The organism is Bacillus sp. FSL M7-0003 (assembly GCF_038628485.1).
GTDB classification, from domain to species: domain Bacteria; phylum Bacillota; class Bacilli; order Bacillales; family Bacillaceae; genus Bacillus; species Bacillus safensis.
The window spans coordinates 2,647,360-2,705,030 of the sequence record NZ_CP152024.1 but is presented as its reverse complement, the minus strand read 5'-3'; the positions used below and the strand labels follow the sequence as shown (position 1 = coordinate 2,705,030).

The 57,671-nt window shown below is 42.3% G+C and carries 57 protein-coding genes and 1 other annotated feature (2 of these 58 only partly in view); of the genes, 39 read left to right on the top strand and 18 right to left on the bottom strand.

Going from position 1 to position 57,671, the window contains the following annotated elements:
* Positions 1-389: the 3' portion of an ABC transporter permease gene (locus tag MHI23_RS13825; RefSeq protein WP_024424896.1), read on the top strand. The gene continues 922 nt to the left of window position 1, outside the view; only the last 389 of its 1,311 coding nucleotides appear in the window; its start codon lies beyond the left edge, outside the window; the stop codon is at positions 387-389.
* 65 nt (positions 390-454) lie between these two features.
* Here the strand turns inward: MHI23_RS13825 and MHI23_RS13820 are convergent, their stop codons facing one another.
* A complete protein-coding gene (locus MHI23_RS13820) occupies positions 455-1,153 on the bottom strand; it encodes a hypothetical protein (protein ID WP_342492016.1) in 699 nt (232 codons plus the stop codon).
* A gap of 287 nt (positions 1,154-1,440) precedes the next feature.
* The gene (locus MHI23_RS13815) at positions 1,441-2,244 is read right to left on the bottom strand and encodes a PAS domain-containing protein (RefSeq protein ID WP_342492015.1); all 804 of its coding nucleotides are present in this window, start codon (positions 2,242-2,244) and stop codon (positions 1,441-1,443) included.
* Positions 2,245-2,666: 422 nt separating this feature from the next.
* Between MHI23_RS13815 and MHI23_RS13810 the strand changes: the two genes are divergently transcribed.
* The 6 genes from MHI23_RS13810 (at position 2,667) to MHI23_RS13785 (ending at position 10,270) form a co-directional block, all read left to right on the top strand.
* Positions 2,667-2,996 carry a DUF4257 domain-containing protein gene (locus MHI23_RS13810; RefSeq protein WP_008343006.1) on the top strand — a complete coding sequence of 110 codons (330 nt, stop codon included), beginning with the start codon at positions 2,667-2,669 and terminating at the stop codon, positions 2,994-2,996.
* 103 nt (positions 2,997-3,099) lie between these two features.
* Positions 3,100-3,321 (top strand) — a binding site (T-box leader).
* 97 nt (positions 3,322-3,418) lie between these two features.
* Complete coding sequence (leuS, locus tag MHI23_RS13805) at positions 3,419-5,833, top strand: leucine--tRNA ligase (protein ID WP_024424893.1); 2,415 nt, start codon at positions 3,419-3,421, stop codon at positions 5,831-5,833.
* A 130-nt stretch (positions 5,834-5,963) separates the two neighbouring features.
* Positions 5,964-6,866, top strand: a complete 903-nt coding sequence (locus MHI23_RS13800; RefSeq protein WP_342492014.1) for a dienelactone hydrolase family protein — start codon at positions 5,964-5,966, stop codon at positions 6,864-6,866.
* A 46-nt stretch (positions 6,867-6,912) separates the two neighbouring features.
* A complete protein-coding gene (locus tag MHI23_RS13795) occupies positions 6,913-7,665 on the top strand; it encodes an NAD(P)-dependent oxidoreductase (protein WP_025092391.1) in 753 nt (250 codons plus the stop codon).
* 219 nt (positions 7,666-7,884) lie between these two features.
* A complete protein-coding gene (locus tag MHI23_RS13790; protein ID WP_087976618.1) occupies positions 7,885-8,745 on the top strand; it encodes a carbohydrate ABC transporter permease in 861 nt (286 codons plus the stop codon).
* 25 nt (positions 8,746-8,770) lie between these two features.
* A complete protein-coding gene (locus MHI23_RS13785; RefSeq protein WP_073207075.1) occupies positions 8,771-10,270 on the top strand; it encodes an extracellular solute-binding protein in 1,500 nt (499 codons plus the stop codon).
* A gap of 45 nt (positions 10,271-10,315) precedes the next feature.
* Here MHI23_RS13785 and MHI23_RS13780 read toward each other — a convergent pair whose 3' ends face one another.
* Positions 10,316-11,158 carry an aldo/keto reductase gene (locus tag MHI23_RS13780; RefSeq protein ID WP_034279459.1) on the bottom strand — a complete coding sequence of 281 codons (843 nt, stop codon included), beginning with the start codon at positions 11,156-11,158 and terminating at the stop codon, positions 10,316-10,318.
* 10 nt (positions 11,159-11,168) lie between these two features.
* Entirely contained in the window at positions 11,169-12,356 is a 1,188-nt protein-coding gene (locus tag MHI23_RS13775) for an MFS transporter (protein WP_024426203.1), read from the bottom strand.
* A 155-nt stretch (positions 12,357-12,511) separates the two neighbouring features.
* Here MHI23_RS13775 and MHI23_RS13770 point away from each other — a divergent pair, with 155 nt between their 5' ends.
* Positions 12,512-12,883 carry a winged helix-turn-helix transcriptional regulator gene (locus MHI23_RS13770; RefSeq protein ID WP_003217763.1) on the top strand — a complete coding sequence of 124 codons (372 nt, stop codon included), beginning with the start codon at positions 12,512-12,514 and terminating at the stop codon, positions 12,881-12,883.
* 38 nt (positions 12,884-12,921) lie between these two features.
* Here MHI23_RS13770 and MHI23_RS13765 read toward each other — a convergent pair whose 3' ends face one another.
* Entirely contained in the window at positions 12,922-15,222 is a 2,301-nt protein-coding gene (locus MHI23_RS13765) for a helix-turn-helix domain-containing protein (protein WP_197172593.1), read from the bottom strand.
* A 231-nt stretch (positions 15,223-15,453) separates the two neighbouring features.
* Here MHI23_RS13765 and MHI23_RS13760 point away from each other — a divergent pair, with 231 nt between their 5' ends.
* The 7 genes from MHI23_RS13760 to MHI23_RS13730 all read left to right on the top strand — a co-directional run bounded on the left by MHI23_RS13760 (position 15,454) and on the right by MHI23_RS13730 (position 20,731).
* Complete coding sequence (locus MHI23_RS13760; RefSeq protein ID WP_024424886.1) at positions 15,454-16,419, top strand: sugar ABC transporter permease; 966 nt, start codon at positions 15,454-15,456, stop codon at positions 16,417-16,419.
* Positions 16,420-16,437: 18 nt separating this feature from the next.
* Complete coding sequence (locus tag MHI23_RS13755; RefSeq protein WP_041107328.1) at positions 16,438-17,550, top strand: glycoside hydrolase family 105 protein; 1,113 nt, start codon at positions 16,438-16,440, stop codon at positions 17,548-17,550.
* Positions 17,547-18,071, top strand: a complete 525-nt coding sequence (locus MHI23_RS13750) for a hypothetical protein (RefSeq protein WP_041107326.1) — start codon at positions 17,547-17,549, stop codon at positions 18,069-18,071. Before MHI23_RS13755 ends, MHI23_RS13750 begins: the two co-directional genes overlap by 4 nt.
* A gap of 17 nt (positions 18,072-18,088) precedes the next feature.
* On the top strand, positions 18,089-19,378 hold the full coding sequence (locus tag MHI23_RS13745) for a Gfo/Idh/MocA family oxidoreductase (protein WP_041107324.1): 1,290 nt from the start codon (positions 18,089-18,091) through the stop codon (positions 19,376-19,378).
* 20 nt (positions 19,379-19,398) lie between these two features.
* Positions 19,399-20,082: a YesL family protein gene (locus tag MHI23_RS13740; protein WP_087976500.1), complete on the top strand. Its 684-nt coding sequence runs from the start codon at positions 19,399-19,401 to the stop codon at positions 20,080-20,082.
* Between the two features lie 54 nt (positions 20,083-20,136).
* A complete protein-coding gene (locus MHI23_RS13735; RefSeq protein WP_024424882.1) occupies positions 20,137-20,448 on the top strand; it encodes a rhodanese-like domain-containing protein in 312 nt (103 codons plus the stop codon).
* Positions 20,449-20,548: 100 nt separating this feature from the next.
* Positions 20,549-20,731, top strand: coding sequence for a sporulation protein Cse60 (locus MHI23_RS13730; RefSeq protein WP_024424881.1), 183 nt, complete (start codon positions 20,549-20,551; stop codon positions 20,729-20,731).
* A gap of 44 nt (positions 20,732-20,775) precedes the next feature.
* Here MHI23_RS13730 and MHI23_RS13725 read toward each other — a convergent pair whose 3' ends face one another.
* The 4 genes from MHI23_RS13725 to MHI23_RS13710 form a co-directional block, all read right to left on the bottom strand.
* Positions 20,776-21,300, bottom strand: a complete 525-nt coding sequence (locus tag MHI23_RS13725) for a CbrC family protein (protein WP_024426197.1) — start codon at positions 21,298-21,300, stop codon at positions 20,776-20,778.
* Between the two features lie 130 nt (positions 21,301-21,430).
* Positions 21,431-22,963, bottom strand: a complete 1,533-nt coding sequence (locus tag MHI23_RS13720; RefSeq protein WP_024426196.1) for a BCCT family transporter — start codon at positions 22,961-22,963, stop codon at positions 21,431-21,433.
* A 140-nt stretch (positions 22,964-23,103) separates the two neighbouring features.
* Positions 23,104-23,301 carry a hypothetical protein gene (locus MHI23_RS13715; protein ID WP_024424878.1) on the bottom strand — a complete coding sequence of 66 codons (198 nt, stop codon included), beginning with the start codon at positions 23,299-23,301 and terminating at the stop codon, positions 23,104-23,106.
* Positions 23,298-24,569 carry an NAD(P)/FAD-dependent oxidoreductase gene (locus tag MHI23_RS13710; protein WP_024426195.1) on the bottom strand — a complete coding sequence of 424 codons (1,272 nt, stop codon included), beginning with the start codon at positions 24,567-24,569 and terminating at the stop codon, positions 23,298-23,300. Before MHI23_RS13710 ends, MHI23_RS13715 begins: the two co-directional genes overlap by 4 nt.
* A gap of 175 nt (positions 24,570-24,744) precedes the next feature.
* Between MHI23_RS13710 and MHI23_RS13705 the strand changes: the two genes are divergently transcribed.
* A complete protein-coding gene (locus MHI23_RS13705) occupies positions 24,745-26,367 on the top strand; it encodes a polysaccharide biosynthesis protein (RefSeq protein ID WP_025092401.1) in 1,623 nt (540 codons plus the stop codon).
* Between the two features lie 16 nt (positions 26,368-26,383).
* Positions 26,384-27,100 (top strand): pseudouridine synthase, encoded by a 717-nt coding sequence (locus MHI23_RS13700; RefSeq protein ID WP_025092402.1) that lies wholly within the window; start codon positions 26,384-26,386, stop codon positions 27,098-27,100.
* A gap of 69 nt (positions 27,101-27,169) precedes the next feature.
* Here MHI23_RS13700 and MHI23_RS13695 read toward each other — a convergent pair whose 3' ends face one another.
* Together MHI23_RS13695 and MHI23_RS13690 are read right to left on the bottom strand one after the other, a co-directional pair.
* Positions 27,170-27,391, bottom strand: a complete 222-nt coding sequence (locus tag MHI23_RS13695) for a DeoR family transcriptional regulator (RefSeq protein WP_008356419.1) — start codon at positions 27,389-27,391, stop codon at positions 27,170-27,172.
* Between the two features lie 370 nt (positions 27,392-27,761).
* Positions 27,762-29,060, bottom strand: a complete 1,299-nt coding sequence (locus tag MHI23_RS13690) for an NCS2 family permease (RefSeq protein ID WP_024424875.1) — start codon at positions 29,058-29,060, stop codon at positions 27,762-27,764.
* A gap of 94 nt (positions 29,061-29,154) precedes the next feature.
* On the opposite strand from MHI23_RS13690, the gene pepV reads away from it, so the two are divergent.
* Both pepV and MHI23_RS13680 read left to right on the top strand, forming a co-directional pair.
* Positions 29,155-30,555 (top strand): dipeptidase PepV, encoded by a 1,401-nt coding sequence (gene pepV, locus MHI23_RS13685; RefSeq protein WP_234107308.1) that lies wholly within the window; start codon positions 29,155-29,157, stop codon positions 30,553-30,555.
* Positions 30,556-30,584: 29 nt separating this feature from the next.
* Positions 30,585-31,211, top strand: a complete 627-nt coding sequence (locus tag MHI23_RS13680; RefSeq protein WP_234107307.1) for a Type 1 glutamine amidotransferase-like domain-containing protein — start codon at positions 30,585-30,587, stop codon at positions 31,209-31,211.
* Positions 31,212-31,259: 48 nt separating this feature from the next.
* Here MHI23_RS13680 and cysK read toward each other — a convergent pair whose 3' ends face one another.
* Positions 31,260-32,192, bottom strand: a complete 933-nt coding sequence (cysK, locus tag MHI23_RS13675; RefSeq protein WP_170871294.1) for a cysteine synthase A — start codon at positions 32,190-32,192, stop codon at positions 31,260-31,262.
* A gap of 91 nt (positions 32,193-32,283) precedes the next feature.
* Between cysK and thpR the strand changes: the two genes are divergently transcribed.
* The 4 genes from thpR (at position 32,284) to MHI23_RS13655 (ending at position 35,859) form a co-directional block, all read left to right on the top strand.
* A complete protein-coding gene (gene thpR, locus MHI23_RS13670) occupies positions 32,284-32,835 on the top strand; it encodes an RNA 2',3'-cyclic phosphodiesterase (protein WP_234107306.1) in 552 nt (183 codons plus the stop codon).
* Positions 32,836-32,860: 25 nt separating this feature from the next.
* The gene (locus MHI23_RS13665) at positions 32,861-33,796 is read left to right on the top strand and encodes a hypothetical protein (protein ID WP_311164406.1); all 936 of its coding nucleotides are present in this window, start codon (positions 32,861-32,863) and stop codon (positions 33,794-33,796) included.
* A gap of 48 nt (positions 33,797-33,844) precedes the next feature.
* Positions 33,845-34,774, top strand: a complete 930-nt coding sequence (locus MHI23_RS13660; RefSeq protein ID WP_311164404.1) for a YegS/Rv2252/BmrU family lipid kinase — start codon at positions 33,845-33,847, stop codon at positions 34,772-34,774.
* 284 nt (positions 34,775-35,058) lie between these two features.
* Positions 35,059-35,859, top strand: a complete 801-nt coding sequence (locus MHI23_RS13655; RefSeq protein ID WP_024424868.1) for a phosphotransferase family protein — start codon at positions 35,059-35,061, stop codon at positions 35,857-35,859.
* On the opposite strand, the gene MHI23_RS13650 is transcribed toward MHI23_RS13655, so the two are convergent.
* Entirely contained in the window at positions 35,856-36,131 is a 276-nt protein-coding gene (locus MHI23_RS13650; RefSeq protein WP_024424867.1) for a YtzH-like family protein, read from the bottom strand. The genes MHI23_RS13655 and MHI23_RS13650 overlap by 4 nt on opposite strands.
* Before the next feature lie 188 nt (positions 36,132-36,319).
* Here MHI23_RS13650 and trmB point away from each other — a divergent pair, with 188 nt between their 5' ends.
* The 3 genes from trmB to MHI23_RS13635 all read left to right on the top strand — a co-directional run bounded on the left by trmB (position 36,320) and on the right by MHI23_RS13635 (position 39,698).
* Positions 36,320-36,961, top strand: a complete 642-nt coding sequence (gene trmB, locus MHI23_RS13645) for a tRNA (guanosine(46)-N7)-methyltransferase TrmB (protein WP_024424866.1) — start codon at positions 36,320-36,322, stop codon at positions 36,959-36,961.
* 116 nt (positions 36,962-37,077) lie between these two features.
* Positions 37,078-37,926, top strand: a complete 849-nt coding sequence (locus tag MHI23_RS13640) for an MBL fold metallo-hydrolase (RefSeq protein ID WP_135032608.1) — start codon at positions 37,078-37,080, stop codon at positions 37,924-37,926.
* A 74-nt stretch (positions 37,927-38,000) separates the two neighbouring features.
* A complete protein-coding gene (locus MHI23_RS13635) occupies positions 38,001-39,698 on the top strand; it encodes an NAD-dependent malic enzyme (protein WP_073207028.1) in 1,698 nt (565 codons plus the stop codon).
* A gap of 41 nt (positions 39,699-39,739) precedes the next feature.
* Here the strand turns inward: MHI23_RS13635 and MHI23_RS13630 are convergent, their stop codons facing one another.
* Positions 39,740-40,054: a PepSY domain-containing protein gene (locus MHI23_RS13630; RefSeq protein WP_339240143.1), complete on the bottom strand. Its 315-nt coding sequence runs from the start codon at positions 40,052-40,054 to the stop codon at positions 39,740-39,742.
* 199 nt (positions 40,055-40,253) lie between these two features.
* Here MHI23_RS13630 and MHI23_RS13625 point away from each other — a divergent pair, with 199 nt between their 5' ends.
* Positions 40,254-41,327 carry a M42 family metallopeptidase gene (locus MHI23_RS13625; RefSeq protein ID WP_024426183.1) on the top strand — a complete coding sequence of 358 codons (1,074 nt, stop codon included), beginning with the start codon at positions 40,254-40,256 and terminating at the stop codon, positions 41,325-41,327.
* 46 nt (positions 41,328-41,373) lie between these two features.
* Here MHI23_RS13625 and MHI23_RS13620 read toward each other — a convergent pair whose 3' ends face one another.
* Positions 41,374-41,820 carry a YtoQ family protein gene (locus tag MHI23_RS13620; protein ID WP_024426182.1) on the bottom strand — a complete coding sequence of 149 codons (447 nt, stop codon included), beginning with the start codon at positions 41,818-41,820 and terminating at the stop codon, positions 41,374-41,376.
* A gap of 200 nt (positions 41,821-42,020) precedes the next feature.
* Between MHI23_RS13620 and MHI23_RS13615 the strand changes: the two genes are divergently transcribed.
* From MHI23_RS13615 to ccpA, 11 genes are all read left to right on the top strand, one after another.
* Positions 42,021-43,049, top strand: a complete 1,029-nt coding sequence (locus MHI23_RS13615; RefSeq protein ID WP_024426181.1) for a PTS sugar transporter subunit IIC — start codon at positions 42,021-42,023, stop codon at positions 43,047-43,049.
* The gene (locus tag MHI23_RS13610; protein ID WP_024424860.1) at positions 43,036-43,356 is read left to right on the top strand and encodes a thioredoxin family protein; all 321 of its coding nucleotides are present in this window, start codon (positions 43,036-43,038) and stop codon (positions 43,354-43,356) included. Before MHI23_RS13615 ends, MHI23_RS13610 begins: the two co-directional genes overlap by 14 nt.
* Positions 43,357-43,376: 20 nt before the next feature.
* Positions 43,377-44,189, top strand: coding sequence for a DUF1444 domain-containing protein (locus tag MHI23_RS13605; protein WP_149126374.1), 813 nt, complete (start codon positions 43,377-43,379; stop codon positions 44,187-44,189).
* Positions 44,190-44,205: 16 nt separating this feature from the next.
* Positions 44,206-44,811, top strand: coding sequence for a YtpR family tRNA-binding protein (gene ytpR / locus MHI23_RS13600; RefSeq protein ID WP_024424858.1), 606 nt, complete (start codon positions 44,206-44,208; stop codon positions 44,809-44,811).
* Positions 44,812-45,007: 196 nt separating this feature from the next.
* The gene (locus MHI23_RS13595; RefSeq protein WP_149126375.1) at positions 45,008-47,740 is read left to right on the top strand and encodes a DNA translocase FtsK; all 2,733 of its coding nucleotides are present in this window, start codon (positions 45,008-45,010) and stop codon (positions 47,738-47,740) included.
* Between the two features lie 303 nt (positions 47,741-48,043).
* On the top strand, positions 48,044-49,342 hold the full coding sequence (murC, locus tag MHI23_RS13590) for a UDP-N-acetylmuramate--L-alanine ligase (protein WP_025092288.1): 1,299 nt from the start codon (positions 48,044-48,046) through the stop codon (positions 49,340-49,342).
* A 222-nt stretch (positions 49,343-49,564) separates the two neighbouring features.
* A complete protein-coding gene (locus tag MHI23_RS13585; RefSeq protein WP_024424855.1) occupies positions 49,565-49,984 on the top strand; it encodes a DUF948 domain-containing protein in 420 nt (139 codons plus the stop codon).
* Between the two features lie 26 nt (positions 49,985-50,010).
* Entirely contained in the window at positions 50,011-50,481 is a 471-nt protein-coding gene (locus tag MHI23_RS13580) for a YtxH domain-containing protein (RefSeq protein ID WP_342492013.1), read from the top strand.
* Between the two features lie 34 nt (positions 50,482-50,515).
* The gene (gene ytxJ / locus MHI23_RS13575; protein WP_024426177.1) at positions 50,516-50,839 is read left to right on the top strand and encodes a bacillithiol system redox-active protein YtxJ; all 324 of its coding nucleotides are present in this window, start codon (positions 50,516-50,518) and stop codon (positions 50,837-50,839) included.
* Positions 50,840-51,060: 221 nt separating this feature from the next.
* Complete coding sequence (locus MHI23_RS13570) at positions 51,061-52,137, top strand: bifunctional 3-deoxy-7-phosphoheptulonate synthase/chorismate mutase (RefSeq protein WP_024426176.1); 1,077 nt, start codon at positions 51,061-51,063, stop codon at positions 52,135-52,137.
* A gap of 452 nt (positions 52,138-52,589) precedes the next feature.
* On the top strand, positions 52,590-53,591 hold the full coding sequence (gene ccpA / locus MHI23_RS13565) for a catabolite control protein A (RefSeq protein WP_024424851.1): 1,002 nt from the start codon (positions 52,590-52,592) through the stop codon (positions 53,589-53,591).
* A 44-nt stretch (positions 53,592-53,635) separates the two neighbouring features.
* Here the strand turns inward: ccpA and MHI23_RS13560 are convergent, their stop codons facing one another.
* The 3 genes from MHI23_RS13560 to MHI23_RS13550 are packed head-to-tail and all read right to left on the bottom strand — an operon-like array spanning position 53,636 to position 56,106.
* The gene (locus MHI23_RS13560; RefSeq protein WP_149126376.1) at positions 53,636-54,796 is read right to left on the bottom strand and encodes an acetoin utilization protein AcuC; all 1,161 of its coding nucleotides are present in this window, start codon (positions 54,794-54,796) and stop codon (positions 53,636-53,638) included.
* On the bottom strand, positions 54,793-55,434 hold the full coding sequence (locus MHI23_RS13555; protein ID WP_024424849.1) for a CBS and ACT domain-containing protein: 642 nt from the start codon (positions 55,432-55,434) through the stop codon (positions 54,793-54,795). The genes MHI23_RS13560 and MHI23_RS13555 overlap by 4 nt, the downstream gene beginning before the upstream one ends.
* A gap of 39 nt (positions 55,435-55,473) precedes the next feature.
* Positions 55,474-56,106 carry a GNAT family N-acetyltransferase gene (locus MHI23_RS13550; RefSeq protein ID WP_024424848.1) on the bottom strand — a complete coding sequence of 211 codons (633 nt, stop codon included), beginning with the start codon at positions 56,104-56,106 and terminating at the stop codon, positions 55,474-55,476.
* Between the two features lie 155 nt (positions 56,107-56,261).
* On the opposite strand from MHI23_RS13550, the gene acsA reads away from it, so the two are divergent.
* Positions 56,262-57,671 carry the 5' portion of an acetate--CoA ligase gene (acsA, locus tag MHI23_RS13545; RefSeq protein WP_024426174.1) on the top strand. The gene runs 315 nt beyond the window's last position, so 1,410 of the gene's 1,725 nt are visible here — the first part of the coding sequence; its start codon is at positions 56,262-56,264; its stop codon lies off the right edge, out of view.

Sequence of the window (57,671 nt, the reverse complement as noted above, 5' to 3'; positions counted from 1 at the left end):
CCATCGGTATTTTCAATACGATGACCATGGCGGTAACAGAGCGAACACAAGAGATTGGGATTATGAAAGCCATTGGCGCAAATCCATCCATTATCAAGCGGATGTTCCTAATGGAAAGTGCTTATATTGGAGTCATCGGATCAATCATCGGTATTATCATCTCATATTTGATTAGTTTCGCCGTTAATTTAATCATCCCAGCCATTTTGTCGTCCATGTCTGAGGGAGGATCAAGCGATCAATTCTCGATTACTTTTTCCTATATTCCACTCAGCCTTGTCATTACAGCGACTGTGATCAGCGCAGGGGTAGCGATCATTTCAGGGCTTAACCCGGCACGTAAGGCAACAAAAACGAATGTATTAGCAGCTTTAAGAAGAGAAATCTAAAAAAGAACCTCCTGTAAACCCGATTGGGCGCTCAGGAGGTTCTTTTTTATCTTAATTAAACATTGCTATTGCTTAGGTGCCCTGTATCCGGCACGCTCTGCTTCTTCTACTGAGCAGAACATTTTGGTTACATTCTTTGTTCTAGAGTAGTATCTGCTGCTTGGTGTGTGGTAAATACCGTTGACACTCCCTTTAATGTTACAGGCAGCCGATTCTTTTTTTGTTTCCTTTTGTGATTCATGACCGCCTGTGCTTTTTCCATCATCTTTAGGTGCGGAGCGCTGGACGGTGGAAGACTTCGTATCGCTGCTGCTATTCTTGATTTCTTGTTTGAGTGTTTTATTGCTGGAGGTGAGCTTGTCTATTTTCTCTTCAAGCGATTGAATGGTCTTCTCTTGCTGTTTGACCGTTTCTTTTTCTGAGGTGATGGTTTCTAGCTTTTTTTCCAGCTTTTCTTTTTCCTTCTCCGCATCTTCTAAAGAGGAGGTAAGCGACTCTTTATCAGCTTTTAAGCGCGAAATGTCAGATGAGAGTTCCTTTTGATCCTTTAACAGCTGTTCGGAAGATGGATCGGCTTGTGCCTTTGGCGCATTTCCAGCAGTAAGCGGTAATGACATAATGGAAAAGAAGAGACCAATGATCAAAAAAGGATAAAAAAGTTTCTTTGAAAAAATCAGCTCGTTCTTGCGTTTGAGTAAGAAGAAATTGACAGCATACCCGATGGCAAAACAAACACATAAAAGACCTAATATGAGTAAAAACATATCTAACAGCCCCCCTAAATTGCTATTTACACCTATCATACCTCATTTTTCCATTTTGGGGAGCGGTTCAATTAAAAAAACCCTGTTTACACAGGGTTTTCCAGCGTGTAGACAAACCCTCGCATTGGTTGTCAGGTCTGCGCTCCGGTGCTCACAAATGTCGAATTCGCTCCGCTCCGGTGCTCGCCCTTCCTAGACTGCAAAGGTTTTCTATCACGCTGAATAGAAGACAAAGGGCTAAAATAAAGATCATTTTAGCCCTTTGTCAACAATCTGAAAAACCCTGTTTACACAGGGTTTTCAGCTAATGGTAATCCTTTTATGGCTTCTTTTACTGTCAAATAAGTGATCGTATTCTGGAAATCTGTATCGAGGTCTTTCATTTTCAGCGCAAGCTGCGGCTTAATCCCAGTGATGATCAGTTCGGTTCCAGTTAGATTGAGAAGATGATGCAGTTTGAAAATACGTGCTGCGACGGAATCATCGACCTCGATTAAACCAGAAAGGTCGACAATTAAATAATCATCCTTTGAATCATCTAATATACAGGTTAACTTAGCGACAATGGCATCAAAGCGTTCTTCAGATAATTTTCCGATAAGCGGAAGAGCAGATACACCATTTTTGATTGGGACGATTGGCGTCGAAAGAGAGGTGACTTCCTGTAAGGAATCTTCTAGGAGCTGTTCATATTCTTTCTGTTTCGTAATATCCTTTTGAAAACCAATGAAAAATGTTTTGTCATCTTGTTCAATGTATAGAGGATCTATATTGAGTTCATTCCAAAAAAAAGTGCCGTCTTTTTTATAATTTTTTAGCTGTGTGGTAATAGGTGTTTTGTTTTGAATTCCATGACGAATTAAAGCTAGCTGCTTTTGATCCGTGTCTTTTCCTTGAAGGAATCGACAATTACGACCAAGAATCTCATCTGGTTTGTATCCAGTCATTTGTGTAAAGCCGTGATTCACATAAACGATAGGGTTATCCTCTAAGGAAGGGTCTGTAATGACAACACCGATCCGCGCATGATCCAGCGCTTTTTTGATGAGTTCAAGCTGGTTTTGCAAGCCGAAAATGTTCGAGCTGACCATATTACCCTCCTTTGCTGCTATAAGACATATCAAATGGTTGTCTTTTCAACCAAATGAATCCTTTTAAACGTAACATAACATATGTTCTGTTTCAACGATTGCAAACGCTTTGTTAAATTTGTCATCATAGTTTGTCCTCCATTAGAATAGAGTAAGTAAGGAGACTTTTCATTAGAAAAAGAAGGAATCAATTACTCATCATTCATAAAATGACAAAAATAGTTAATATGGATTAGGTAAAAATGATTCCAATGCATCAAGATTGTTTTTGGGTCATTCACATATAATGGAAGAAACAAGCTTTTTTTCTTCGTTAGAGAGAATAGACCTTTTACATGGATTATGACGGAACAGCAGAATGGCATTACAGGGGGCTGGACAGCCTGAAGTCGCTTTACTATTCTAAGGGCTTTAGGAAGGTGATGAAAATGCTGCAACAAGTCATTATTGCTTGCGCCATTGGAGGGGTCATGGGCATTCTCGGTCACGTAAAGAAAAAAGGCAGGCTAGAGAAGCCCAGAATGACAAAAAAGTTTATTTACTTAGGGTTTATTGAAGATTGGCTCGTTGGGATGATTGCCGCTACACTGCTTGTCTTATCCTCAAATCCCGAATCTAGTCTGCACTTGATCATCTTATCCATTATTTCAGGTTACGGAGGAGAAGCAGTTCTGCGAAGCTTCGATTTTGTGAGAGAAGAACGTTCACAGGATGCAGGCTCCAACCGTCATAACCGATCTCCACACGAATAATATCCTCTACTTTACCCTAGTCTAGGGTACATTCCCATTGTATACAAACCTGCTTGCACTTATGATCATAATTCTATAAAATACTACTTAGATGACGGTTACGATAAGAACAGTGAAGAGGAGTAGTAGGAAAGCAGTATTTGTCTTTAGAGAATTGACGGCTGGTGAAAGTCAATCAAATCTGCTTCTGAACTCGCCTCAGAGTTGCAGTTGCGTTAAAGCTTCTGTCGCATGTCTGCGTTAAAGATATTAAGTGAGCGTACGAACAGCATGTTACGCTAACAAGGGTGGTACCGCGGGAACCAAAAAATCTCTCGTCCCTTTCCAGGGATGAGGGTTTTTTGTTGATTTTAGAAAAATCTGAATTCTTGCAGTGGTCATCTAAGCAGATAAAGCCGTACATATTAAAGGAGGTTTTCACATTGAGTTTTCAGCATCGGGAAATTGAAAAGAAGTGGCAGGATTATTGGCTGACACATAAAACATTCGCCACATCTGACTCGGAAGATAAACCGAAGTTTTATGCACTTGATATGTTTCCATATCCATCAGGAGCAGGGCTTCATGTCGGGCACCCTGAGGGCTATACAGCAACGGATATTCTATCACGCATGAAACGTATGCAGGGATATGATGTTCTTCATCCAATGGGGTGGGACGCATTTGGGCTCCCGGCAGAACAGTATGCACTTGATACAGGAAATGATCCGGCGGCCTTTACAGAAGAGAACATCAATAACTTCCGCCGCCAAATTCAATCACTAGGGTTCTCGTATGATTGGGATCGAGAAATCAACACGACAGATCCGAATTACTACAAATGGACACAATGGATTTTCTTAAAATTGTACGAAAAAGGATTGGCCTATATCGATGAAGTACCAGTGAACTGGTGCCCAGCGCTTGGCACAGTGCTTGCAAATGAAGAAGTCATTGATGGAAAAAGTGAACGCGGAGGCCATCCTGTTGAAAGACGTCCTATGAAGCAGTGGATGCTAAAGATTACAGCATATGCGGACAGGCTGTTAGAAGATTTAGAGGACATTGATTGGCCTGAAAGCATCAAAGATATGCAGCGTAACTGGATCGGACGCTCTGAAGGAGCGCACGTTCATTTTGAAGTAGAAGGACATGACGAACAGTTTACGGTTTTCACAACGCGTCCTGATACACTATTTGGCGCAACATATGCAGTGCTTGCACCAGAGCATGCACTTGTTGAAAAAATTACATCAGATGCTCAAAAAGAAGCTGTCAAAGCGTATATCAAAGAGATTCAATCAAAGAGTGACTTAGAGCGGACAGATCTTGCTAAAACGAAGACAGGTATTTTCACAGGAGCGTATGCCATCAATCCTTTAAATGGTGAAAAGATGCCGATCTGGATTGCCGATTACGTGCTGGCGACTTATGGAACTGGAGCCATTATGGCGGTTCCTGCCCATGATGAACGTGACTATGAATTCGCCAAAACCTTTGATCTTCCAATTAAAGAAGTTGTAGAAGGCGGAGACATTGAAAAAGAAGCCTACACAGGTGATGGAAAGCACATTAACTCTGATTTCCTAAATGGGTTAGGAAAAGAAGAAGCGATTGAAAAAGCGATTGCATGGCTTGAAGAACATCAAAAAGGTGAAAAGAAAGTCACATATCGTTTAAGAGACTGGCTGTTCAGCCGTCAGCGCTACTGGGGTGAGCCGATTCCAATCATTCATTGGGAGGACGGAACATCTTCAGCTGTTTCAGAAGAAGAGCTTCCACTGATCTTGCCTAAGACGACAGAGATTAAGCCAAGTGGTACAGGTGAATCACCATTAGCCAATATTAAAGACTGGGTTGAGGTTGTAGATCCTGTTACAGGTAAAAAAGGCCGCCGTGAAACGAATACAATGCCGCAATGGGCAGGCAGCTGCTGGTATTTCTTACGTTATATTGATCCTCATAACACAGAAGAGCTTGCCTCTCCTGAGAAGCTGAAGAAATGGCTTCCAGTTGATGTGTATATCGGCGGAGCAGAACATGCTGTACTGCATCTTCTATATGCACGCTTCTGGCATAAGTTCTTGTATGATATCGGTGTTGTTCCAACAAAAGAACCTTTCATGAAATTGTTCAACCAAGGTATGATTCTTGGGGAAAACAATGAAAAAATGAGTAAATCAAAAGGAAATGTGGTCAACCCAGATGATATCGTAGAATCTCATGGTGCGGATACATTACGACTTTATGAAATGTTCATGGGACCTTTAGATGCATCAATTGCTTGGTCTGAAACAGGACTTGATGGCGCTCGTCGTTTCCTTGATCGTGTATGGCGTCTCTTTACAAATGAAGATGGTTCACTCAGTGATAAAGTGACAGAGCAATCTGGCGGCGCATTAGAACGCAGCTATCATGAAACAGTTATGAAGGTAACGGATCATTATGAAGGCTTGCGTTTCAATACAGGAATTTCACAATTAATGGTGTTTATCAACGATGCCTATAAGGCGGATACACTGCCGAAAGAATATGCAGAAGGTTTTGTAAAGCTTCTTTCTCCAATTGCACCGCATTTAGCAGAAGAGCTTTGGAATAAACTTGGTCATGAAGGATCTATTTCTTATGAAGCATGGCCTCAATATGATGAGTCAAAGCTTGTCGACGATGAAGTAGAAATTGTTGTACAGCTTAACGGTAAAGTAAAAGCAAAATTAACCGTTCCTGCTGATGCAACAAGGGAGCAGTTAGAAGAGCTTGCGAAAAATGATGCACGTGTAAAAGAACAGCTTGAAGGGAAAACCATTCGTAAAGTGATTGCAGTTCCTGGGAAGCTTGTCAATATTGTTGCGAACTAATGATGACACCCATCGGTATGAACCGGTGGGTGTTCTTTATTTCCCGGGACATAATTTTGTCGAAAACAAGGTGATTCCCGCATCGGCCTCGTATTTTAACAGGTGATCAAGAAAATGAGGAGTGACGTCAATGGAAAAGGAAAGCAAACGTGAACAACTGCTCAGTCTGTTAGGAGAAATGCCAGAACGTCATCGCGTGGAGGCTTATACGTTAAAAATGGAAGAACGTGAATCATATGTAGTGGAAACTCTCATTCTCTCCATGAATGGTGTAGAGGAAGTCCCTGCTTATTTCGTGAAACCGAAGGATACGGTGAAAAAAAGGCCCGTTGTGCTGTTCCAGCATTCACATGGCGGGAATTACGTGAATGGGAAGGAAGAGCTGTTAAAAGGTGCTCATTATTTGCAAACGCCTTCATATGCAAAAGAGTTTACGTCTAAAGGATATAGTGTACTGGCCATTGATCATGCAGGGTTTGGTGAGAGAAGAGGAAGAACAGAAAGTGAAATTTTTAAGGAAATGCTTTTAACAGGAAAAGTGATGTGGGGCATGATGCTGTATGAAAGTATGTGTGCGATTGATTATTTGCTGTCTCGATCTGATGTGCTGGCGGACAGGTTAGCTGTCTTTGGGATGTCAATGGGCGGTCTTCTTTCCTGGTGGACGGCTGCACTTGATGATAGGGTCAGTGTGTGTATTGATCTTTGTGCACAGGTGGACCATCATACATTAATTGAAACGAACAATTTGGACAGACATGGCTTTTATTACTATGTACCGAGCTTGGCGAAGCATTTTACAGCAGCGGACATTCAAGAAATGATTTTTCCAAGACCGCATTTAAGCTTAGTTGGAAAGCTTGATCAGCTCACGCCTGGTGAAGGCGTTGGAAGGATTCAAAAAGTATTGAGTCAAACCTATGAAGCTGCTTCATTGAAAGAACGATATCAGCTTACCCGTCTTCATGCAGGTCATTTTGAAACAGCCGCTATGCGTCACGAGGCGACACGATTTTTGAAAAAGTGGCTGTAATCAAGAAACGCTTGGACATACTACGTCAAAAGAAAGGAGGAGACAGATGAAAAAAATCACCATCATTGGCGGATGCGGTGTGATTGGACGTCTTTTAACAAAAGCGCTCTCTGCTGAGTACAGCGTCACGATTATTGATCTAACAAGCTGTGTAGAAGGAGTCATTTTAGCCGATGCAGCGAATGAACAGAATGTATATGAGGCAATTCCGCGGGATACAGATGTCATCTTGCATCTTCTAAACATGGACATGACGCATGATGTGATGGATCATGAAGAATTTGCAAAAATGACTGATATTTTTTGGAGGAGTACCTATTATATGTTTCGTTCAGCCGCGCGGCATGGCATACGAAAAGTCATTTTTGCAAGCAGCAACCATGTGACGGATCGTTATGAAGAGGATGGACGCTCCTTACTTGGACGGCAGATTACAACTGACGATGTGCCTGCGACTAAAAATGTCTATGGCATATTAAAGTTTGCTTCCGAACAGCTGGGACGTTTGTTCCACGATCAATCGGGTATGTCTGTCATCAATTTAAGAATTGGAACAGTTGTAACAGATGAGATGAAGGCATTGCACAAAAAGCAAAGAACAAAAAGAACTCTGCTGTCACATGAGGATCTTACAGGTATGATAAAGGCAGCGGTTGAATCAGATATTCCCTTTGGGACCTATTATGCTGTATCAGAGAATGAAGAAAAGCCTTGGTCTACTGAGAAAACGAAGCTGGAGTTAGGCTATGAACCAGATGTCAATACGACGGAAATCCTCGAAGAAAATGATCGAGCATAAGGCATAATCATGTCATGAGCTAATGATCTTATTCTTTTGTTTCATGAGCATAAAAGCACGGCTGATATGATCTATCCAGTTGGTCTGTCAAAATGATTATAGACGCTTTCTTCCCCCGTTTGTTACATTTTAATCACGATATCGTCACAGGCTGCAGCTTACTTTCAGATGAAATGATAACGCTTTCAAAGAAAGGGTGTGATGAACATAGATCGTTCTATTAAAGGCCGATTGTTCAATTTATTTAATTACTCTTTTCTACTCATGTTCGCATTAATATGTGTGCTTCCGTTCATCCATGTCATTGCCGCCTCTTTTGCAACAGTAGAAGAGGTCATCACCAAGAAGTTTATTTTGTTCCCGACGACGTTTTCTCTAGAGGCATATCGATATATTTTTTCTACAGATATTGTGTATCGCAGTCTCATTGTGTCCATTCTTGTGACGCTCGTTGGAACAGCTGTCAGCATGTTTTTGTCCTCGCTTATGGCATACGGGCTGTCTCGTCAGGAGCTAAAAGGCCGGAGAACACTGATGTTTCTCGTTGTTTTCACGATGCTGTTTAGCGGAGGTATGATTCCGACGTTTATTGTAGTGAAAACACTTGGTCTGCTTGATACCTATTGGTCACTTATTCTCCCGGTTGCAATCAATGCGTTCAACTTAATCATTTTGAAAAACTTCTTTCAAAACATACCGGCGAGCCTTGAGGAATCAGCGAAGATGGACGGCTGTAACGATTTAGGGATTTTCTTTAAAATTGTGCTCCCACTTTCTTTGCCAGCCATTGCTACTATTTCACTTTTTTATGCCGTGACGTATTGGAATACGTATATGACTGCCATTCTGTATTTAAATGATTCAGTGAAGTGGCCGATTCAAGTACTGCTGAGACAGATTGTCATTGTCTCAAGCGGAATGCAGGGAGATATGTCGGATATGGGCTCATCCACCCCACCGCCAGACCAGACGATTAAAATGGCTGTAATTGTTGTGGCAACCATTCCGGTTCTGCTTGTCTATCCATTTATTCAAAAGCATTTCAACAAAGGGGCATTACTAGGTTCTGTAAAGGGTTAAAAAGATGGAACAACGGAGGGATCATATGGGGAGAAAGAAATTATGGCTGATTGCGTTTGTTCTGTTATTTGCAGCAAGCGGTATTCTGTCAGCATGTTCAAGTAAAGGGGCAAACTCATCAGATGAGAAGGTTGATTTAGACAAAAAGGTAAAGCTGACATGGATGGCGATTTTATATCATCAGCAGCCGCCGAAGGATTCCGTTTTAAAAGAGATTGAAAAGCTCACAAATACGGAGCTTGATATTACATGGGTGCCTGATGCTGTGAAGGAAGATCGTTTAAATTCCGCACTTGCAGCAGGGAATTTGCCGCAAATTGTGACGATTCAAGACATTAAAAATTCGTCTGCGATTAATGCGTTCAGATCAGGCATGTTTTGGGAAGTCGGTCCGTATTTAAAGGATTATCCAAATTTAAGTAAGATGAACGAACTGATTAATAAAAACGCTTCTATAGACGGCAAGCTTTATGGCATCTATAGAGAAAGACCACTTTCAAGACAAGGGATTGTCATTCGAAAGGATTGGCTTGAAAATTTAAATTTGGATACACCAAAAACATTGGATGATCTGTATGAAGTGGCCAAAGCCTTTACGGAAAAAGACCCGAATCAAAACGGAAAAGCCGATACAATTGGCTTTACGGATCGGAACGATTTAATTTATGGCGCATTTAAAACGCTTGGTTCATATGAAGGAATGCCGACAGACTGGAAAGAAGAAAACGGGAAATTCACGCCGGACTTTATGACAGATGAGTACATGAATACAATGAAATACATGAAAAAGCTGCGCGACAATGGCTATATCAACAAAGACTTCCCAGTGACAAGCAAAACACAGCAGCAGGAATTATTCTCACAAGGAAAAGCAGGTATCTATGTTGGAAATATGGTAGATGCCGTGAACCTGAGAGATGATGCGACAGATAAAAACATGAAAGTAGATATTATCAACCGAATCAAAGGCCCAGATGGCAAAGAACGTGTGTGGGCATCAGGGGGGCATAATGGCATCTTCGCATTCCCTAAAACAAGCGTGAAATCAGAGGCGGAATTAAAGCGGATTTTGGCCTTCTTTGACCGTATTGCCGAAGAAGATGTATATGGTCTCATGACGTACGGTATAGATGGCAAGCATTATAAGAAAGAAGAAGGAAATACATTTGTCAGGGAAGAAAGCCAAGTGAAAGGCTGGCAGACAGATGTACAGCCGCTTGTCAGTCTTGTAGGAATTGATAAACGTTACTTAAAAAATAAAGGGGATGCAGTTCGTTCTAAATATGAAGAGCTAGAAGAAGACAATCAAAACATCATCGTTGCCAATCCTGCTGAAAGCCTGTATTCAGAAACGGCATCAGAGCGTGGAAACGAATTGAAGAAAATCATCGATGATGCGACGTATAAGTTCATTCTTGGTGACATCAGTGAAGATCAATTTCAGAAGGATGTAGAGAAGTGGAAATCCAATGGTGGGAATAAAATCATAGAAGAATATGAAGCTTCCTTTAAAAAATCAAAATGATCAAAAAGAACACCCCCGCAAAGCAAAAAGGCGGGGGTGTTTTGATTAAAAGTCGAAGTTATCTGGATCTGGACCGATACGTTTGTTTTCATTTAAGTCAGAAAGACGTTTCATATCTTCATCAGATAAGACAAAATCAAATATATCAGCGTTTTCCTTTAAACGATGTGCTTTCGTTGATTTTGGAATGGTGATGACACCTTTTTGTACATCCCAGCGCAAAATAATTTGAGCAGGTGTTTTACCGTATGTGTCTGCGAGCTCTGTGATCAGCGGGTGATGCAGCAGTTCACCCTGCATCAGCGGTGACCAAGCTTCCATTTGAATGCCATGAGAGTTCAAATACGTAGAGAGTGTTTCCTGCGTTAGTTTTGGATGAAATTCTACTTGGTTGATCGCTGGTTTGATGTCTGCATCTTTTAATAGCTCGTCTAGGTGATGCGGCTGGAAGTTGCTCACTCCGATGGCTCTGACCTTTCCTTCACGATACAAGGTTTCTAGTGCACGCCAAGCTTCTTTGTATTTTCCTTCAACCGGCCAATGGATTAAATACAGATCAAGATAGTCAAGCTGAAGCTTTTTTAAGCTTTCTTCGTATGCATTTAGAGTAGATTCATATCCTAAATCGGCATTCCACACTTTTGAGGTGACAAAGATGTCCTCACGGCGCAGTCCTGTTTCTGCTAAACCAAGCTGTATGCCTCGTCCAACACCTTCTTCATTTCCGTAAATAGCCGCTGTATCAATACTGCGATAGCCTAATTGAATGGCTGTTTTGACAGCATCAACTAATTCAGCTCCATCTTCCACCTTGAATACCCCAAGGCCAAAGCCTGGCATGAGGACCCCATTGTTTAATGTTTTTGTACTTTGTAAATGTTCCATCATAAAAACTCCTTTAAATGGTTTGTGTTTGTTCTTTTTGTTCCATTTGATAACTGATCATCGTAAGAATGGCTGCGATGAGGACCATGATGCCGCCGACCCATCCTGTATGCACAAGGCCAAGTGTATCTGTCACGATGCCTCCTAAAAATGAGCCAATGGCAATACCGGCATTAAAGGCAGCGATATTCATAGCAGATGCGACGTCAACCGCTCCAGGTGTGTATCTTTCTGCAAAATCAACGACGGCTACTTGCAGCCCAGGCACATTCATGAAAGCAAACAGCCCCATCAGCATGACGGTTCCAATGCCTAATACTGTGAATCCTGCAGTGAAGCTAAGAATAAACAAGATGATGCTTTGGATAATAAACATATAGATCAGTGCTTTCATTGGCTGTTCATTAGCAGCTTTTCCGCCAATGACATTTCCGGCTGCGATCGTGATTCCGTATAAAAGCAGGATCAAGGCCACAGCCCCAGGCGCAAGACCTGTCACATGCTGCAAGAGAGGAGATAAATACGTGAAGACGACAAATGTTCCTCCATACCCTGTGGCTGTAATGACAAATAAAAGCAAAATTCTTTTTGTTTTTAATAGGACAGCTTGATCTTTAAAAGATGTTTTCACACCCTGCTTTAATTGAGACGGCACAAGAAAATAGTTGGATATCAGTGCGATCAGACCAATGATCACAATCACACCAAATGATGTCCGCCAGCCGAGCTCGTGACCAAGAAATGTCCCGAATGGCACACCTGTCACAGTCGCTACTGTTAAACCAGTGAACATAAAGGCAATCGCGCTTGCCCGTTTTTCTTTCACGACAAGGCTTGCAGCAATCGTAGAACCGATGGACATGAAGATTCCATGGGACAAGGCTGAAATCACCCGGCCGATTAACAGCACTGAAAAAGTCGGGGCAATGGTGGCAAGTGTATTACCAATCAAAAAGACGAGCATAATGAGCAAAAGCAATGTCTTTCTTTTCATCGTGGAAGTAAGAGAAGTCAATATAGGCGCGCCAAATGTCACACCAAGTGCATATAAAGAGACAGTCCAGCCCGCCTGACTGACGCTCACTCCAAAGTCCTCTGAGATCATTGGCAAAAGACCGACACTAATGAACTCAGTTGTTCCTATAGCAAAAGCACTAATCGCTAGTGCGAGAAGAGCAAAATGGTTTTGCTTTTTCTTCATAAGTAAGTTCACATCCTTCTGTGATGACATTTTGATAGACGAAGCCGATCGGCAAGAGTTATTATCTAACATAGATGACGAAAAAAAAAGTACGTACTTTTTTGTAATATAGGTACTAAAAAGTGCCTGTTCGTACAAAGAGGAGTGAACATTCGATGGAAAAGAAAAAATATAATATCTCTGTGGAAGCAACGCTTGAGGTCATAGGCGGGAAGTGGAAGTGTGTGATTTTATGTCATTTGACACACGGGAAAAAACGAACGAGCGAATTGAAGCGGCTCATGCCAAACATCACACAAAAAATGCTGACGCAGCAGCTGAGAGAGCTTGAAAGTGACGGGGTCATTAACCGGATTGTCTATGAACAGGTGCCGCCTAAAGTGGAATATGAATTAAGTGAATACGGACAGTCGCTCGAAAGAATTCTCAATGCGCTATGCGATTGGGGAGCAGCTCATATTGAACGTGTGTATGGAGAGCCGCTTTCCGTGCTGGAAGACAGCATCTTAAATGAACAGTTTAAATAAAAGAGCCCCGCTTTCTTGTGAGAGCGGGACTCTTTGTCTTACGAGCCTTTTTTCTGGTCGCGGTATTTCCCAGGAGTTGTACCTTCCAGCTTTTTAAAGGACCGGATGAAATTTTGCGGGTTTTTATATTTCAGTTTTTCCGAAATTTCTTTGACGGACATATCGGTTTCTACTAGCCAGTTTTTAGCGACATGGTGTCTGTAGGAAGAGAGATATTCACTAAAGGAGATATCCATTTCCTTTCTGAAAATGCTGCTTAAATAATTTGGATTGTAATGCAGGCGTGTGGCGATTTCATCCAATGTGAGATCTGAGTCGAATTCTTGATGAATAATATGAATGATTTTTTCTGAGATGTTTTTGTATTGTGAGTCTTCACGTGCAGCAAGCTGGTCAATAATTGGCCGGATGATTTCATGTTTCAGCCATGCTTCTGTATCTTCAAAGGTTTTAAATTCAAAAATCGTATCATAGAGCATTTTGTTGTCTTCGACCTCAAATAATTCAATGCCCAGCAAATGCATCAGCTCAATTAAATTGTTTAAAAAACGAGCGAGGGCGATATGGTATTCGTGCGGTCCTGCATTTTTAGAAAAAATGGATTGCAGGAGCACATGTAAATAGTGATTTGCCTTGCCTTGATCGCCAGCTTTCATCGCATCAAATAAATCATGCTGCAGCTGCTTTGGAAAATGGGTTTTGAACGTCTTTCCTTGCTGAATATGCTCATATAAGATAATGGACTTTTTCTCTGCTTTGAGTCTGTATTTTAAGGCTTCTTTTCCTTCAATGTAAGCATGTTTTGCCATCGTGAGTTCCTTAAACTGGCGGCTGATTCCAATGCTGATCGATAAACCAAGCTCTTCTTCGATACGCTGCTGAATGCTTTCTGCTAATTGATTTAAATATTCAGTAAACTCTTCATCTGACTTTGAGTGGTTGAGGATAATCGTTGTTTGATGCTGATTGACAACGGTTGGCTGAAGGTGCTCCTCTTGCGGAATAATCTGCTCGATCAGTCCATTGATCGCAAATAAAAGCAAGTCAGCATCTTTTTTTTCATAAGGTGTTCCTTTTAATGTATCGATTTGGGTCACAAGCATGGACAAATGAGACCAGCCTTGAGGAAAGCCTAAGCTTTGGAACCGGTTGTTAACTTCTTCATCTGTCAGCTTTCCAAGCAGCAGCCGTACCATAAAGTATTGCTGTAAGTGTGTCACTTGCTGCTCAATCCGTTCCTCTAAATCATTGTTTTGATCTTTCATTTGTTTAATACTCGATTCAATCAACTCAAATTCATTTTGAAAAGGCTGTTTTTGCAAAAATGATTCATTGCGTGCAAATGACTCGTATAATAAGCGGATTGGTTTATAAAAGTGTCTAGAACCGAACCATGAAAATAGCAATGAAAGCGCTAACAAAATAGCGCAGATAATAAAGGTAATCCACCCGATTGATTTCGTTTGCTGCTTAAGTTCTGGAATAGAAACAAAGGATAGGTACGTCCATTCATTATAATCTGATTTTTGAAATGTGATTTGATAGTTGAGTTCGTCGATCTTCATATCAAATTGGCCTGATCGTTTTTCAAGTGAGAGCACATGTTTGACGATATTTTGATGTTTCAGCGATTCACCAATTTGTTCTTTGCGATTATGTAGCAGCACTTTTCCGTTTGTATCGATCACAAACATACTATCCGATTGAGAGAAGTCAGGCATGTTATCAGCAATGATGCAGCTTGGAATGCTGGCGACAGCGATTCCCTTTTTTTGAACGCTGTTCATAGGCAGTTGTTTGATTAAATTCACATTGTACTTACAAAAGGATGCTTTTCCTTCTTTTGTCGCAACAAGTGGATTATTCTCTTCAAGTGCCCAGCTGGAGTGACTTGGTATATTGAGGTAAGAGGTCAGCGCTTTTTCTTGGTCTTCGCTTGTGACATGATAAAGTCCCGAATTGTTCATGTACCAGTCTTCCATTTTACTGACGAGTGTAATATTGGAAAGATCGGTGTCAAAGGTTTGCAGGTAGTTCAGTTCCTGCTGTACTTGATTATAAAGCTGGAATTGGTCTGGATTTAAAGGTTCTGCCAGTGTTTGAAGGAGAGGCGGCGAACTGACATAGTGAGTGAGAGAATGATCAACAGTTTTTAAAATATGCTCAATATTGGATTGCGTTTGTTTAACGCTGTCGAGCTTTTCATTTGAGATATTTTCAAGTGCTGTTTTTTGCGAATGCTGATAAGAAAAAATGCCGACAATGATAACAGGAATCGTACTAAGTATGAAAAAGAACGTCACTAGCTTGTAATAAAATTTGTACTGCCTTCTTTTCATAAAACCCCCCATTTCAAACAAAACAATCTTTTCCCCTTAATTTATTAATCCAAAAATCTGGTAGGTTTGTCAATAATCATTTTCTGAGATTAGGATCATTTTCTTATGTTTTATGTAACGTTTTGAGTAGCATCACCTATGAAAATATGATCTGTTGATATGATTGTAGACGGATTTTTCATCCTTAAGATACAGTTAACACATGCATTAGCATGAGGGGAGGCTTTATCAATGAAAACAGAGGATGTCACTGCCAAGGGTGTGCCTGCGGCAGCTTTGAAAAGCGAAAAAAGAAAGCGCTTACTTAATCAATTGCTTAGTCAAAAGTTTTTGTATTTAATGATTTTGCCGGGGCTCATTTATTTTATTGTTTTTAAATATGTGCCAATGTGGGGGCTCATCATTGCCTTTCAAGATTACCAGCCGTTTCTCGGCATTCTTGGCAGTGAATGGGTTGGATTCAAACACTTTATTCGATTGTTTACAGAACCAACATTTTTCATCTTATTAAAAAATACACTGATTTTATTTGCCATGAATGTCGTGATTTTCTTTCCAATTCCGATCTTATTAGCCCTTCTTTTAAATGAAGTGAGATTGGCATTGTTTAAGAAATTTGTACAGACGATGATTTATATCCCTCACTTCATGTCATGGGTGATTGTCGTGTCCTTATCTTTTGTTTTGTTAACAGTAGATGGCGGGTTAATGAATGAATTGATTGCTTTCTTTGGAGGAGAAAAGATTAACTTCCTTCTTAGTCAGGAATGGTTTAGACCGATGTACATTTTACAGGTAATCTGGCGGGAAGCAGGATGGTCAACAATCATTTACCTTGCGGCGATTACAGCGGTAGATCCGCAGCTATATGAAGCAGCAAAAATGGATGGGGCCGGGAGACTGAGACAAATGTGGCACATCACACTTCCTGCCATTAAAAGTGTCATTGTGGTTCTGCTTATTTTAAAAATCGGTGATACGCTTGAGCTTGGCTTTGAGCATGTCTATCTATTACTGAACGCAACGAACCGGGAAGTAGCAGAGATTTTTGATACGTACGTTTATACAGCAGGTCTTAAGCAAGGACAATTCAGCTATAGTACCGCTGTTGGTTTATTTAAAGCAGCCGTTGGACTTATTTTGGTCATGCTGGCAAACCGTTTAGCGAAGAAATTCGGGGAAGAAGGTATTTATTAAAAAGGGAGATGAGGAAGAATGACATTATCAATTGAAAAGGGATCACCACTTGAGCATGCAGAGAAATTAGCACAAACCATTATGAAAGCGTATACACCGATTGAGCTGCCGCCAGCTGGAAGATGGCATTATCATCAAGGGGTTTTCCTTTGCGGTGTCATGAAGCTATATGAGGCAACAGGGAACGAGGCGTATTTCGATTATGTGAAAAACTATGCGGACTCCCTCATTGATGAGTACGGAAATTTATTATTTCGCAGGGATGAGCTTGATGCCATTCAAGCAGGACTCATTTTATTCCCTCTTTACGAACGAACGAGAGAGAAACGGTATGTGCTGGCGGCGGAGAAACTGCGCGGACTTTATCGTACGCTAAACCGCACGTCTGAGGGCGGATTTTGGCATAAAGACAATTATGCTTATCAAATGTGGCTCGATGGTCTCTACATGGGCGGTCCTTTTGCCTTAAAGTATGCTCAGCTTAAAGGTGAAGAGTCACTAGTGGATATGGTCATTCATCAAGAGCATCTCATGAGAAAGCATACGAAAGATGAACAAACAGGTTTGTATTATCATGCGTGGGATGAACGAAAAACGATGCCATGGGCTGATCAAAAGACCGGCTGTTCCCCAGAGTTTTGGGCAAGATCGTTCGGCTGGTATGTCCTTGCATTAGCAGATATGATCGAGGACCTGCCCGAGCATCATGAAAGGCGGAAGGTATGGAAGGAAACGCTGACAGACATGCTGGAAAGTGTGGCAAAGTACCAGGATCAAAAGACAGGTCTCTGGCATCAAATCATTGATAAAGGAAATCACAGTGACAATTGGCTTGAAAGCTCGGGGTCGTGTTTATTCATGTACGCCATGGCAAAGGCCATGAATGAAGGGTATGTGAGCCTCCGTTATGTTGATCATGTGGTCAGAGCATATCAAGGCTTGATTCAGCATAAGACGGCTGAGAAAGAAAATGGTGATTTTACCATCAATGATATTTGTATTGGAACATCTGCGGGATTTTATGATTACTACGTTGGAAGAGAGCGGAGCACAAATGACTTGCACGGGGCAGGCGCTTTTATTATGGCGTTAACTGAGCTAGAAAAGCTGTCTGTTTTTCAAAAGGCATGAGGAGGCAAAAAAGAGCCGCCGTATGGCTCATCAGTTTCATCGCTGCCATTTGTTTATCTGCCTGTCAGGGGAAAACAAACGGGATCGATGTCCTGATTTTTTCTGATATGTCAAAGGGAATGAAGGATCAATTAGTGGAGAAGGCTTTTCAGCCGAAACAAGAGACTTATAGCGTCCACATCTTTCCGGCGATTCCTGAAAAGCTTCTTGTTGAAATTACCTCAAAAGAGGGGGACGTGATGCTTGTTCCAGAAGAAATGTTTAGAACGTATGATGATCCTGAAAGCTTTCAGCTGCTGGAAGAGATGGAAATAGGCGATCAAGCAGCAGGACCATATACGGTCGAGGACAAAAAGACAGGGAAAACGGTCGATTATGCAGTTCAAATCAATAAAGGAAAGAAAAAACTCAACGGCTATACCTTTCAATTACACCGAGATATGGTCGCTTTCATTCCCGTGTATGCTGATAAGACGGAAGAGGCGCTGTCTCTCATGAAACAGCTTCGTGAAAACCAATAGAAAATGGGGTGGGGAATGTGAAACGGGTCGTGATTTGCGGGCTGAGCCATCGTGCGTTCAATATGTTTATTCAACCGCTCATAGAGGATTTCAATGAGCATTATCGGATTACAGGGCTCCTAGATATAGATCATCAGCGGTATATACTTTGTCAGGAGCGTTTTCCGTCACTCCGGGGCGTTTCGTTTTTTCATGAAGATGCATTTGATCAGATGGTCAAAGAAACAAAACCAGATATCGTCATTGTGGCAGGCAGGGATGACACACATGTCACATATATCATGCAGGCACTTGACCATGATCTAGATGTCATCACTGAAAAGCCGATGGTGACAACAGCAAAAGACGCCAAAAAAGTGATGGAAAAAGAGGCGGAAAGTAAAGGGAAGGTCACGGTCACCTTTAATTATCGCTACAATCCTTTCCATCGAAAGGTAAAAGAACTGATTCTAGACGGGAAAATTGGAAGGGTCACATCTGTTGAACTGAGCTGGCTCATTGATACATATCATGGTGCTAGTTATTTCAAAAGGTGGAACCGCACACGTCAATTCTCTGGCGGACTGTCCATTCATAAGTCGACGCATCATTTTGATCTGGTCAACTGGTGGATTGATCAAAAGCCGAAGCAAGTATTTGCTTACGGGGCGCTGAACTATTACGGCAGCGAAAGCCCTTGGAATCCCTTGCAGGGGGAGGAAAATAGATTTTGCGGAACATGTCATGTGAAGGATATATGTCACTATGAAGCAAGGTGGAATCCGCGGGTTGAGCGCTCGAAGGTGGAGGACGACCATATTGAATCCGGTCAGGAGCAAACGCAGCAGTACTCAAACTATCGCCCGGATGCGTGCATTTTTGATCAGGAAATAGATATTGAGGATACATATGTGGCGTCAGTCGCTTATGATCAAGGGGCTCTGCTCAGCTATTCGATTCAATTCTCAGCCCCATATGAAGGCTACCGTCTGGCTATTAATGGGACGAAGGGGCGTATTGAAACAAATGAGTTTCATGTGCCATCAAGAATTCCTTTTCAATTTCCAGAACAAACAATTTCTTATTACCCGATGTTTGGATCAAAGGAGACGATTGAAGTAGTAAAGCAGCCAGGCGGACATGGCGGCGGAGATCCTCTGCTTTTGGCTGATTTATTTATAGGAAAAGATCCCTTGATTCACTATGACATCTTAGCAGGAGCAGAGGCTGGTGCTTATTCGATTGCTCTTGGTGAAGGCATGTGGCGCTCTGTCACAGAAAAACGCCCAATTGAAATCGATGAATTGTTTCATAAAGAGAAGGTGTAAAGAGAGAGGAGGGGAAAGAGATGGATCATGATGGTTCAATGAGCAGAATGCTGAGGATGTGTGAGTGGGTGATGAGACTCGCCTATACGAATTTGTTATGGCTTTTGTTCACCATTCTAGGGCTTGGCGTATTTGGCTTGATGCCGGCGACCACTGCGTTATTTTCCGTGATGAGAAAGTGGATTCAAGGTCATGAGCAAGTCAATGTATTCCGCACTTTTTGGAAGGTATTCAGGGAGGAGTTTGTACGCTCTAACGTCATTGGAGTGGTGCTATTCATCATTGGAACGATTATTTATGTCGACCTTGCTTATATCTATCCAACGAGCTGGCTCTTACATGTGCTTCGCTTTGCTATATATATTTTCGGTTTTCTGTTTATTGTGAGCTTATTTTATATTTTTCCGCTGCTGGCTCATTATGATTGGAAAAAACGTCTCTATCTGAAATTCTCTCTTCTGCTCGGTATCTCATACTTGCAATATACACTCTCTATGCTTGTTTTTTCGGCTGTGCTGTTTGTTCTGTTTGCTTATTTACCAGGAATCGTGCCGTTCTTTAGTGTGAGCATACTCGCTTACGGTCATATGTGGCTGGCCTATCAAGTCTTTAAAAAGGTAGAGTTTGAAAGTGAGCAAGAGACAGCCGAAGTGAAGAAGCGGCTGCCGTCTTTCCTTCAATCAAAGCGGGTGAATACGCAGTGAAGTGAATCATTTGCTATAATGGTGTCACCGTAATGAAAAGGAGAGATGAGAGTCGTGTCAGTGAAAGAAATTTCAATAGAAGAATTAAAACAAAAGCTGGAGCAGGAAGATGCCATTCAGCTTGTCGATGTACGTGAGGATGAAGAGGTAGCAGAAGGGATGATCCCGGAAGCCATCCACATTCGAATGGGCGATATCCCTGAGAAGCTGGATGCATTCGATCAAACGCAGGAATATTATATTATTTGCCGCTCTGGTAAACGTAGTGAAAATGTCTGCTATTATCTAGAAGATCAAGGCTACCAAGCGACCAATGTCGTTGGCGGGATGCTTGCTTGGACAGGAGAAACAAAACCGAAGCTGTAAATAGAAGGCCTTTCATCTTAACGATGAAAGGTTTTTTTGTTCATATGCCTCTCTCTATGTGCATAAAGATAGAGTAGCGAGAGAAGGGAGAGTGGCATAGGTGCTAAAGGTAGCTGTATTTGATGAAGAGCATGAGAAAGATTTGCAGAGTGAAATCAATCATTTTTTAAAAGGAATGGATGACGACCAAATCATTGACATCAAGTACAATGTAGCGGTGATCTGTGAGCAGGGAGGGGAACAGCTCTACTGTTTTTCTGCACTCATTTTATATAAAAAATAGACGGCATCAAAAAAGGACCTGCTTGAAGGGTCCTATTTCTTTGATTAGCTGGCGTCAATATATAACCGGTGCTTGTTGCAGTGAACACATTGAAAAAGATAGCCTTGTAAGTCTCCTCCGTTGACGAGCCATTGCTTTAGGTTCTCTTTAGTTAATCCTTCGCCGCTGCAAATGTCTTCGATATCCTCGGCGAGTTCTTCCTCTAGATGTTCAATCTCTTTCCAGCCGACATACTGGACGATTGCGCAAAAATCTCCGCAATGACTTAACCAATATTCCTGCTGCCATCCGCGATAGCCTGGCGTTCTGAAGATCAGCTCATCGATATATTCCTCTTGATCGACGTCATCACAGCTCGCATCGTCTTGAAAGGTTCCATTGTATTTTTTCGCCGCTGATCCATCTTTAATGCACCAAGGACAAATTCCCTCTACATCTTCAACAGTATAAAAAGGGCCATGGTACACATAATCTCTTTCTTTCTCACAAACAGGACATGTCGTATGCTCTTTTTTGATCACGTTTAACGAAACTGGATCTGGGTTGTACTTGAACGTAGGTAACGTCATATAAACCTCCATTATGTAGAAAGTGATGATTCATCACTATTTTAAAGGAATCCTCAAGCTCGCGACAATCTTAAATTGTATATATAGAAAAAAGCCGTTCGGATAAGGAACGGCTTTTTCTCGCTTGCGATTATGCTTTTTTTACTCTTGGACTTCTTGGTTTATTGACTTGATTGGTTTGTTTGATGATTCTTCGTTCATCATTTAGTGATTTATACAGCGAGACAATCATCAATATAATGACAACGGAGAAAGGCAAGGCTGCGAGCTTGGCTGTATTTTGCAGGGCTTCAAGTCCCCCTGAAAATAAAAGCACAGCAGCAACAGCCGATTGGATAATGCCCCAGCTGACTTTGACACTGCCAGAAGGGTTCAATGATCCGTAGGTTGTCTGCATTCCAAGCACAAATGTAGCTGAATCAGCCGATGTAATAAAGAATACGGCGATTAAAATGAGTGCCAGTATCGATGTAATCATCGCCAGCGGATATTCATTCAGTACACCGAAGAGCATCGTTTCAGTTGAAAGACCTGCAACATCGACAATATTCTTTTGCTGTAAGTCCATTGCAGATACACCGAAAATCGAGAACCATAGGAAGACTAGGATGGAAGGAGCGACTAAGACACCCAATAAAAATTCGCGAATTGTTCGCCCGCGTGACACTCTAGCGATAAAGATCCCGACAAATGGTGCCCAAGAAATCCACCATGCCCAATAAAAGATTGTCCATCCATTAATCCATTCTCTCTTTTCAGGATCATTTGGAGATAGACGGAAGCTCATTTGAACGATATTGGATAAGTATTGTCCAATCGAGTCAGTAAATGAATTTAAGATAAAAACAGTTGGACCTACCAAAAGTAAGAAAAACATCAGAACAGCTGCTAATACCATATTGATATTACTTAAGTATTTAATGCCTTTTCCAATCCCGCTTAAAGCAGATGCAAGGAAAAGCACCGTCACAATGATAATAATGATCAATTGTGTGCTAAAGGCAATTGGAATATGAAAAAGATAATTCAATCCACCATTTATTTGTGCCGCACCTAATCCTAGGCTTGTTGCAACACCAACCACAGTTGCAAATACCGCAATACAATCGATGGTTTTACCGATCCATCCGTGAATTTTATTTCCTAAAACGGGCTGCAGTGTTGCACTGATTAAACCAGGTGCATCTTTTCTAAATTTAAAGTAAGCAATGCAAAGTGCAACAATGGCATAAATAGCCCATGCATGAAGCCCCCAGTGGAAAAATGTATAGCGAAGGGAATCGCGGAAGGCCTGCGCAGTTTCAGTCTCCCCTGTTGGTGACTGAATAGCATAGTGGCTGATCGGTTCAGCTGCTCCGTAAAAAACAAGACCAATTCCCATACCGGCACTAAATAGCATAGCAAACCAAGAAAATAAACCAAATTCAGGCTCTTCCCCCGGTTTTCCTAGCGTAATCTTACCGATTGGGCTAAAGATAAAGAATAGACAAAAGCCGACAAGCAGTGATACCACTAACAAGTAATACCAGCCAAAGTCATTTGTAATGTATGTTTGAATTTGATCTGTGACATTTTGCAATGTGTCTGGAGAAAACGCTCCCCACATCACGGCAACAAATGTGATCGCAATCACAATCCAAAATACACTTGATACGTTTTTCACACCATCTCACTCTCCTGTTGTTCTACACGTTTAAGCAGAGGACTTCGCTTAATATCCCCTAACTCAACTTATTTCAAACAAAAAGAGGCGAGCTTCTCACTCGACCTCTACTTTACCGTAACATGTTTTGCTTCCATTTATCAACTATCGATATGGGAAGACGATTTTTCCTCAATCCGTTTGCGAAGACGGTAGACATATTCTTTTAAACATACGGCGAAAATGGTAAACGCCAAAACAATGGCGACTTTTAACGGGGTAATGGACAGCTTCAAGAAAACAGCGGCTGTCAAACTGATAACGACCGCAAGAACAATCGGTAATGCACGTCTGATCATTGATCTCTCTCCTTTGCTTCTAGTGCAGCATTCATGCCGGCAAGCCTGCCTGTCACAAGTGCTGATGTGATATTGTAGCCGCCTGTGTAGCCATGGATGTCTAAAATTTCTCCACAGAAATAAAGACCGGGCATTTTTTTAGACGCCATTTTCTTCGGTTCAATTTCCTTCACAGAAACGCCGCCTCCTGTCACAAACGCTTTGTCCAAGGATAGCGTACCATTTGCATGCACAATAAAATGTTTACAATCATGGGCAAATGCACGCAGTTTATCCTTGGCTAGACCAGAGAATGTGTCTTGTGGATCAATCCCGTTCCGTTCTAACAGAAACAATAAATAGCGTTCTTGCATCCAAGACTTGAGGACATTTTTAATGGCTTTCTTCGGTTCATCTTTAAGGTCACGATGAAGCTTCTGGAACAACTCCTCGTCATTCAGCTTCGGATATAAGTCTATTTGCAGGCGGACTGTCGGTTGTTTTTTCAATTCCTTCACAACAAATCCGCTGCATCTAAGAACAGCTGGACCTGATAAACCAAAGTGAGTAAAAATCATATCCATGACATGTGTGACGACGGGTTTTCCTTTTTTATTTAAAACACTGACAGCCACACTTCTTAAAGAAAGACCTTGAAGCACTTTTTCTTTAATAAATCGTTCATCGGATGTGACCGGTACCTCTGTTGGGAAGAGCTCTGTAATGGTATGACCGGCTGCTTCTGCCCATGCATAGCCGTCACCAGTAGAGCCGGTATGCGGCACACTTTTTCCGCCGACAGCAATGACGACAGACTTACTTGAAATTTTTTCATCATTATTTGTAACAATTCCAGCTGCTTGTCCGTCTTGATACAGAACTGTTTTAATTTTTTCGTTCGTTCGAATGGTGACATTGAGGGCTCGGAGCCTGTCTAGAAGGGCATCCACAACAGATTGTGCTTTGTTTGAGACAGGGAACATACGTCCATGGTCTTCTTCTTTTAGTTCAATGCCAAGGTTTTCAAAAAACGAAATAATATCCTCGTTGTTGAACTCAGAAAATGCACTATATAGAAAACGGCCGTTTCCGGGAATATGTTTGATGATTTCTTCTACTGGAAGGCGATTGGTGACGTTACAGCGTCCGCCGCCAGAAATGGCCAGCTTTCTGCCAAGTTTGTTTCCTTTGTCAATTAACAGAACAGTCGCACCGTGCTCTGCTGATGCAATCGCGGCCATCAGCCCAGAAGGTCCGCCGCCAATGACAATGACATCATAATGTTTCATGTTACATTCCTCTTTCTACTTTCAGTCATTTTTCTATTATAACGAAGATTAGGGAAGGCTGAAATATGAATTGATTGGTTTTGTGACTTCCGTATTGGATTTGTTACCTGTGTATTGAATTGATGTGGTAAAATAGTTAAGTTGAATATTCATTAGAAAAATGGTGGTTAAGCGCATGTCTAATAAACTGCTTCGTGGTACGTTGGTTTTAACGATAGGGACGTATCTCTCTCGTATTCTTGGTATGATTTATTTAATTCCATTTAGCGCAATGGTTGGAGCTACTGGTGGTGCGCTATTCCAATATGGATACAATCAGTATACGATCTTTTTAAGTATCGCTACGCTTGGTTTTCCAACAGCGGTATCAAAATTTGTTTCCAAATATAATGCGATCGGCGATTATGAGACAACAAGAAAAATGTTCAGGGCGGGTATGTCGGTCATGCTTGTCACCGGGATGATCGCCTTTTCTATTTTATATTTGTCCGCACCGATTTTTGCCAAGATTCAGCTTGGCGGATCAAATGAAACAGGCGGTTTGACTGTCGATCAAGTAGTATATGTGATTCGAATGGTCAGCTTAGGTCTTTTGGTTGTACCGATCATGAGTCTTGTACGCGGGTTCTTCCAAGGACACTCCATGATGGGACCGACAGCTGTTTCCCAAGTGATTGAACAGCTTGTCAGAATCATCTTCCTATTAACGGCGACGTTTATTATTTTAAAGGTGCTTGACGGCGGGCTTGTCATTGCTGTCGGATATGCAACATTTGCGGCTCTGATCGGTGCATTTGGCGGTTTATTCACGCTTTATTTATATTGGCTGAAGCGGAAGGACCGGCTCTTAGCCATGCAGCCGAATACAGGCGCTCACTCTGATTTATCTTATAAGCAAATGTTTACAGAGCTGTTTAGCTATGCGGCGCCGTATGTGTTTGTTGGACTTGCGATTCCAATTTATTCTTATATCGATACAAACACAATTAACAGAGCCATGATTGCATCCGGACATCAGGATATTAGTACAGCGGTATTGTCCATTGTGACGTTATATTTACCGAAGGTCGTGATGATTCCTGTGTCACTTGCCACAGCGTTTGGCTTAACATTGATTCCGACGATTACGGAATTATTTACAGCACGTAATTACAAGCTGCTCAATAGACAAATTGATCAGACGATGCAAGTCATTTTATTTTTCGTGCTGCCTGCTTCATTTGGTATCTCGGCATTGGCTGGACCGGCTTATTGGTTTTTCTATCCGTCTGTTCATCCTGAGATTGGGATTTCCATTTTGTTCTGGTATGCACCTGTTGCATTATTGTTTTCTTTATTCACCATTAATGCAGCGATTCTGCAAGGGATCAACAAACAAAAATTTGCGATCGTCAGTCTTTTGTTAGGGATCATTATTAAAACGGTTCTGAACATCCCGCTGATCAGCTGGCTGCAAGGAAATGGTTCTGTATTGGCAACAGCATTAGGCTACAGTGCGTCCATCTTGTATATGTTTATCATGATTAAACGCCATGCCGGCTATTCGTTCCGCAGAATTTTCAAACGTTTTATTCTCATTGGTATTTTAACGGCGATCATGGCTGTCGTGGCATATTTGACAAGTCAGCTTGTGAACCAAGTAATTTCTTATGAAGACGGAATTTTACAAGCGGGTATCGTCATTTTGATTTCCATGATCACTGGCGGCGGTGTGTATATGTACTTGTCTTATAAGGTGGGATTACTAGAGCGTGTACTGGGCAGCCGTATGCCGAAATTTTTAAGAAAAAAGAGTTAAGAAGAGGTAGATATTCATGAGGCTTGATAAATTACTTGCTAACAGCGGCTTTGGTTCAAGAAAAGATGTGAAAAAGCTTGTCAAAGCCCGGGCGGTCACAGTGAATGGAGAAGTGGCAAAGCAGGTGAAAGATCATGTTGATCCATCAAATGATGAAGTACTCGTACACGGAGAGCGTGTAGAATATAAAGAATTCATTTACTTAATGATGAACAAGCCAGACGGGGTGATCTCGGCAACTGAAGATCTGCGGGATGAAACGGTTGTCGATTTACTTGAGCCGGAGGATATCGCAAGGGAGCCATTCCCTGTGGGGAGACTGGATAAGGATACGGTCGGTCTCCTTCTCCTCACAAATGATGGACAGCTTGCTCATCAATTACTTTCTCCAAAAAAGCATGTGCCAAAAACGTATGAGGTTCATTTGAAATATCCTTTAGGAGATCAAGACATTAAGCGTCTTGAAGACGGCGTTGTCATCTTAGATGATTATCATACGAAGCCGGCGAAGGTGGAAGTAGATGCAAATGAAGAGGAAGATACACGCATCCGTTTGACGATTACTGAAGGGAAGTACCATCAAGTGAAGCTGATGGCGCAAGCGGTGGGAAATGAAGTGATCTTTTTAAAAAGGCTCTCGATGGGGGCAGTCTCTTTAGATGAAGATCTAGCACCCGGAGAGTACCGTGAATTGACGGATGAAGAATTAGACAGCTTAATGAATCGTGAATAACGTAAGAACAAAAGAAAAGAACCGGCATATCGCCGGTTCTTTTTGTTATATGGACAATTCATTATACGCTTAAGATGATATTTTTACTTTTTTTCTCGTTGTTTCCCATTTGCCTCTGCTTGGACTATGAACAAGATCGTTATAGGCAAGCACGTTTAAGTCTCTTTGAATGGTTCTAGGTGTGATCCCGAATTCATCAACCAGCTCTTGTGTCGTCACAAGACCTTTCTCTTGAATGAACATATAGACTGATTTGATTCGAGTCATCATACGGTTTGTTGAAGGTTTCAAAAAACCACTCCCTATCAATAAGATCGGATGGACTTGACTAACCACAACTTACTACACTAAAACTGCGAAATAAGGACAAGCAACAATGGTAAATGTTCGTGTTTCTTAATGTTTTATTCTATTATACACGTTATTATGCATCTAGTTCCACCAAAAAGTCAACTTTACGTGTTTTTAAACTTGTCTTCATGAAATAAAATATGGTATATATCATGATTTGAATCCGGTTACAACCCAATAATGATAAGGGATGCGATTGAAGCTGACATTTTCAAATTCCGCAAAATAATCACAGAAAATTTACAAAATAAAAAATTCAGTGAAGGCAAAAAGGCACATTCCATGTGAGGATGTGCCTTTTTTGTTTCTGTTATCCTTCTAAGAAAAAGAGCTGAATGAAAAATAAGACCGCAAAGATGAGAACAAGCACATGTACTTCTCTCCATTTCCCTTTTGCCAATTTCACAAGCGGATATGAAATAAATCCAAGTGAAATTCCTGTAGAGATACTAGAAGTCAGCGGCATCGAAAGAATAACAAGGAAAGCAGGGAATGCCTCGTCTAGTTCGTTCCAGCGAATGCGTGACACCGAGTTCATCATCAAGCAGCCAACAATGATTAAAACAGGTGATGTGATCGATGGTAAAGAAGAAATAGCTTGAACGAGCGGGCCAAAAAATAATGCCACAATAAACAGTGCAGCGACCGTTAAAGACGTCAGCCCAGTTCTTCCGCCAGCAGCTACTCCTGATGATGATTCAATATAAGCAGTGGTTGGGCTTGTACCAAACATAGAACCAACCGTCGTTGCAGCAGAGTCAGCAAGCAGGGCTCTGCGCACTTTTGGCAGCTGGCCATTTTTCATTAATCCTGCTTGTTCGGCAACGCCGATCATCGTGCCTGTTGTATCAAAAATCGTCACCAGTAAAAAGGAGAAGACGACAGCATACAAATGATGAGAGAACACGTCACCAAAGGCAGCGATTGGATTTGTAATCAGCATGCCTTCAGGCAGTGCAGGGATGTCCATCAGTGTTTTAGGGAAATGAAGCTGGCCGGTTGCGAGCGCAATCAATGTGGTCGCTAACATGCCGATAAACAGTGCACCATTTATTTGAAGCACCATTAAAATAACCGAAATCATTAAGCCGACAAGCGTTAAAATGACAACAGGCGAGCTTAAATTGCCAAGCTTCACAAGGTTTTCTGGATCAGCAGCGATGATCCCAGACTGACGAAGGCCGATAAATGCAATGAAAAGCCCGATTCCTGCTGTAATACCGTACTTTAAATTATCTGGAATGGCTTGAATCAGTTGTTTTCTAAGGGATGTTAACGATAAAATAATAAAGAGTATACCAGCAACAAATACCGCACTAAACGCTGTTTGATAGCTGATGCCGCCACCGCCGACAACGGTAAAGGTGAAATAGACATTCAGCCCCATGCCTGGTGCAATGGCAATCGGATAATTTGCAAATAGTGCCATCCAGAGCGTACCGACAACAGCAGCGATGATTGTTGCAGTAAAGACTTGGTCAAAAGGAATACCTGCTTTTGAAAGAATTCCTGGGTTGACGGCAACAATATAGACCATAGTAAAGAATGTCGTCATACCAGCGATTATTTCTTTCTTTATGTTGGTTTGATTTTCTTTTAACTGAAACATAAAATCCTCCATTTACGAACATTATTACAAAACAATTAATATAATATTCGTTTTAAGGGTGGATTGCAACCTTTTTTCAAGGAGGAATGGAAAAATGAATTGGGAAGCTGAAGTAATACGAAAAAAAGACGACTTAATTCAGGACACACAATCTTTTTTACAAATTGAAAGTGTCCTTGATGAAGAAGGCGGCAAAGAAGGAAAGCCATTTGGTGAAAAAGTCGATGATGCCCTGCAGTATATGCTGAAAAAAGGGGAAGACGAAGGCTTCACAGTCAAGAATGTCGACGGCTATGCAGGTCATATTGAATATGGAGAAGGCGAAGACATTGTAGGTGTGCTCTGTCATGTGGACGTGGTGCCTGCTGGCGACGGCTGGACAACCCCGCCATTTTCAGCTGACATCAGAGAAAATAAAATCTTTGCACGCGGGGCTATTGATGACAAAGGCCCAACCATGGCGGCATTTTATGCGCTGAAGATCTTAAAAGATACTGGTTTGCAGCTGTCGAAAAAAATTCGAATGATCATTGGAACAGATGAAGAAAGCGATTGGCGCTGTGTGGACCATTATTTCAAGCATGAGGCGATGCCGCAAATCGGATTTGCACCAGACGCCGATTTTCCGATTATTCATGCGGAAAAAGGGATTATTGATGCCACCCTGTCATTTACATATCAACAAACAGCGAATCATCAGCTCTATACGCTGAAGCAATTTACATCGGGTATGAGGCTCAATATGGTGCCAGATGAGGCAGCTGCTATTGTGACTGCTGCACAGGCACACGATGCTGAATTAATAAAAACAGCTTTCGAAGCCTATCTTGCTGATCATCAATTATCTGGTGAGGTAAAAAGCGCAGCGGATGGACTGCATTTTACATTAAAAGGGGTATCTGTTCATGCCATGGAGCCGGCGCATGGGACAAATGCGGGCATTCATATGGCGAATTTCTTATGCGGACACGAATTAGATGAGCAGGGACTTGCCTTTACTTCCCAAATCAACGCTTTATTTGATCAGGATACAAGAGGACAAAAGCTGGGAATTGCTTGCAAAGATGAGATTAGTGGAGATTTGACGTTAAATGTTGGGACAATCCGCTATAAACAGAATGAGGAAGCAAAGCTAGGGTTAAATGTCCGCTATCCAGTGACAGCAGACGGCAAGGACGTCAAAAAAGGAATTGAAAGCATCAAAGGGGCGGTCCTTCTAAAATTCGAAGACAGTCCTCCGCATCACGTCTCAAAAGATCATCCGCTTGTGAAAACCTTGCAGCGGGTATATGAGGAACAAACAGGAGATCCTGCAGCCCTTATTGCCATTGGGGGAGGAACGTATGCGAGATCTTTAGAAGCAGGCGTTGCCTTCGGACCTTTATTTCCTGGCAGACCAGACTGCGCCCATCAAAAGGATGAATATATTGAAATTGATGACTTACTGAGAGCAACAGCTCTTTACGCACAAGCCATGTATGAATTAGCAAAATAGAAATTGGAAAAGAGAAGAGGGGATTCAAGGTGAAAAAAATGTTCTTATGCTCTTCATTCAAAGACAGCTATTCTCTCTTATCTGACTTTGCGGGTGAATCTTTAAAAGGAAAGCGCGTGACTTTCTTTCCAACGGCAAGTGCTGTAGAAGAAGTCACGCACTATGTAAAGGCAGCGAAGGAAGCCTTTCAGCAATTAGGGATGCAAATTGAGACTGTGCAGATAGATGAACAGTCCGCTGAAGAGATCGCACAGATGATCAAACAAAATGATGTGATCTACGTTTCAGGAGGCAACACTTTTTATTTATTGCAGGAGTTAAGAAAGCATCGTCTCGATGACGTGTTGAAAGAAGAAATCCACAACGGCAAGCTGTACATCGGAGAATCTGCGGGGAGTATCATCATGGCGCCAAGCATTGAATACATCTCCCTGATGGATGAACAAAAGAAGGCGCCGGAGCTTTCATCATTTCAAGGTGCCAATGAAATAAGCTGCTATCCGGTACCGCATATGCATAATGCCTATTTAGGCGAGGCTGCGCAGCAAATCACAGAGAAGTATCAGCAGACGCTCGATTTATGTCCGCTTACTGATGAACAGGCTTTACTGATCAGAGGGGAACAGGCTGAGGTGAAATCAGTCAAAATATCTTAACCGTGAAATGAAGAAAAAGGAACAGGGATTCATCGCCCTGTTCCTTTTTTAATCTTGAAAAACATCACTTGATAAGTATCGTTCGCCCGTATCTGCTGTCATACAGATCACAATTTGATCTGCCGGCAATTGCTTGGCTGTTTCAATGGCTGCATAGCAAGCCGCCCCAGAGGATGGGCCTACTAAAATTCCTTCAAGCTTAGCAAGCTGCCGTGTGATGTGATAAGCATCTTCGTCACTTACTTGCACGATGTCATCATAGACGTGCTCGTTTAAAATATGGGGGATAAATCCTGGGCTTGTGCCAACGAGTTTATGCTTCCCAGGTTTCCCGCCAGATAAGACAGGGGAACCCTTAGGCTCTGCCACACGGATGGTTAAATGAGGGAATGCCTTTTTTAATTCCTCTCCAGTTCCTGTAATAGTACCGCCAGTTCCAGCTGTTGCGACAAAGGCGCCAAGGGGCTGTCCAAGTTGTTTCACAGCTTCCATAATTTCGACTGCTGTTGTGCCTCTATGTGCATCTGGGTTCGCTCTATTGTCAAACTGCATGGGAATAAAGCTATGAGGAATTTGAGCAGCCAGTTCCTCAGCCTTTCGGATGCAGCCTGGCATTTTTTCTTCTCCTGGGGTTAAGACGACCTGCGCCCCGTATGCCTTCAAAATATTGATTCTTTCCTTTGTCATCGTATCAGGCATGACAAGGATGGCTTTGTAGCCTCTTGCGGCGGCATTCATGGCTAAACCAATCCCTGTATTCCCGCTCGTAGGCTCAATAATGGTTGCTCCTTTTGTGAGTTTCCCTTGTTTTTCTGCTTCGACGATCATATTGTAAGCCGCGCGGTCTTTTACACTTCCGCTAGGATTAAATGATTCCAGCTTTAAGTAAACAGCCGCCGCATTTTCTGGCTGGAGCCGCTGTAATTTGACAAGCGGTGTATCGCCAATCAGCTCAGCTATATTTTGTGCAACTTTCATCAGATGACACCCTTTCTTCTCATTCCGCATTTCTTTAGTTATACTATCATCAATGGGGATTCGTAAAGTTTGTTAAAAAAGGACAGGTGATATTGTGTCAGAAAACCGTCATTATTTTATAGGGATTCACATCCCTGAACAACTTGCGCATCAAATCAAACAAGACATTGATCAAAGGAGCGGACTGTTCTTTCAAAAATGGACAGCACCACATGATTATCATGTGACCCTTATCTTTTTAGGCGCCATTCCAGAAGAGCGTTTAAAAAAGATCATCCAGCTGCTTGACATCCTTTCAAATGAAGCGTCTGCATTTCCACTAGAGCTGAATGAGGTAGGGCAGTTTGGTGCGAAGGAACGCCCAAGAGTCTTTTTTGCAAAGCCTCAGGAAAGTGAGCCGCTCATGCATTTAAGAGAAAAGGTAAAGGAAGCCGTCTTGGCAGCAGGACACCCTGTTGAAAAGAGATCGTTTCATCCGCATATGACGATTGCGCGCAAATGGAATGCGGATGACCCTTATGAAAAGCAAGCACCTTTACGCAAAGAGCCATATGTGATGGAGGTTTCTCGTATCACTTTATTTGAAATACGTCCGAAGGAAACCCCTCGTTATCACGCAATCAAACAATTTACACTACATAAATGATTCTAGAAGTTGGAGTGAGCAGCAGATGGCGCAAATTATCAAAATTCAAGATTATATATCACGATATGAACAAGACCCGCATCACTATATCAATCAATTCAATCGGTTGAAAAAACAAAGATGGGACGAGTTAAAAAAGGCTTCAAAAGAGGAGGCGCAGCAACCGTTTGATCAAATTCCTCAACAAGCGCCAGAACAAGAGGAAGAAAAGAGAAAGAAATTCTCCTTAAAGAGAAAGCAAAAAGAAGCCGATATGAAAAAGGAACGGGACCTGAGTCTTTTTAACGAGCCGACAGATATAGAGCAAGGGGTTTTCAGAAACGTTCCTACCGATGAAACGAAGCTGATTCACTTTTTTAAGGATCATCTCTTTGAAGTGCAATTAAAATGGGCGAGTTCGACGATTTCACATATTTCAACCGTTTCCCATCATATTCGGTATGATGAAAAGCTGCGGATGCTTGCAAGGCAGCTTCCGGATTCTTATTTTGTGATGTACAAGCCGGTGCTGCTCATTCAAAAAGCTGAGATGGAATTATGTCCGATACTCATCACGCCGCTCGAAGTGATCTGTTTATCCTTCTTAGAGGCCGAGCCAGACAGCGTCTATATTGGAACGAAGGAACGTTTTTGGGAAAAACGGGCGACTGGGAAAGCTGTACAGTCTGTCTTGAATCCTTGTGCAAGCCTTTTGCGCTCTGGCACCGTCGTGTCAAAGATCTTACAGCAAAGTGGTGTAGACCTTCCTGTGAAAAAAATCCTCATCAGCCGAACCTCTTATATTGATTTACCTGAAGTTCCATATGGGATGGAGGTTATCGATAAGAAGAAGGCAGAAGAGTGGTTTGAAAAGCAGCGGAAAAATACGGCGCCGACAAAGTATCAGCAATTTAAGGCGACAAAGGCATTGCTTGCTTATGGTGAATCAGACAGCAAAAGAAGACAGGAATGGCTCGATTAAAGGCATGATGGAAGGTCACGAAAAATGACACCTGAGTGGAGCTAATATATGAATGAATGGTACTTTATCGTTAATCCAGAAGCAGGACATGGAAAAGGACTCCGCACATGGAGGAGCATAGAGAAAGAATTACAAAAGGTGGAGGTCTCTTATCGATCATTTCTCACCCAGCATGAAGGCCATGCCGAAGTTTTGGCAAGACAAATCAGTGCCATGCAGGATGACAGGCTGAAGCGCTTGATTGTTATTGGCGGTGACGGCACCATTCATGAAGTACTGAATGGCTTAAAGGAAATCGATCATGTGCAGCTTAGTTTTGTCCCTGCTGGTCATTGGAATGATGCTGCGAAGGGTCTCGGTATCCATCGTCATGATGTCCTAAAAGAAGTGAGAAAGCAAAAGAGAATGCTCACCAAAACATTTTCTCTCGGCTCCTTTCAAGATCATGCCGAAAGTCCGCAATCTGTTCTCTTTCTCAATCATATCGGTGTGGGGTTTGACGCACATGTACTGAGGAAAACGGTGCATTTTAGAGGGAAGAAGTGGCTGAAACGGCTGGGGCTTGGCTTTATCATCTATCCTCTGTCATTTCTCCATTCTTTATGGTCGTTTAAGCCGTTTGATCTTGCGCTATTTATTGAAAATGAGAAGAAAGTCTTTCGCCAAGTGTGGTTTGTGATCGTATGTAATCACCCGTATTATGGGGGAGGGCTGGAAGCAGCGCCGGAAGTGAGTGCAAGGCAGCCAGGTTTTCAAACGATGGTTGTCACAGATTTGAATCCATTCAAAGTCCTTTTATTTCTAAGTGCGATGGTGTTCCGAAAGCACCTTGGGATGAAGGGGGTTACCCTGTTTCAGCATGAGGAAGCGTACTTAGAAGCAGAAGAAAAAATCTTATTTCACGCAGATGGAGAAGTGATCGGCGCAACGCCTGTCTTTGTAAAGGCCAGTGAACGATCCTTAAAATTACGTGCTTAAATAACTTGCGGTATATCCGCAGGCAAAGAACCGTGAAAAAAGCCTTCTTTTTCATAAGGTTCTTGTCCTGATTTTTTAGTTTTGCTTGACGAGTATAAGAAGGTAACGATAAAATCTATAGGACGGCTATTGTTTAGCATCTCATTCTCAATAGCTGTCCTTTTTGTTTTTATGATCATATAAATAAAAAAAGAAACAGCCAATTGATCCTCAATCGGCTGAATTTTGTCGACTAAAAAAGCAAGATTTAAAATATTTTAAGAAATGATGGGTTGAAAATTGATATGAACTGGTTGGGACAAATATTAGGTAGCGAATGGCACATCTCTCCGGCTGGAGGCGCTACGGGAGATGCGTACTTCGCAACACACAATGACCAAAAGCTATTTTTAAAACGCAATACGTCACCGTTTCTTGCGGTTTTGTCAGCTGAAGGCATTGTGCCGAAGCTTGTCTGGACAAAACGGATGGAAAATGGAGATGTGATTACTGCACAGCACTGGCTGAGCGGCAGAGAGCTGAAGCCAAAGGACATGAATGATCGTCCTGTAGCAGAGCAGCTAAGAAAAATTCATACATCAAAAGAATTGCTCGATATGCTGAAACGATTAGAGAAGCACTCTCTAGACCCAGAATCCATTCTGATGCATCTGAAACAGTCCATATTAAACGAGCAAATTGATTCACAAGACATTTCGCGTGCCATCCAGTATTTAGAGAAGCATGTGGAGGCTGTCCATTTTGAGGACAAGGTCGTCTGTCATTGCGATCTCAATCATAATAATTGGCTGCTGACAGATGAAAACCAGCTCTATTTGATCGATTGGGATGGGGCGATGATTGCAGACCCAGCGATTGATCTTGGACCGCTTTTATACCATTATGTTGAGGAAGAGAACTGGGAAAGCTGGCTCTCTATGTACGGCGCCCCGCTGACGGACAATTTGCGAAAGCGCATGGCGTGGTACGTGCTCGCTGAAACCGTATCGTTTGTCGTTTGGCATAAACGAAAAGGGAATGAAAAGGCGCAAAAAGAAGTACAAGCGGAGCTAAATGCACTCTTAAAACGGTTAAACATCCATTAAGACAGTGGAATGTTCTCGACCCACTCAGACAGATGTGATTGATGCTCCTCAATATGTGCATCAATTGAACTGACAGAGGTGCCCTTTTGGCTGTAATCATAAATATCTGTTAACAGCTGACGAATGTCAGCATCCAGATCTTCTTTTGCCAGCATTAATTGAATCACGCGTCCCACCTGTTCATATTCTGCAACAGTCCCGCAGCAATCCAGCTGGTGATCGGTTAAAATATCTTTGATTAATTGAAGCTGATGTTGACGGTTTAAACCCATACAAATGCTCCTTTCCTGCGTGTCATTTATGAGGTTAAACTGTGCATTCAGCGTCCAATTTATACATGCGGCAGACCAGCTCAAGCGAAGGGCTGGTCTTTTTATATGGACATAGAAGATGCTGTCTTGCGGGTCTTTATGTTTCATGGTATCTTGATAAAATGTAAAGAAAATAGAGGTGTATCAAATTGAGAATGCGACATAAACCATGGGCTGATGATTACTTAGCTGAGAATGCTCATATTGCTTTAGCAAGTCCCGAGCAATATAAAGGGAAATGGCATGAGCTGTTTGGAAATGATCATCCAATCCATATCGAAGTTGGGACAGGAAAAGGGAGCTTTATTGCTGGAATGGGCAAGCTTCATCCTGATATCAACTATATTGGCATTGAATTATTTAAAAGTGTCATTGTGACAGCAGTAGATAAAATCAAAGAGACAGATGTTGAAAATGTAAAGCTTTTGAACATCAATGCTGAGACGCTGACAGATGTGTTTGCGGAAAATGAGATTGACCGGGTATATTTGAATTTCTCTGATCCGTGGCCAAAAGCAAGACACGAAAAGCGCAGATTGACGTTTAAAACCTTTTTAGAGCGATATGAACATATTCTTCGTCCAGGCGGTGAATTACATTTCAAAACAGATAACCGCGGGTTATTTGAATATTCCTTAAAAAGTTTTTCTGCATATGGTCTTCTTTTAACGTATGTCAGCCTAGATTTACATGAGGACGGCTTAGAAGGAAACGTGATGACTGAATATGAAGAGAAATTCTCGTCTATGGGACAACCGATCTATCGTTCAGAAGTCAAATTCCCAGAATAACAAGTGATATCAAGCTGGCTGCAAAGAAAAATGGCAGCCAGCTTTTTTTATGAAAAGATTGGTGCATGCGATTTTTGGCTGTATTTGCTACGATAGAAAAAGGAGGGATGACAGCAATGGAGACAATGAAAATAGGTGAAATGGAACTGTTTTGGTTAAATGGGGGAGATACGCACATGGACGGCGGTGCGATGTTCGGTGTCGTGCCAAAGCCATTATGGTCAAAAAAATACCCAGTAAATGACCGCAATCAAATTGAATTACGATGTGATCCAATTCTTATTCGGTGGAACGGTCTTCATCTGTTAGTGGATTCCGGCATCGGTTCAGGGAAGCTGACAGATAAACAAAAACGCAATTACGGCGTCACAGAGGAAACCAAATTGGAAGAATCTCTAGCGGCGCTTGGCCTGCGCCCATCAGATATTGATTACGTATTAATGACACATCTGCACTTCGATCATGCCAGCGGATTAACAAAACGTGAAGGCGATAAGCTTGTGTCTGTTTTTCAGCAGGCAAAAATCATCACATCGAAAATCGAATGGGATGAAATGAGAGCGCCGAACATTCGCTCAAGAAATACATATTGGAAAGAAAACTGGGAGCCTGTAGCAGACCAAGTGGTCACATTTGAAGAAAGCATCGAAGTGACAGAAGGCATCGAGCTGCATCATACAGGCGGACACAGCAATGGTCATAGCATTTTAACGCTCACAAGTGAAGGTGAAACAGCGATTCATTTAGCTGATATCATGCCAACACATGCTCATAAAAATCCACTTTGGGTTTTGGCATATGATGATTACCCAATGACCTCGATTCCAGCCAAGCAAAAGTGGCAGGCATTTGCAGAAGAAAAAAATGCGTGGTACTTGTTTTATCATGATGCCATTTATCGTGCTGTAAAATGGGACGAAGACGGGCAAATCACACACGAAATCAAAAGAGAAACAGGAAGATAAAAGATCATCTGTATGTTTTTTTCGCCTTTCACACAAAATAACGACAAAATGAACTTGTGAAAGGAAGAGTGCAGGTGAACCAATTTTATCGTGTACATGGTGATGTGATCGAAACACCATTAAGAGGGATGGAAGTCATGTCAGTCCCTTATTTAAACAAAGGGGTTGCATTTACAAAGGAAGAGCGGGAGGAGCTCGGGTTAAAGGGATTTCTTCCGCCTAAGGTCTTAACCTTAGAGGATCAGGCAAAGCGTGCATATGAGCAGTTCAAGGCACAGCCGGATGATCTAGGGAAAAATGTGTATTTAACATCACTTCATGATAGAAATGAAGTGCTTTTTTACAAATTACTTAATGAGCACTTGGCGGAAATGCTTCCAATTGTCTACACGCCGACTGTAGGAACGGCAATTCAGCGTTATAGCCATGAGTATCGAAAGCCAAGAGGGCTCTATTTATCGATTGATGATCTGGAAGGCATGGAGGAGATTTTTGCCTCTTATGGTGTCGATGAATCAATCGACTTAATCGTTGCAACTGATGCAGAAGGCATTTTAGGTATTGGAGACTGGGGCGTTGGCGGGATTGCCATTTCAGTTGGGAAACTTGCTGTTTATACAGCTGCAGCAGGCATTGATCCCAGCCGCGTGCTGGCAGTAGTGCTTGATGCCGGAACGAACCAGGAAAGTCTCTTGAATGATCCGCTTTATGTTGGAAATCAGCACTCCCGCGTTCGAGGAGAGCGCTATGATCAGTTCATTGATCAATATGTCGAGCTTGCCCGCGCTACTTTCCCAAACGCCCTCCTTCACTGGGAAGACTTTGGGACAAAGAATGCCCGTGCGATATTGGAAAAATATAAGGATCGTATTTGTACATTTAACGATGACATTCAAGGGACTGGCGCCGTTTCACTTGCTGCAGTGCTAGCATGTGCAAAAGCTTCGAAAGTTCCGCTGAAAGATCACCGTATTGTTATTTTTGGAGCGGGTACGGCAGGTATTGGCATAGCCGAGCAAATCCGTGATGCGATCGTCAGAGACGGAGTCAAAGAAGAGGAGTCCTACGATCATTTCTGGTGTATTGATAAAACGGGGCTGCTCACAGATGATTCACCTGACATTCAGCCATTTCAAAAGCCGTATGCAAGACGTTCTGACGAAGTAAAGGATTATGCCCGTAATGGTCCAAAGCATTCGATTGATCTATTAGAGGTCGTCAAGCAGGCGAAACCAACGATCTTAATTGGCACCTCGACTGTCGGAGGCGCTTTTACAGAGGAAATTGTAAAAGAAATGGCGTCACACGTGGAGCGCCCTGCGATTTTACCGATGTCGAATCCGACCCCTCTTTCAGAAGCAAAGCCGCAAGATCTGATCGAGTGGACTGAAGGACGTGCCCTTGTGACAACGGGAAGTCCATTTGCTCCTGTCGAGTATGGCGGTGTCACATATGAAATTGGACAAGCGAATAATGCCCTTGTCTTCCCAGGACTTGGTCTAGGCACAATTGTGTCAAAAGCCAGGTTGATGACAGACAGTATGTTTGTTGCGAGTGCTGAAGCCATTGCAAGCATGGTCAATGTTGGGAAGCCGGGTGCAGCGATGCTGCCAAGTGTCGATCAGCTTCGAACCGTTTCAGCGACAGTGGCCGTCCGTGTGGCGCAGGCAGCAATTGATGAAGGAATAGCAGAAGAAACGCCTGATGATCTTATTCAGGCTGTGCAGGACGCTATGTGGCATCCTGTGTACAAAAAAATCAAAGCCATATAAAAAAAGCTTCGCAAGGACACGTCTTTGCGAAGCTTTCTTGATCAAGCAACAGAATCAATGACATCCACGATCATGCCAGTTTTGGCATCAATCATCACTTCATACTGTTCAAGCTCGCCAAAGGCAGAGCGGGTGATGCCAGATTTGTACACATCAATCGTTTCACCATTTACGGTATACGGTTCTGGTACAGTATAAATCCAAGAGCCATCAATCGGGCCGCGCTGTTTAAAAACAGATTTCACAATTTTTAATGCTTTTTCAGATGAGATATACGTAGGGAAAAATACTTTCTTTGCAACAATTGCAGCGGCTACGCCAATACTCGCACCAATCAGAACATGTTTTAACTTCAACGTGCTGCACCTCCGTATTGCTGTTTTTTCCATTATACAAAACTTGTCCATTGATGTTAAGGAATCCGAATACTTGAAAGCATATTCAAAATTTCTGGAGAGATACTTGGAAAACCGAAAGAATTCTTATAGTATAAAGTGAGTGTTATTTTTATAGGAATATATATGGTCATTACATAGAAACGAGGTAAACTGTAGAATGAACGAAGAAACATTGTCGCTTTTCCGAAATTTAACAGAATTACAGGGAACTCCAGGAAATGAGCACCATGTGCGTGCTTTTATGAAAAAGGAACTTGAGAAATATTCTGATGAACTCATTCAAGACCGTCTTGGCGGAGTGTTTGGCGTACGCAAGGGGCAGGAAAACGCACCGAAAATTATGGTAGCGGGTCATATGGATGAAGTCGGATTCATGGTCTCATCGATTACGAAAAACGGGATGATTCGTTTTCAAACACTTGGCGGCTGGTGGAGTCAAGTCATGCTGGCGCAGCGTGTGGACGTCCATACCGATCACGGGCCAATTCCTGGTGTCGTCTCTAGTACACCTCCTCACCTTCTGACGCCAGAACAAAAAAGCAAGCCTGTGAAGCCGTCAGATATGCTTATTGATATTGGTGCAGACAGTGAAGAAGAGGCGAAAGAGCTTGGCGTTCGTCCAGGACAGCAAATCGTTCCTGCAACGGTTTTTACGCCAATGGCGAATCCAAAAAAGATTTTAGCGAAGGCTTGGGATAACCGCTATGGCTGCGGCCTTGCAATTGAATTATTAAAAGAATTAAAAGACGAAACACTTTCATGTCAGCTGTACTCAGGAGCAACTGTTCAAGAGGAAGTAGGGCTTAGAGGGGCTGAGGTAGCTGCGAATATGATTCAGCCAGATCTTTTCTTCGCTTTAGATGCGAGTCCTGCAAACGATGTGACAGGTGACAAAACACAGTTCGGCCAGCTTGGAAAAGGTGCACTTCTGCGTATTTTTGATCGGACAATGATTACGCACCGCGGAATGAGAGACTTTGTGCTTGATACTGCTGAGACAAACAACATTCCATATCAATATTTCGTATCACCGGGTGGTACGGACGCTGGACGTGTTCATATTTCAAACCAAGGTGTGCCTTCTGCCGTCATTGGGGTTTGCGCACGCTACATTCATACAAGTCATTCTGTTTTGCATGTGGATGATTACGCAGCGGCTAAAGAGTTAATTGTCCGCCTTGTTAAAAATTGTGATCAAAGTACAGTGGATACTATTTACCAACAAGTATAAATAGAATAGAAAAAGGCTGCTTCTTCAATGAGAGCAGCCTTTTTTCTTATTGCTGTTCAAACACATAAGATAACGCCTTGATCGCTTGGTTTACGGTTTCCACAGTGATATTTGCTTTGTTTGAGAGTTCTTTTAACGGATGGTGCAGCTCTTTTGGACGGATTAAAATAAGAGGTTTCCCTTTTGCAATCGCAGCAGATGCATCCATGGCTGTGTTCCACTGTTTATATTTCTCACCAAAGCGTGCAATGACGACATCTGCTTTGTTTAATAAAATTTCAGTACGAAAATTGTTCAAATCAGAAGCTGCATCATCTTTGAAAATGGCATTCGGCTGCTCACCTAAAATATCCTCGCCGATGTTATCTGAGCGGTCATGATTCTCCATTGGACCGACAAATGTCACTGGCAGCTTCAAAGATTGGCTTTTCTCCTTGATTTCATCACGCCACTGGCTATGAATTTCTCCAGCTAAATAGACAGTTAATTGCATAACGATCTCCTCCTTTTGTACAAACTTAGTAAAGGTTTGTCCTGTTTCTTTTCATGTTACACAAGAAGTGCTTGATAAAGCAAAAAAAATATGATTATGATATTCATGGTAGAGACTATTTTTCATCGTAAGAATACTACATATAATGGGAAGGACAGGCCTCTTCGTCTTTCCTATGAGAAAGCAGGAAGACGACGTTGATGACTTATTTGAAAAGAAAGGGGATCTCCCTTTCGCCAAAGGTGTATTTCATTGATGCACTTTCTTATATGGCTTTAGGTCTATTTGCTACATTAGTGGTAGGTCTGATTTTAAAAACAGCAGGCGGTCTGTTATCACTTTCTCTCATTGTGAAAATGGGTACGCTTGCTATGGGTCTGATGGGACCGGCAATTGGCGTAGCAGTTGCTTATCGCTTAAATGCTTCTCCATTAATCATTTTTGCAAGTGTTGTCTCAGGTGCCGCTGGAGCAGAGCTTGGGGGGCCTGCTGGAAGCTTTGCCGCAGCATTAATTGGTGTGGAACTCGGCAAGCTGGTCAGTGGTGAGACAAGAATTGATATTATTTTAACGCCGCTTGTCACCATTATCACTGGCTTTTTCACCGCTGCTTTCATCGGACCTGGGATTGAAGCCATGATGACAGGGCTCGGCAGGCTCATCATGTGGGGGACAGACCAAAGCCCGCTGATCATGGGCATGCTAGTAGCGACCATTGTTGGACTTGCCCTCAGTTCTCCAATCTCAAGTGCTGCACTTGCGCTTATGCTTGACTTAAGCGGAACAGCTGCTGGTGCTGCAACGATTGGCTGCTGTGCTCAAATGGTTGGCTTTGCTGCTGCAGGCTTTAGAGAAAATCGCTTTGGCGGTCTTGCGGCTGTCGGCATTGGAACGTCAAAATTGCAGCTTTCGAACATTGTGAAAAATCCCCTCATTCTGATTCCGCCGACGATTGCTGGTCTCATTCTCGCGCCAATTGGTATTATTGGCTTTGGGATGGTCAATAATGCGGCAGGAGCGGGAATGGGAACGAGCGGCCTTGTTGGACAGCTCATGACCCTGACCGTCATGGGGTTTCATCCATCTGTATTTTTGGCGATAGCTCTCTTGCATATCGTTGGCCCGGCAGTGATTAGTTTGGTAGTATCAGAATGGATGAGAAAGAAAGGCTATATACAATTCGGAGATTTAACCATACAAACTGGAGGAATGAAACATGAAAAAAATTGAATCAAACGAAGAATTACAAAAAGTGATTCAAGAAGACTTAACGGTATTGCTATTTTCAGCTGACTGGTGCCCGGACTGCACATTTATTGAGCCATTCTTGCCAGAGCTTGAAGCAAACTACCCAGAATTTGAGTACTTCTATGTTGATAGAGACAAGTTCATTGATACTTGCGCAGAGTGGGAAATTTACGGCATTCCAAGCTTTTTAGTCTTTAAAAACGGACAAGAGATTAACCGCTTTGTCAGCAAAGATCGTAAGACAAAGGAAGAGATTGAAGCATTTTTAACAGATTCTCTTTCTAAATAACGAAAGGAGAGTCTAAAACGATGGCAAAAATGACATCAAGACAGCTTGCGAATGAACTCAAAAGCCGTCTGACGAACGACAGCTGGTCACACCAGTTTGACCGGGAAAAAGATACGCTTCGTATTGAAGATAAACAAACAGGCAAAGGCATCACACTAGAGCTCCCGCCAATTATTGCAAAGTGGGAAGTAAAGCCTGATGAAACCATCGATGAGATCGTTTATTATGTGAAAGAAGCGCTGAGTGCGATGAAAGGCGAAGCGCAGCACATTTCAGGAAAAGAAAAGCAGATCTATCCAGTCATTCGTTCCACTTCCTTTCCTGAGGCATCAAGTGATGGAATTTCCCTCGTATTTGATGAGCATACAGCAGAAACGAGAATCTACTATGCACTTGATCTTGGAAGCACCTATCGATTAATTGATGAAAAGATGCTTCAAAAGGAAAACTGGACAAAAGAGCGAATCAGAGAAACCGCCAGCTTCAACGTCCGTTCGCTAGAAACTGTAGTGAAAATGGATGAAGTGGCAGGCAACCGGTTTTATTTCTTCCGTGCAAATGACGGATATGACGCCAGCAGACTTTTAAATGAATCGTTATTACAAGAATACGCGCAAAAAATAGAAGGACAAATGGCGATTTCTGTTCCCCATCAAGATGTATTCATCATTGCTGATGTTCGCAATGATTCAGGCTATGATATTTTAGGACAGATGTCGATGAGCTTCTTCGCCAGCGGTACGGTTCCGATTACCGCATTATCATTTTTATATGATGAGGGGAAGCTTGAACCGATCTTTATACTTGCAAAAAGCAGACCAAAACAGCAGTAGAAGGGAATTTTGAAGAATGAACGTTTTTTATAATGCAGAAGGTGTAGGCGACACACTCCTTATTTCATTGAAAGATGTGACGAGAGAAGAAGTAGGTCATGAAACGTTTGGAGATGTAGTACGAATCTTCAATCAAGAAACAAAAGAAACAACAGGCTTTAATATCTTCAATGCATCGACTTACATGAAAATTGAAGAAAACGGATCTGTCCCGCTTTCTGAAACCATTGTTCAAGATATCAATGAAATTTTAAACCGCAACGGTGTCAGTGAAACGTTGACTGTGGATCTATCACCAAAATTTGTTGTCGGCTATGTGAAGGAAAAAGAAAAGCATCCGAACGCAGATAAATTAAACATTTGCCAAGTTGATGTGGGCGATGAAACCTTACAAATCGTTTGCGGTGCACCAAACGTTGACCAAGGCCAATATGTCGTGGTGGCGAAGGTCGGTGCAGTGATGCCAAGCGGTATGGTCATCAAAGATGCTGAGCTTAGAGGCGTTCCATCAAGCGGCATGATCTGTTCAGCGAAAGAGTTAGATCTTCCAGACGCACCTGCTGAAAAAGGGATTCTTGTTTTAGATGGAAGCCATCAAGCTGGCGAACCCTTTAAAGCGTAACCTCCCATAAACGGGCACATAGGAGCGAAGAATGTGTTATACCAAAAGTCACTAAGTACGTACTTAGTGACTTTTTTTCATCTACAGACAGCATGAACAGCAAAAAGCGGCACTTTTCTCGCTTTTCTGCATGAAAAAGCAATGGTATACTAAAAATCGCCCAAGAAAACGTAAGGGGAGTTAAAGTGAGTGATAAATGATGAGTTGGTTAGATAAATTTTTTAGTGTATTTTTAGGAGAAGAAAAGAAAGAAGAAAAAGCTGCAAGACCTGAAGAAGATCTAGCTGCACCAAAGCAGCCAGCTTTTGAACCGCATAAAGAATATAAAAAAATCGAAGATACGAAAGTGTATTATGAATATCCGAAAGGGAACTTTCGCTTTCCGCTCGTTCCAGATGAACCTCAGCGCGATGGAGTGAAGCCGGAGAGAAGACGCGCCAAACCAAGCCAGTCAAAGACCAGACAAACAACCTATCAGCCTAAACAAACGCTTCAGCCTGATATGAATAAAAAGCCATTCAAGCCAGAGCAAATTCCATCACCGATCTATGGCTATCATCAGGATATGCGTCCAAAACGGGCAGATGCAAAAGAAGAAACAGCTTCAGTTCAAAGGAAAGCAGCAGAAGAAACGGCGCAGCGTGTCACACTGTTATCAGAAGAGGCAGAGCGTGAACGGAATGTCAGACAGCAAATGAACATCCCGTCAATACAGAAAGAAAAACGTATCGAGGAAATGGTTTCAGCGTCAGCAGAAGAGAGAGCAGATAAGGAGCCAGCAGTAACCCCGCATACATTACAAGAGGAACTCGCTTATCAAGATCATGTTCAATCGACGATGGAACGTTTAACTGACGAGCCTTTCATCGAGCCAGAAGAAAACGAGCCAGAAGATACTCATGAAGCTGATTTACATAAGCAGCAAGCCGAAGTCTATCAGAAGCAGCCGGTAGAGTCTGAGCCGGAACAGGCTGTTTCCAGTGATGAAGAAGAAATAAAGGACGAGTCTGTCCATCAGTTTGAAGAGCATACTGAGGAAATAGAGATGTTGACCTTCGAAACACCGGAACCTTCGAAGCCAGCGATTGAGATGGAAGTAGACATTCCAGCAGAAGAAGCAGTGTTAACAGAAAACATTTCAGCAGAACCGGTGGAAGAAGTAAAAGCTGATCCAATAGAAGACGACCAAGAAGAAGCGCCAGCGGCAGCATTTGAAGAAGCTGAGCCAGTCAAACATGACCTGCAGGAAGTACAGCTGGTCCAAGAAGCTGAAATTGAAGAAGATCAAGCGGTGCCAGTAGAACAAGTAAGAGAGGAACAAACTGCATCTGAACCGGCAGAAACGGTTATAGAGCAGACAGAGCAGCAAGAACAAACGCAGGAAGTCAAGAAAGAAGAACCAAAACAGACATCTCCGCAGCCACAACGCACAAGCGGGCAAACCTCTACGGTTCCGTTTAATGTCATGATGTTAAAAAGCGACCAGCGCGTGCAAGGGCAAAAGAAAGCAGCCGATACACAAGGGTATGTTTTTCCAAGTCTCGCCCTATTAGATGTACCGCCAGCTCAAAAAGAAGAGGACGGGACATGGGTGAAAGAGCGGGCAGAGCTGCTTAATGCGACACTTAAAAATTTCAATGTAAGAGCAAGTGTGGTTCATGTCACACAGGGACCTTCTGTGACAAGGTTTGAAGTACATCCAGAACCAGGTGTCAAAGTGAACAAAATCACGAACCTGTCAGATGATATTAAACTTAGTTTGTCCGCAAAGGATATTCGAATTGAAGCCCCGATTCCAGGAAAGAACACAATCGGGATCGAAGTGCCAAACCTGCACAGTAAAATGGTGTTCTTAAGAGAAATGATCAGAAGCAGTGCGTTTAGAGACAATCCATCTCCTTTAACAGCGGCACTCGGATTAGATATTTCAGGCCAGCCTGTCGTAGTTGATCTGCAAAAAATGCCCCATGGCTTAATTGCTGGAGCCACTGGTTCAGGAAAAAGTGTCTGCATTAATACGATTTTAGTGAGCTTAATGTTTAAAGCATCACCAGATGAAGTGAAAATGCTCTTAATTGACCCTAAAATGGTTGAATTAGCGCCGTATAATCACATTCCGCATCTTGTGAGTCCCGTCATTACCGATGCCAAGACAGCAACAGCTGCTCTGAAATGGGTAGTGGATGAAATGGAAAGACGCTATGAACTATTTGCACACTCTGGCGTGAGAGAAATTAAACGATTCAATGAGCTTGTGAAAGAAAAACAAATGGGTGAAAAACTGCCTTATCTCGTCGTGGTGATCGATGAGCTGGCTGATTTAATGATGGTCGCACCAAATGAAGTCGAAGAAAGCATCTGCCGAATTGCACAGAAAGCAAGAGCATGCGGCATTCACTTATTGATTGCGACACAAAGACCTTCTGTTGATGTCATTACAGGTCTCATTAAAGCCAATATCCCAACAAGAATTGCGTTTTCTGTTTCAAGTCAGGTGGATTCAAGAACGATCATTGACATGGCAGGTGCAGAAAAGCTTCTCGGAAAAGGAGACATGCTCTTCTTAGAAAATGGCTCCGGCAAGCCGACAAGGCTGCAAGGGAACTTTGTATCAGACCGTGAGATTGATCAAGTGGTGGCACATGTGAGAAAGCAGCGTAAGCCCGTGTTCCTTTTTGAACAGGAGGAACTAATGCTGCAAGGCTCTGCGATTACAGACGAAGATGAATTGTTTATGGATGCCTGCCGTTTTGCCATTGAGCAGAATAGCGCTAGTACATCAAGTTTGCAGCGAAGATTTAGAATTGGCTACAATCGTGCAGCCAGATTGATTGACATGATGGAGCGCGAGGGCATGATTTCTGGTGCGAAAGGCAGTAAGCCAAGAGAAGTACTCATGACACTGAGTGACTTAGAACAGTTGATCTAAACAAACCACTTCATTTTTTTCGTAAACATGGTATGATAGCACATAGGTGCAATTTTGTAATTGGACACTTTTCGCATGTCTGCCAGAACGCTTTTTTATGTAAAATAAGCGGAAACAGGTGTTAGAAATGGGAAAGTTGTCGGATACTAATCATAGTTAATATTGATTAGAATAGGAAGATCGGAAAAAAATCTTTATTTGGAGCTGCGATCTGTGATCAGCTAGAGGCAAAAATCACAAGTTGCAAATTGAAATGAGCGTCATATACTGTAAGTCAGATAGACGTTTGTTGGAGGTACAATTATGACTGTTTATCATTTTGTTGGAATAAAAGGGACAGGTATGAGTCCACTGGCCCAAATTCTTCATGATACTGGGTATACTGTCCAAGGATCGGATATCGAAAAACATATCTTTACACAAAAAGCATTAGAAGAACGAAATATTAAAATTCTACCATTTGACCCAGACAATATTCAGCCAGGGATGACGGTCATCGCAGGAAATGCATTCCCTGATACACACCCTGAGATTGAACGTGCCCTTTCTGAAGGGATTCCTGTCATTCGCTACCATAAATTCCTTGGAGAATACATGGATTCATTCACAAACGTTGCGATTACTGGTGCTCATGGAAAAACATCGACAACAGGACTGCTTGCTCACGTCATGCAGGCAGCCAAACCTACTTCGTACTTAATCGGTGATGGATCTGGAATGGGGAAAGAAAACAGCGAGTATTTTGTCTTTGAAGCATGCGAATACCGCAGACACTTCCTCAGCTATCATCCAGACTATGCGATCATGACCAATATTGATTTTGATCACCCTGATTATTTCTCGGATATTGATGACGTGTTTGATGCATTTCAAAACATGGCGCTTCAAGTGAAAAAAGCCATTATTGCCTGTGGTGATGATGAGCACTTGCCAAAAATTCAAGCGAAGGTACCTGTTGTGTACTACGGTTTCAACGAAGAAAATGATTTCCAAGCTCGCAATGTTGTGAAAAATACGGAAGGCACTACATTTGATGTATTTGTACGCAATACGTTTTATGATACCTTCTACATTCCTGCCTACGGAAATCATAATGTCCTCAACTCGTTAGCTGTCATCGCATTATGTCACTATGAGTCCATTGATGTAGAACTTATCAAAGGCGCATTAACGACATTTGGCGGTGTGAAACGACGCTTTAATGAAAAAGTGGTCGGTGAGCAGGTCTTAATTGACGATTATGCACATCATCCAACTGAAATTGAAGTCACGATTGAAGCAGCCCGCCAAAAATATCCGGACCGTGATATTGTGGCTGTCTTCCAGCCGCATACGTTCACACGTACACAGCAATTCTTAAGTGAATTTGCTGACAGTCTAAAGAAAGCCGACTATGTCTACCTTTGTGATATTTTCGGTTCAGCCCGCGAAAACATTGGGAAGCTGAGCATTGAAGATTTACGAGAAAAAATCCCGCAGGCCCAATTAATTGAGGAAGAAGATACATCTGTGCTGAAAACGCACGAAGATGCGATTCTGATCTTTATGGGAGCAGGAGACATTCAGAAATATTTGCGTGCTTATGAAAAAGTCGCTGTATAAATGCTTAAAAAAGTGCCGTTTCAAACGGCACTTTTTTTATTTTGAATAAAATGTGACAAAAGGGCTAAATGTGTCAACATGTGCCGCTTTTTTTCGTTCGCTGTGGACAGGAATTAGCGAATAAGTGTAGAATTATTATTCAATCGGTCATTCTAGGCGATGTTTGAATGATACAACGAGAGGGTAATGAATTGAATATGCCCGCAGCAAAGGAGGTATCAGATGATTATTATTCTATATCTAAGCGTTGCACTGATCGCAATTGCTTTCCTCATTCTTGTCATCTATTTGTCCAAAACATTAAAATCCTTACAGCTGACATTAAAGAATGTTGCATCAACTTTAGAAGGTCTTGAAGGTCAGATGCAAGGCATCACCACAGAGACAGCACAGTTGCTACATAAGACGAATCAGCTTGCTGAAGATATTCAAGACAAATCAGCAAAACTCAATACAGTTGTGGATGCGGTGCAGGGAATTGGCGGCTCGATCAACCAATTTAATACAAGCATAAAGCAGGCAGCTGGTGCGGTTTCTTCATCCGTTGAAAGAAATCAAGAAAAAGTGACGGATGTGGTTAGCTGGAGTAACGCAGCACTTGAAATTTATAAAAAATGGAAACAGCGTAAACACCAAAAATAAACCATATTCGCATAGGAGGAATAATCATGAGCAAAGACGGAATCAATAGCAAAGACTTTTTGATCGGAACACTTATTGGTGGAATTGTTGGTGCAACAACAGCATTATTTTTAGCACCGAAGTCAGGGAAAGAGCTTCGCGATGATTTGAACACCCAAGCGAATGCGTTAAAAGAAAAAACAGACCGGCTCACAACAGATGCAAAAGAAAGAGGCACTGAATATGTGACGATTGCGAAAGATAAAACGTCTGAATTGTCTCAGCTTGTAGCAGAGCAGTCAAACCAGTTTTTAGACAAAGTGAAAGACATAAAAGAGCGAGCAGCTGGAAAAGCTAATAAAGTGAAAAGTGAAGCAGAAGATGCGGCAGCGGATTTGGCAAGCGAAGCATCTGATGTAGCAGATGAAGCAAAAGTACGAGCACAAGAAGCGAAATCAGAAATTGAAGACGGCATCAAGGATGTCAAAGAAAAAGTAGAACAATCGACTAAAGGCTAACGCTCACTGCTAAGAAGTGAAGAAGGAGAACATCATGTCAAAACAACTCATTGAAACAGAAGAACAGTTTGATCAACTAACGAATCAAGATGGGACCTTTGTCTTTTTTAAGCACAGTTTGACATGTCCAATCAGCCAAGCGGCTTTTCAAGAGTTTGAAGCATTTGCGTCTGCACATGAAGACGTACCTGCGTATTTCTTACAAATTCAAAACACGAGAGAGCTTTCATCCTATGTGACGGAAAAGTCTGGAGTAAAGCATGAAAGTCCGCAGGCACTCATCTTTAGCGGTGGAAAAGTAAAATGGCATGCTTCTCACTCAAGCATTACAAAAGAAGCGCTTGAACATAATCTGTAAAAGAAAGAAACGTCAGCAGCGGCTGACGTTTTTTTTATAAAAAAGGTTTACTTGAACGAAAAGTATGCTATAATCTTACATACAATACTTTACCGCTTAAAAGCGTTTGGGTAATAAAGAAAATTTTCGTGACAATTCCGAAATCTTTGTTTATAATAAACCCTATCATGCAAGAATGAAAAAATAAAAAGCGAGAGCAGGCAGAGGAAAGGATGACAAAAATGAGCAACAATGAATTAGAAAAATTGAGGCAGCAAGCAGATGAACTAAATCTTCAAATCTTAAAACTGATCAATGACAGAGGAAACATTGTCAAAGAAATTGGAAAAGCGAAAGAAGCGCAAGGTGTCAACCGTTATGATCCTGTCAGAGAGCGCACAATGCTGAACCAAATTCTTGAAGAAAATGATGGGCCATTTGAAAATTCAACGATTCAACATATTTTCAAAGAGATTTTCAAAGCAGGTCTAGAGCTTCAAGAAGATGACCACAGCAAAGCACTTCTTGTTTCTCGTAAGAAAAAACCAGAAAACACAATCGTGAATATCAATGGGGAAGCGATCGGTGATGGAAAGCAGCGTTTCATCGTTGGACCATGTGCCGTTGAAAGCTACGAGCAAGTCGCAGAAGTAGCGGCAGCAGCGAAACAGCAGGGATTAAAACTACTTCGCGGTGGCGCATTTAAACCTCGCACAAGTCCATATGATTTCCAAGGACTTGGTGTAGATGGTCTAAAGATTCTAAAGCGTGTAGCGGATGAATACGGTCTTGCTGTCATTAGTGAAATTGTCAATCCTGCTCATATTGAAGAAGCGATTGAGCATATCGATGTCATCCAAATTGGGGCACGTAACATGCAAAACTTCGAGCTATTAAAAGAAGCCGGTTCCGTGAATAAACCAGTTCTTTTAAAACGCGGTCTTGCAGCGACCATCTCAGAATTCATCAATGCAGCTGAATACATCATCGCCCAAGGAAATGATCAAATCATCCTTTGCGAGCGCGGTATCCGCACATACGAAACAGCGACAAGAAATACACTAGATATCTCGGCAGTGCCAATCTTGAAACAAGAGACACATTTACCAGTCTTCGTTGATGTGACGCATTCAACTGGACGTAGAGATCTTCTCCTTCCAACAGCAAAAGCAGCTCTTGCGATTGGAGCAGACGGTGTCATGGCAGAAGTACATCCAGATCCATCTGTTGCTCTATCTGATTCAGCGCAGCAAATGGACATTCCACAATTCGAAAAATGGTTAGATGCGTTAAGACCACTTGTCAACATTCACGCGTAATCATAGATAGAAATAGCCGCCGGATGACTGCCCGGCGGTTTTTTTATGGAAAAAATACCATGAGGATTGGGAATGAAAGGAAGAAAGCACATTGCAAGCCCAAAAAGTGCTTGTTCACAATGTTTTCATTTTTAAAATTCGATAGAATCTGCTAAGATCATTGTCATAGCTGGCGTTCTCGATGTTTTTTTATGAAATATGATTCAAATTACAGGTAACAAGCTGATTAAAGTTTGTTTAATTTAGTTATAAAAAGAAAGGGAACGTTTTCATATGACAAAAAAACGTGTATAATTTCATAAAAGAATGTCATTTTGATGTAGATTGAAAAATTATGTGTCTCTTTTCATCGTTTTAATGACAAATAGGATATTATTTTCCTCGTATCTGACATGTCTCTATCCAATTGGTGAATGCTATAGATATGAAGTGTATTTGAAGGAGTGATTTATGTGAATAATGTTACAATATATGATGTAGCAAGAGAAGCAAATGTAAGTATGGCAACGGTATCACGCGTAGTAAATGGTAATCCAAACGTAAAACCAACAACAAGAAAAAAGGTGCTTGAAGCGATTGATCGCCTTGGCTATCGTCCGAATGCAGTGGCACGAGGCCTTGCAAGTAAAAAAACAACGACAGTTGGGGTCATCATCCCTGATATTTCTAGTATCTTCTATTCAGAATTAGCACGCGGTATTGAAGATATCGCCACGATGTATAAATACAACATCATTTTAAGCAACTCAGATCAAAATACGGATAAAGAGCTTCATTTGTTAAATACGATGCTTGGCAAACAAGTAGACGGAATTGTCTTTATGGGCGGAAACATCACAGATGTGCATGTGGAAGAATTTAAGCGCTCTCCTGTACCGATTGTGCTTGCAGCCTCTGTTGAAGAACAGGCTCAAACACCATCTGTTAACATCAACTATGAGCAGGCGATTTATGATTCCGTTCAGCTGTTAGTTGAAAAAGGACATAAACGAATTGCGTTTGTTTCTGGTCCAATGTCAGAACCAATTAATTCCGTGAGAAAGCTTGCAGGTTATAAGCGTGCGCTTGAAGAAGCGGGTATCGCGTTTGACGATGCACTCGTCGCTGAAGGCGATTACTCTTATGACTCTGGAATTGAAGCACTTGCTCATCTGCTTGAGCAGTCTGACAAACCGACAGCTGTTATCGCAGCTACAGATGAAATGGCGCTAGGTGTCATTCACGGAGCACAAGACAGAGGGGTCTCCATTCCTGAAGATTTAGAAGTGATTGGCTTTGATAATACAAGACTTTCTCTCATGGTGCGTCCTCAGCTGACAACAGTTGTTCAGCCGACATATGATATTGGTGCTGTTGCCATGAGACTGCTCACAAAACTGATGAACAAAGAACAAGTGGACGATCAAATTGTTGAGCTTCCGCACAGAATTGAAGAAAGACAATCAACAAAATAAAACAAAAAAAGCAGGCTTACCTTATGAGGGAAAGCCTGCTTTTCTTATGCCTTTTTCTTTTCTCTTCTAACAGGCATGAGTGCTTTTTCTACTGTTTGAGCATTTTTTTCTGTGATTTCTGCTTTTCTTGGGATCGGTGGATATAAATCGTCAGGATCTTTCCATGTAGGTGGAAGGGTAACAGGCGATTGCTTATTCCATGACTGAATCCAGTCCTGAGGGAGCTCATCTGGCGGTGTAATGCCTTTCATCTCAAGCCAAATGCGGCTCCACGCTCTTGGAACGACGCGCCAAATATCATATCCTCCTCCGCCAACAGCAATCCACTTGCCGTCACAATATTGATGCGCAAGCTCATGAGCAAGTCTAGGAATTTCTTCATATATTTTCATGGTGGCAGATAAATGAGTTAACGGGTCATAGTAATGTGCATCTGCCCCATTTTGCGTTAAAATCACATCTGGTTTAAAAAAAGCAGCAATCTCAGTCACTGCTGTTCGGTATGCTTCGAGGAACGATTCATCTTCCGTAAATGCATCTAGCGGAATATTATAGGCGTAGCCATAGCCTTTATCGTGGCCTCTTTCCTGTACTTGTCCGGTTCCAGGGAACAAGTAGCGTCCCGTTTCATGAATGGAGACTGTACATACCTCTGGGTCGTCATAGAAGCTGAACTGGACACCATCGCCGTGATGAGCATCCGTATCAATATATAAAATTCTAGCGCCATATGTCTTTTGAATATATTGAATCGCCACAGAGCTGTCATTATAAATACAAAAGCCAGATGCACGCCCTTTGAATCCGTGGTGAAGCCCGCCGCCAAGATTGAGGGCATGCTGTGAATGACCGAGCATCACTTGATCAACCGCTGTTAATGTTCCGCCAACAAGAAGAGATGCCGCCTCATGCATGCCTGCGAACATTGGTGTATCCTCAGTGCCAAGACCGTAGCGTTCACCCTCTGCTGTAGACAGTTTTCCTTCACTTGCCCGCTGCACAGCCTGGATATAATCTGCTGTATGGACGAGCTTTAATTCCTCCAGAGTAGCCATACGTGGTGCAACGATTTCATCCTCTGTTAACGCCTTCATTTTTTGAAGAAGATCATAAGTTAAGTAGACCCGAAGCTGATTGAAGGGATGATCTTGGTTAAATTGGTACGTTTGAAAAGATGGTGAAAAAACAAAGGTCGCTTCCTTCATTTGATCGTCTGCTCCATAGGCCAGAGCACTTTATAGCCTTTTGCGCGAATCAGCTTCGTCACATGATCTGCATGAATGGTTTGAAGGCGGAAGACGAGCACTTTAGATGCCTCATTGGCATGCGGGTACACAAGCACACTCAGCAATTGAATATGCTGCTCCTTTAAAATGGCCGTAATGTCTGCGAGGCCTTCTGTCATCTGCTCGACTTCAACCTCTAAGTGCGACCCAGGCTGATCTGCACCTGTCAGTCTTACAAACGTACGAAGCAGATCTGTTTTTGTGATAATGCCTACAAGCTTGCCGCGTCTCACCACTGGAAGACAGCCAATTCCGTGCTCAAAAAAGACACTTGATATCTCTTCAACGAAATCAAGCGGGTGAGCCGTGATCGTCTCTAATACCATGATCTCTTCTACCGGCCGCTGAATAAAGAGCTTCCTTTTCTCTGTTTCAAAAATACTTGGACTGGCATTTTTAATATCCCGATCAGTCACCATCCCAATGACAGATCCTTGATCAGATACGATCGGAATATGCCGGATGTGGTGTGCACTCATTTTTTGAATGGCCTCTTCAATCGTATCGGTTTTTCGCAGCGTGATCACATCACGCTCCATAATTTGTTCAATCATCATTGTTTACCAATCCCCTTTGCCAAAAAAACGAATTGAACGTTAATACATAAAGCGCTGATGGAAGCGAAGACGATCGAAACGCTCGATCGAATCAGGACTCACATGTTTCCCAATTCTGGCCATTAAACAATTGGCTGGATGTGAGCTAATCTCTGGCTCGTCTGTTGCAAACCAGACAAGACCGCCTGCGTTCATCATTTTCTCCATCATTTTGCGGTACTCCCAAACGTTTTTCTTTGTCCCCTTTAAATCCCAATGCCAGTAATATTCAGTTGTAATGATGATGTAATTCTCCATTTGCTCATCCATCATGCTCACATCAAGCAAATGCTTGCCAAGTGAGCATCCTCTAAATGGAGGAGCGACCTCAATCGCGCCAAGCTCAATTAAATTATCCATTTTGCCCTCTGACCAGCGCTCAAGTGGATCAGGATACAAATACGTGACATAGCCTACGACGAGCTCATTCGCTCTTGCAATGATAATACGTCCTTCTGGAAGATCTGCTATTTCAACAAGTGCTTGTTTCTGTTCCTCAGGCGTGCGAAATGCCGTTAGTCCTTCATGAAACGTATAGTTCGCAAGCTCTGATGCAGGTACCGGTCCTTCAATCAGGATGGAACCTGTTTCTCGCTCAATGGTTTTTGAATAATAAGTTTTAGGATGCTCCACGTATCCACCGCCCCTAATTCTAGTGAGTCGTCTCTATTCTATCTTAAATCTTGCAATAATTAAAACGGTTTCATCAGAAGTTTTTTAAAAATTGAGAAAAAAAGTCATCTATACTATAATGGTCATTGTAAACGTATGCAAAGGGGGACTGTTTGATGAAATTGGAAACGCTACCATCAGTAAAAGGGGATTATCATTTAAATGATTATGAGCAGGCATACAAAGATTTTTCATGGGAGGAAGCTAGAAAAAACTTCTCCTGGTATGAAACAGGAAAAATAAATGCAGCCTATGAAGCGATTGACAGACATGCGGACTCGTTTCGTCAGAACAAGGTGGCGCTTCACTACAAAGATTCACAGCGGGATGAAAAGTATACGTTCAGGGATATGAAAATCAACACAAATAAAGCGGGAAATCTATTCAGAGAAAAGGCACATGTAGAAAAAGGGGATCGCGTGTTTATCTTTATGCCAAGATCACCTGAGCTCTATTTTCTTCTGCTTGGTGCAGTTAAAATTGGAGCGATCGTTGGCCCGTTATTTGAGGCATTTATGGAAGGTGCTGTCAAAGATCGTTTAGAGAATAGCGAGGCAAAGGTGATCGTGACAACACCTGATCTGCTTGAGCGAATTCCATTTGCAGAGCTTCCGAAGCTTGAATCTGTCGTCATTGTCGGCGGTGAAAACGAAGACGTCGATGGTGTGCGGACAATTCACTATGAAAAGGCGTTTGAGGAGGCAGCAAAGGAGCTTGAGATTGAATGGATGGATGAAAAAGACGGCTTCCTGCTTCATTACACATCAGGATCTACTGGTACGCCAAAAGGTGTGCTTCATGTCCATGGTGCAATGGTCCAGCAAGGCCAGACTGGTAAATGGGTGCTTGACTTGAAAGAGGATGACGTTTACTGGTGTACAGCTGATCCAGGCTGGGTTACAGGCACAGTCTACGGTATTTTTTCACCGTGGTTAAATGGGGCGACGAATGTAATTTTAGGCGGCCGGTTTAATCCTGATACGTGGTATGAAACCATTGAATCACTCGGTGTAACTGTTTGGTACAGTGCCCCGACCGCCTTTAGAATGCTCATGGGGGCAGGGGATGATCTCATTCAAAAATATGACCTCAGCTCGCTCCGCCATGTTTTAAGTGTGGGAGAGCCGCTTAATCCAGAAGTCATCCGCTGGGGAGATGCTGTTTTTGGCAAGAGAATTCACGACACTTGGTGGATGACAGAAACGGGTGCACAGCTGATTTGTAATTATCCATGCATGGACATCAAGCCAGGCTCGATGGGAAAACCGATTCCAGGCGTAGAAGCTGCTATTGTTGATAATGCAGGAAATGAACTTCCTCCATACCGGATGGGCAACCTTGCGATTAAAAAAGGCTGGCCTTCTATGATGCATACGATCTGGAACAATCCTGAAAAATATGAATCTTACTTTATGCCGGGAGATTGGTATGTTTCAGGAGATTCAGCTTATATGGACGAAGACGGATACTTTTGGTTCCAGGGACGTGTCGATGATGTCATCATGACGTCAGGAGAGCGGGTCGGT

Coding starts and splice junctions, on each gene's coding strand:
- MHI23_RS13785 (WP_073207075.1), top strand. CDS start 8,771: ATGGGGAGAAAGAAATTATGGCTGATTGCGTTTGTTCTGTTATTTGCA.
- MHI23_RS13725 (WP_024426197.1), bottom strand. CDS start 21,300: ATGACGTTACCTACGTTCAAGTACAACCCAGATCCAGTTTCGTTAAAC.
- MHI23_RS13605 (WP_149126374.1), top strand. CDS start 43,377: ATGGCAAAAATGACATCAAGACAGCTTGCGAATGAACTCAAAAGCCGT.
- MHI23_RS13625 (WP_024426183.1), top strand. CDS start 40,254: ATGAACGAAGAAACATTGTCGCTTTTCCGAAATTTAACAGAATTACAG.
- MHI23_RS13660 (WP_311164404.1), top strand. CDS start 33,845: ATGAATGAATGGTACTTTATCGTTAATCCAGAAGCAGGACATGGAAAA.
- MHI23_RS13620 (WP_024426182.1), bottom strand. CDS start 41,820: ATGCAATTAACTGTCTATTTAGCTGGAGAAATTCATAGCCAGTGGCGT.
- MHI23_RS13755 (WP_041107328.1), top strand. CDS start 16,438: ATGACATTATCAATTGAAAAGGGATCACCACTTGAGCATGCAGAGAAA.
- MHI23_RS13585 (WP_024424855.1), top strand. CDS start 49,565: ATGATTATTATTCTATATCTAAGCGTTGCACTGATCGCAATTGCTTTC.
- MHI23_RS13665 (WP_311164406.1), top strand. CDS start 32,861: ATGGCGCAAATTATCAAAATTCAAGATTATATATCACGATATGAACAA.
- MHI23_RS13820 (WP_342492016.1), bottom strand. CDS start 1,153: ATGTTTTTACTCATATTAGGTCTTTTATGTGTTTGTTTTGCCATCGGG.
- pepV (WP_234107308.1), top strand. CDS start 29,155: ATGAATTGGGAAGCTGAAGTAATACGAAAAAAAGACGACTTAATTCAG.
- MHI23_RS13610 (WP_024424860.1), top strand. CDS start 43,036: ATGAAAAAAATTGAATCAAACGAAGAATTACAAAAAGTGATTCAAGAA.
- MHI23_RS13750 (WP_041107326.1), top strand. CDS start 17,547: ATGAGGAGGCAAAAAAGAGCCGCCGTATGGCTCATCAGTTTCATCGCT.
- MHI23_RS13650 (WP_024424867.1), bottom strand. CDS start 36,131: ATGGGTTTAAACCGTCAACATCAGCTTCAATTAATCAAAGATATTTTA.
- murC (WP_025092288.1), top strand. CDS start 48,044: ATGACTGTTTATCATTTTGTTGGAATAAAAGGGACAGGTATGAGTCCA.
- MHI23_RS13810 (WP_008343006.1), top strand. CDS start 2,667: ATGAAAATGCTGCAACAAGTCATTATTGCTTGCGCCATTGGAGGGGTC.
- MHI23_RS13570 (WP_024426176.1), top strand. CDS start 51,061: ATGAGCAACAATGAATTAGAAAAATTGAGGCAGCAAGCAGATGAACTA.
- MHI23_RS13705 (WP_025092401.1), top strand. CDS start 24,745: ATGTCTAATAAACTGCTTCGTGGTACGTTGGTTTTAACGATAGGGACG.
- ytxJ (WP_024426177.1), top strand. CDS start 50,516: ATGTCAAAACAACTCATTGAAACAGAAGAACAGTTTGATCAACTAACG.
- MHI23_RS13815 (WP_342492015.1), bottom strand. CDS start 2,244: ATGGTCAGCTCGAACATTTTCGGCTTGCAAAACCAGCTTGAACTCATC.
- MHI23_RS13775 (WP_024426203.1), bottom strand. CDS start 12,356: ATGAAGAAAAAGCAAAACCATTTTGCTCTTCTCGCACTAGCGATTAGT.
- MHI23_RS13615 (WP_024426181.1), top strand. CDS start 42,021: ATGACTTATTTGAAAAGAAAGGGGATCTCCCTTTCGCCAAAGGTGTAT.
- MHI23_RS13795 (WP_025092391.1), top strand. CDS start 6,913: ATGAAAAAAATCACCATCATTGGCGGATGCGGTGTGATTGGACGTCTT.
- MHI23_RS13710 (WP_024426195.1), bottom strand. CDS start 24,569: ATGAAACATTATGATGTCATTGTCATTGGCGGCGGACCTTCTGGGCTG.
- MHI23_RS13555 (WP_024424849.1), bottom strand. CDS start 55,434: ATGATGATTGAACAAATTATGGAGCGTGATGTGATCACGCTGCGAAAA.
- MHI23_RS13740 (WP_087976500.1), top strand. CDS start 19,399: ATGGATCATGATGGTTCAATGAGCAGAATGCTGAGGATGTGTGAGTGG.
- MHI23_RS13770 (WP_003217763.1), top strand. CDS start 12,512: ATGGAAAAGAAAAAATATAATATCTCTGTGGAAGCAACGCTTGAGGTC.
- MHI23_RS13765 (WP_197172593.1), bottom strand. CDS start 15,222: ATGAAAAGAAGGCAGTACAAATTTTATTACAAGCTAGTGACGTTCTTT.
- MHI23_RS13800 (WP_342492014.1), top strand. CDS start 5,964: ATGGAAAAGGAAAGCAAACGTGAACAACTGCTCAGTCTGTTAGGAGAA.
- MHI23_RS13760 (WP_024424886.1), top strand. CDS start 15,454: ATGAAAACAGAGGATGTCACTGCCAAGGGTGTGCCTGCGGCAGCTTTG.
- MHI23_RS13690 (WP_024424875.1), bottom strand. CDS start 29,060: ATGTTTCAGTTAAAAGAAAATCAAACCAACATAAAGAAAGAAATAATC.
- MHI23_RS13715 (WP_024424878.1), bottom strand. CDS start 23,301: ATGATCAGACGTGCATTACCGATTGTTCTTGCGGTCGTTATCAGTTTG.
- MHI23_RS13580 (WP_342492013.1), top strand. CDS start 50,011: ATGAGCAAAGACGGAATCAATAGCAAAGACTTTTTGATCGGAACACTT.
- ytpR (WP_024424858.1), top strand. CDS start 44,206: ATGAACGTTTTTTATAATGCAGAAGGTGTAGGCGACACACTCCTTATT.
- MHI23_RS13560 (WP_149126376.1), bottom strand. CDS start 54,796: ATGAAGGAAGCGACCTTTGTTTTTTCACCATCTTTTCAAACGTACCAA.
- MHI23_RS13780 (WP_034279459.1), bottom strand. CDS start 11,158: ATGATGGAACATTTACAAAGTACAAAAACATTAAACAATGGGGTCCTC.
- MHI23_RS13700 (WP_025092402.1), top strand. CDS start 26,384: ATGAGGCTTGATAAATTACTTGCTAACAGCGGCTTTGGTTCAAGAAAA.
- MHI23_RS13655 (WP_024424868.1), top strand. CDS start 35,059: ATGAACTGGTTGGGACAAATATTAGGTAGCGAATGGCACATCTCTCCG.
- MHI23_RS13640 (WP_135032608.1), top strand. CDS start 37,078: ATGGAGACAATGAAAATAGGTGAAATGGAACTGTTTTGGTTAAATGGG.
- MHI23_RS13595 (WP_149126375.1), top strand. CDS start 45,008: ATGATGAGTTGGTTAGATAAATTTTTTAGTGTATTTTTAGGAGAAGAA.